Here is a 57,671-nt window from a genome sequence, read left to right as displayed (position 1 = left end):
CCTAGAACAGTCGCACACGATTGGCGGCATGACGGTAACTGAGGAGATCACTCTTCCGGGCTTCAAGTCCGACTTGCATGCGTTCGGTTATCAGTTTGCCAACCTTTCGCCTGTGCCGAAGGAACTAAACCTGTCGGCTCACGGGTTCGAACTAATCTGGCCAAACATCAACTACTCCCACGTTTTCCCCGATGGGGGATTCATCGCCATGCACCGGTCATTGGAGGAAACCGTTCGGAGTATCGGGCGTTACTCCAAGAAGGATGGCGAGACTTGGCGGCGATTGGCCGGACAATTTGTTGAGCAGAAGGACCAGATCACGAGGTGGATGAACTCCCCTCCCGCTTCGCTTACGGCGGCGACCTTACAGCTTGCCCAGATGCCGCATGGCATGGACGAATATCGATTTGAGCTTCAGAGCACGAGATCATGGGTAGCGGAACAGTTCGAGGCGGACGAGACACGGTTGTTCATCGCCACCTTCGCATCCCACGCCAGCGTCAGCCCTGATGATGTGGGCGGAGCGCACCTTGCGTGGCTCTTCACGAGCCTCATACAGGCCGTGGGCAACCGAGTTGTCAGAGGAGGTATGCACAACCTTCCCCTTGCGCTGGCTGCTTACCTCCGCTCTAAGGGAGGGCAAATCCGCACCGGAGCCCGCGTCAACAAGATCGTGGTCAAAGACAATCGGGCCGTCGGAGTTCGGCTCGTCGATGGTGAGGAAATCGGCGTCAAGCAGATCGTGGCGTCGAACGCCGATCCACGCCAATTGATCGTCGATTTCCTTGGTCCAGAACACATCGACGCCAATCTGATCAGCAAGATGCAACAGTATGAGTGGGGCGACGCCTACATGGCCATCTACCTCGCCCTCGACGGTCCCCTCAATTACCTAGCAGGCGCCGATGCTGATCGTTCTGCCTATGTCCATCCTACGCCGCCGACGCTGGATTACCTGTCTAGCGTGTACACCGAATGCCGTGGCGGCCTGCTACCCGCCGCGCCGCTGGTGCTCATGTGCAATGATTCTGCCATCGATCCAGACCGCGCGCCAGTGGGCAAGAATGTGATGAAACTGGTCGTAAACAACGTTCCGTATGACATTAAAGGGGATGCCACGGGAAAGATCCATGGCCGAACCTGGGACGCAGCGAAGGAGGCCTATGCCGATCACCTCATTGATCTGATCACTAAAACCTACGTTCCCAATCTGCGGGATCGGATACTTAGGCGAGTCGTCCATTCCCCAGTGGATATGGAGCGAGCGATCCCAAGTGCTGTGCGAGGAACGGTCACTCACGGTGCATTCTTGCCGTATCAGTCGGGTGCTCAGCGGCCGCTTCCGGGACTGGGGCAATACCGCATGCCGGTCCCAAACGTTTACCTTTGCGGCTCCGGTAGTCACCCCGGTGGCGGCGTGTCGATGGCTCCCGGCCGCAATTCGGCCCAGGTCATCCTTGCCGCGCTGCAGGGAAACGACATCGCGAGCTGAGCTATTGCGTTACCCACTGTCGGTCAAATCGTCCAATGTCAATTTGCATGAGGCCGAACGCCAACAACCTCAGCGGTCTCCATGTCGTGAACAAAACGCCAACAGCTCAGCGAATCCTTAATCCAATTCGGTCGATGCTACCGCCGTCGCGGTACCATTACTCAACTCACCCGTCGACGTAAACCCAGATTTCAGTGGAGGTTGCGCACCGCTCGCTGGTTCGAAACCGCTAATCGAACCTCGTACGGGCTCCCACTTGCCAAGACGACGAAAAGGCAAAAAAACACTATCCCATAGGGGCGTAGCGGCTATACTGGTAGCTACAGTTTGCTGCGAGTGGTTCCCGTCAGAGCCGTTTGGGAAACCCCGGCTACAGTTATGCACCAAGTTTTCTACCCAGAGTGACTAATGAAGACGACACCCTATTGCGGAAGCACGTTCTACTATTCCAGCCTCGCCGCGTGCCTCTTGCTCGCCGCCATCGCCTCGAACGCCTCGGCGGCCGTGATCGAGATCGATCCCGGGCCAGTCGGCTCGTCGTTCAATGTTCTCGGCGATGTTCCATTCACTGAATTGAACGGGCAAGCGCTCGATGGCAGTACCATCACCCTCGACTTCGTGTTCAGCGACCAAAAACTGCTCGTACTGGACGCGACCACCACGGATTTGCTGAAGGCCCAGGTCATTTTTCTCACCGACACCAACCCGGCAGAGTTTCCCGTACAGACCGGCGTCTCTGGATTCCTCAGCGACATCAACGGCCAGAATATCCTCGATGCAACCACAGGTTCGAGTGGCACGGGGTTAAATACAGGCCTCCCAACGATCGCGTTTAACAATGTCGCGGACGGCCTGTTGTTCCACGATGTCCACCTGACGTTCACGCTGCCGACTCAAAATGGTGCAATCACCAGCGCGAGCTTCAAAATCTTCCTAGATGATGGTACCCCCAACGTGCTGCGCGTCGTCCCCGAGCCCTCGTCGCTAGCGCTGCTGGGGCTCGGCGGGGTGCTGGTCGCACGCCGTCGCCGGCATTGGAAGTCTCTATAAATTTTCTGCTCGTTATGAGCCCGCGCTGATGACCGAACGCCTTGTCCACCGTAATCACCCAGGAATCCCGATGAAAGTCTTGAATAACGCAGTAACGTGTTGCCTGCTCGCCTGCTTGGGCGTGGCCCATTCGGCCAATGCCGATGTCCTGCTGCTGATCGATGTCACCGACCCCAGCGCGGTGACGATCCAATCCACCGATGGCCTGGTGCTGAACACCGGCGGCAACGGCTCGCCGGTCGACCTCGCCGACTTCTTTACCGCAGACACGGGCTTCAATGAGGCGCCGATGAGCGGCGACCTAAGCCGGTTCTCTAACGGCGAACTGTTCACCGTTTACCGCAACACGAGCACGACGCTGCAACTGTTCTCCGGTGCCGGCTTCAATTTAGGCGAGTTCACCGCAGGCCAACTCGCCTTCAACGGCACCGGCACACTTGACCTCAGCGCCCTGCCGCTGCCGGGCCCCGGCGCAACCGGAGACATCAACGGCTTCAGAGAACTGCTGGGAACGTGGCAAGTCGTGCCCGTGCCCGAGCCCTCATCGCTCGCGCTGCTGGGCCTGGGCGGGCTGCTTATCGCCCGGCGCCGACGGCATTCAAACTGAAACACTTTTGCTGAAAGTCCTAATGAAACTGCCCCTGTTAACTCTCGCCGCGCTCCTATTGATTGCTGCACCTGCAGTATCGTCTACGCTTGAGATCGATCTCACCCCGCCGACTGATGTCTCCCATCAGTTCAGCGGCCTCTACGGGTTGTCGAATATCCTCAATATGGATTTTGCGCCAATCGTCGCCGACATCAGCACCTACTCGACGATTCAACTTGAAATGCTGATGCCTTCAGGGCAATCGATCCTAGTTGATAAACCTGATGGCCACGCACCGACTATGCGGATCAATGTGAACATGGTGGTCCCGCTGAGCGCTGCAGACGGTGTCAATGAGTTGCCGACCACCATTGAATTGTTGGGCCTGTCGGGCACCGCGCCATCTCAATTCGAATCCCATCTCGATGTCCGTGACAACGGCAATCAGATGGTGCTCAAGGTGGGATTCACTGTCAACGATTCGTTCTCCTTCACCGGCTTCAGAACGACCACGGCCGGCCCATTTCCCAACAGTGAAGCCGATGTGAACACCTATGAGAACGAATACGGTGCGACTTTCGATTTCCGCTACTTCCCACAAACCGACGAGGGACAGTTTGTCTCGATCGTCCCCGAGCCCTCGTCGCTGGCGTTGTTGGGCCTAGGCGGGCTGCTCGTTGCGCGGCGGCGGCGGTTCTGATTGAAACCTTGAGTAAGTGAACAGAAAAATGAAAAGACAACTAACCTCGATCGCCCTGTTCGCCGCCTGCTTTACCGCCACCTTGCCCGCCCGCGCGGCGGTCGTGACGCTAAGCCCAGGTATCGATGGAGGGGTAGTACTTGTTGCTGATGGGGAGGCAGGATTTGGCCAACTTTTTTCGAATCAATTGAGTCTCGTTATCGCGGGCAGTGAAGTCGTCGGCCCTGACAACAGCACGTTTAACAGCACGAGCGCAGGAGGCACTCTGGTCGTCACTAGCCCATACACGGTGACTTCCGTCCAAATCGATACGAACTTCGGCCAGGATTTCATCAATTTCAATCTTTCCGACTATGCCAACGGCGGAGCCATCGACTTTCAGAATGTTACTGCCAACTGGACGGTCGATGTCCTTAGCTTTGACTCGCTCACGCCCGGAACCTATGGCACCAATTACACCGACACCACGCTGGTGATCTTGCCCATCCCCGAGCCCGCGTCGGCGGCGCTGCTGGCGATCGGCGGGCTGGCGATGATCCGCCGACGGAGGGGTGAATGATTGTGGAACACTCAAGACGCCTATTGAGATGTATCGTGCCCCAGCTCGCTGTGGTGCTGGCGTGTGCCCTAATGACGGGTGAATCGCGGGCGGGCCTGGTGCTCGCGGTCGATCCGGTCGCGATGACCTACCAACTGAACGGGATGGCAGAATTCACTCCGTTCTTCGGCGATGATTCTGATTTCGGCCAGTGGGGCATCGCAAGCGGCGGGAGTTTCGGCGCCTTGACTTCGTTTGATTCCACGTTCGCCACGGCATCGCCCAACGGGCTTGCGCTCACGCGTCTGCGTCTGTTCGACACCGCGACCGACCTGATCGTCGATTGGGGCGTCAGCGGCGTCGGCCAGCAGCAGGTGTTCGGCAACGGACAGATCATCAGCTACGCTGGCGCTTCGGTCACACAGAAATCGTATTTCGAAAGCATAATCGGCCAGTCGCTCACACCAATCCCAAGCCTCTCCGCAGAACCGATCCCGGTCGTGAGTGTCCCCGAGCCGACGTCGCTGGCACTACTGGGTCTGGCTGGTGCCGTGCTCTTGAGGCCACGTCGGTGGCGACGGTAAGTCGCAGAGGTTCGCACAGCCTCATGCGGCTGGACCAATCGACCGGAGTTGTGCTCAAAGCGAAGTTGCAGCGGTCTATCTTCGGCAAGGACACTTCCATCAGTTTTCCGAGTGCCTCAGCCGCTGAGGTTGGACCAACCGACTCGGCTTAGCCTCTCCTCAAACTGATGGAGGTGGTGGCGACCTCCGTAGTTGCGCCACCAAATCGACATAAATAGGCCATGGCTCGCGAAGCCCGCTTCGACTACACCGTCCTGTATAAATTGGATTGCCACAGCTTTTTGCAAGAATTAAACAGGATAACGCGATATTTTGTGGAAGATGGAGCACCCTTAAGGCGAGCAGCGACACGAGCATCCGCCGCAAACTTGTGAGATTGCCAACTGACGGTCGGAGCGCATGCCGCAGCCGAACAATTCACGCAGCCGCTCGGTAGTCGTGCTTCAGTAGCCTACCTAGTCGCTCGGGGCAGCAAGATCTCCAGAGTCGAAACGCATGCTGCAACTCCCAGCATCTGAGCGAGTTTTGATACAAAGCTCATGCGGCGTGAGAATAGCTGTCTAGGGAGAGGCCGGACGAATCGCCGACTCAGCAGGAGGCAATTCTGGCGAATTCCACCCCGCTTGTCTGCTAGGACGGGCTTGCAGCAGTGCCCCGTTTCGCCCGATATTAACCTCTCATCTTTGCCAGTCCACCCCGGCAAGTTCCCCGAGGAATCGATCACAAGTGACCAATTGGCCTTAAACCCTAGGTGGCTGCTTGATGGAAATCTCGCTTTCAATCACCAGCACGGAGGGGGTGCTGGCCATGCTGGTTGGCGTATGTGCGTTTATTGTGCCAACCTGTATGACAATTTGCTCGATTGCGGATGGAGCATCGTCATACCTGAGGCGATTTCGCGATGGGTCAGAGCCGTCCGATGAAACGCTCGGCTATCACTATTGCGGTCGCCCTTCCCTGCGCGGTAGTTGCGGCGTGGATCGGATTCATGATCGAGGCATTCATCAGCGACTTATCGGTCGGTGTCTTTTCCTTCCATTGCTGGCTCCTCTAAGATATTTTCGGCGGTGCATTTTTCGGTGCTATCCCCGGCTTGGCGTGCTACTCAAGAGTTACAGTCACGCTGCCTGAGCGAATTATTCAATGCAGATACCTCTTGGCAAGAACGTTCGGCGTGCGCATCGAGTCCGCGAATTGGCAATGACTCAACCGCTGATGATGCCCTACCTCGTTTGAAGGGTGGTTTCATCTTCCAGAAAGTATAGCGTTATCCTGTTTGATTCTGTGGAAAACCCTTGTGGCAACTTGTTTTACAGGACAGTCCTTGCTTATTCGATTGTGCGTTCGATAGGTTGGCCGTTTCGAAACACTATCCTAGTCGGTCTCATTGGAAGGTCCCGTCATGGAGGGCGCAGGAATATTGATGTGGCGCAGCCAGATGTGATAGAGGCCGAATAGGGCGATTGTGGCGATTCCTGAGCAGACTGCACAGGCATACCAATTGCGAACGATCAGCAACATCGGGACTAGGAAAATCATTATTTGGAACGTCAGAGCAAAAGGAAGGGCTGAAATATCCCTCCGATGTTCGCTGGTTACCTGCTGCTTTACAGGTTCGGGCAATTCGTCCTTGAGGTGTTTCCAAAAGCCGAAAGGCCAGGTCGTTCGATAGAAATGACGCAACACTTCCGGGTCTGTGGGAGGTGTCAATAGAGCTCCTGCAACGGAACCCAGCAGGCCAATTCCTCCGATGAATAGCAACTGATATTGAGGACCCAAATCAGGAAAGAGCAATCGTTGACAGAGGGCAGCCACCATGCCGCAAACCATGCCACACGCAAAACCACCGCCGTTAAATCGCCACCAATAAAGCCTCAGAATAATAGGCATCATCATGCCACCACCGAGTCCCATGATGATCCAATCCCAAACTTCGTGGATACTCTTCACATTGTAGGCAAATGCGAAACCAATGAAGACCATGGCTGCGATGAAGATCCAAGTGGCAACCAACAATTCACGGATTTCAGCAGACGGCCGAATGTGCTTTTGGTAAATATCACGAACGAACATTCCGGCTGTCATGTTGACGTTCGAATCAAATGTGGACATCGATGCTGCGAGCAATGCGATCAACATCAGTCCGCGGAAACCGGAAGGAATCTTGAAGAGCAGGACGGCGGGAAGAATGCGTTCGGGATTCACAGTGCCGTGATAGCTGACCAATAGTAGTTGCCCCTTCCACCGCTCTCCGAGCCCTGCATGTAATTCGGCAACTAGTTGGGGATCACTGGATTCCGGCGAGTTGATTAGGGCGGAGGTGACGTGTTGCCAGTTCTCCTCTGTTACGTCCGGCACATGTTGTTTGATCAGGGAAGCAGTATCTTGGATTACCGATTGGTCAGGGAAAAGGCTATTGACTAGAACCAAGCCCAATACAGCAAATCCCATCATCATCGGCCAGCGTACGGACATCAAGCAGGTCCACAGGAATGATAGCTTGCTGCAATCGGCGTCACTCTTAGCACCGAAGTATTTAGGATCGTCGCCGGTGCCCATTCCAAAGAAAAGATTGCGTAGCAGGTAAAGACCGGCGAAGGCAATTAGGGCTTGATACTGCTGGTAACCTTCGGGCATGGGAGTATGCCACTCCGGCGTGGCAGTCGTCCATTGAGAGTTGCCGGTGACTTGTGTCGCTAGCACCTGTAAGCTGCCGGCATCGGTCACCTCAGACATCGCCAAGTAGGAAACCAGAATTACGGCAGCGATGATTATTAACGACTGAAGGAGGTCCGTGAATACAACGCCGTAGAACCCTGAGAACATTGTATAGATAGCTGCCACTCCAATCAGGGCGACAGCGCATTGCATGGGAGAGAACGGCAACAGCATCGAGAGAAACAGCCCCATCGCCTTAATAAGATAGGCCAACATGCCAATCAACCAGACGATGGAAGCGATCGCCTTGGCAAGTTGGGCAAAGCGGCCTCCGGGCCCGTCGCCGAAGCGATAAATCATCCATTCGGCGCCAGTTAGGCAGCCGGATCGGCGATGCCACTTGCCGGTCCAGAGCATCATGAGCACCAGTACCAATACAGCGCCGCCGCGAAACTCAATGAATAGTCCTCGCGGTCCCAGCATGTAGAGGAAGGAGACGATTACCATCGTGCCGGCTACGTCCAAGTAGCTGGCCATTCCAGAAGCGCCCAACATCCACCATGGTAATGCGCGTCCGCCGACTAGATAGTCTTCTAGGCTAGCCGACGCAAATTTCTTGAGATAGAAAGTCATCCCGATCAGCAACAAGAGATAGAGGCTGATGATCGTGTAGTCGAAAGAGTTAAGATACCCGCTGGTCACAATGATTTCGTCCTTGGAAAGATTCTTCCCAGCCAGAAGCGTACAGCCTAATTAAGGCTAAATGAAATAGAAAAGAAGATATTCGAGTAAAATTATAACTAGAACCATCCTCATGGCACATAGGTTTGAGCACTGTTAGTGTAGAACGTATTGGGGTGGTCCTCTCAAAGAAAATGTTGATGTTTTCCTATCATGATTGTTTCCTAATGAGTCAGCAACGCGTCAATTTTTCAGTTCCAATACTGCCGTCACTGGATAGTGATCAGATGGGTATCTTCCCTGATCATTGAAGTAATCTATCGCAGCCTCAGACACATCCCAATGTGGTGTTGAAAGAATCCAATCGATACGTCGTCCCGAGCGACTACCAGTCCAGTGCGAGTTTGATGACTCACCTTTTGGGGCGTGGAATGGAAAATTCAACCGGTAAGTATCAGTCAAGCTAAGTGCATCAGTTGAGTAAAGTAATACCTGATATGGCAGGCTTCCTTCGTCAGAATTGAAATCTCCAGTGATTATGGCTGGAGAAGCACCTGCAATGAACTCGATGTGAGCACGTAGGATTGCGGCTGATTGAAGTCGAGCCTCTCGACTCTTGTTGTCGAAGTGTGTGTTGAATACGAAGAAACTTGATTCAGGTCTTGATCGCTCGCGAAGATGTGTCCAGGAAACCATGCGAGGCCAATTGGGATTCCAAGACTTCGAGCCAGGAACGTCGGGGGTTTCACTGAGCCAAAAGTGTCCCGATTGCGTTTTCTTAAATCGCGACTTGAGAAAGTATATTGCGCTTTGCTCTTCTTCTGGGTCCGTCGGGATTCGGCTTGTACCATGGTGTTCGTATTCCGATAGATTCTGCTTAAAGAACTCCGCTTGCATGCCCATTAACTCTTGCGTTCCCAGAACGTCTGGATCAAATTGACGTATGGTCTTTATGACCAGCTCACGGCGATTTCTCCAATGGTTAGCGCCATCTTGGGCTTTGCCATTTCGGATATTGAAGCTCATGACTCTAACAGTCGATGCGTCAGGACTTTCTGCCGCGACTGAAGGTGCAGCAAAGCCACAATTGCAGATCGTCCCGATCATAGCCAAGAGTATCTGGCTCAGGATAAAGTGAATTGCCCTTTGCTCTCGTTCATGACGGACTATCAAAAGAAACGCTCCTGTGACGAGATCATATTGCGATTTCCAGAAGTTCTTTTTCAGATCTCGTTATGTGAGGTGCAAGCAAACTATTTCTGATGGACGGTAATCAATGGGAACACAATTCCATGGATTGTTCTCATCACTTAGCTCCGTGAACAGATCAACTTGCTCCAAGTCATCTTCCATGATGTTCGAATTCCATGCAGTCGTGAATGGTAGCTTAGACTTTAGTACGGCCTTGCCATGTTGACCGTAAGGATCATAGAGTCGTACCACAACTCCGTCGCCTTCTTCAGCAGGCTTAATGGTATCTAAGACGAGATCTCCCTCTACGGTGAACAGGGATTGTCCAGCATCGCTAGATGGTCGGTTGACCCAAAGGAGTGGCTGATTGAATGTGGTCGCCTCAGAGACAACTTTTCCTCTTCGCCAATCTCCTTGGTGTGGGACAACGGCATAGGAAAACTGATGCTTGCCAATATCGCAATATTTATCTGGGTAGGTAGGTGCTCTTAGTAAGCTCAACGCAAGTACGCCGCGATCCACACTAAACCCGTATTTGCAATCCGTGAGTAAGCCGAGCCCGTAACCAGGCTCAGAAAGATCGGCCCAGCGATGCCCTGGCACTTCGAATTGGGCCGCATCTGCCGCCGTATTGCGGTGTGTTGGACGTTCGGCAAACCCGAAGGGCATTTCAAACGTTGCGCGGTCTGAGCGGACCGTGGTGGGAAAGAGAACCTTGAGAAGCTGGTGCTCCTCTTGCCATTCGACCTCGCAGTCAAATTCCAGCCGTCGCGAATCTGCGTCCAAACGAACGGTCTGTGTCATGGTGCTGTTGCGACCAATTGATCGCTCGAAGACGATTTCAGCTCGCAACGGTCCTTTCGACTGAATTTCGCATCTTGATGCTGGCTCACAATCTTGCCCAGTTTCCAATATCGATGGTTCGACGTCCCAGGCATCCCAGAGGCTGGGCCGATCCTCGTGGAGTACCAATTTGTTGCCTGGCGTACTCAGAATTTGCCGGCTAGATTCCAGATCAACTAACTCGAGCACCTCTCCGCTCTCTGAGAGAACCACAGTCATTAGACCGTTCTGCAGATGCAGTTTTCCCTCGTGGAGTTCAACGGCCACGGGAACGAATGGCTTATTGCCAGGTACATGTCGACCAAAACCTACCGAAGGAGATTCTACAAGTGTCAGACCTCGGCCAGCAACATCCACTACCTCGCGGCGTGAGACACTTGTCGTATTTAGAGGCAACAATTCATTCGGCTGCGAATCGTCCGAAGCGAGTTGGTCGAGAAGTTCGTCTCGAATCGCCTGACCGTATTCCAGAATCGAGGCGAAATCGGCTCGTGCCTGTTCATGCACTTGCGCAATCGAGGAGCCAGGGAGAATGTCGTGAAATTGATTCAGCAACAGCTTTTTCCACAACTGATCGACACCCTCTTTGGGATAAACTGCCTGCGATTCACTGTGAGCCAATACGCCCACGAGTTCAATGTCGTGGAGCAAGCGTTCGCTTTTCCGCAGCCCCCGTTTCATCATTGCTTGGCTTGTGTAGGTAGCGCGATGCAGCTCCAAGTAGAGTTCGCCCACAATGGTCGGAATCGATCGAGTATTTTTCTCAAGTTGCTCAAAAAACTGTTCAGGAGTTCGCTGCTTACAACGTGGAACCCCAAGAAGATCTTCGGTTCGGCGTAATGTCTCTAGCATTTCGGGCGTTGGACCTCCGCCTCCGTCTCCGTGTCCAAAGAGGTAATAGGCATCATGTCCACGATCGGAATTCTTGTAGTTTGCCGCATGATAACGAAGTTCTTCGACTTCGCATGTTCCGCTGTAAGTGTCTGCCGGAGGGAAGTGGGTCAGCACACGACTGCCATCAGGGCTTTCCCAGTAAAAAGTGTGGTGTGGAGGCGAAGTGAAGCGATTCCAAGAGAGCTTCTGAGTCAGAAACTTGTCGATCCCAGCCAATTGCATGATTTGCGGCAATTGTCCTGAGTAGCCGAACACGTCTGGATTCCAAAACTCAGTGCAACGATGATCGAACCGGCTTTCAAAATAGCGCTGTCCAAAGAGGAACTGCCTACAAAGCGATTCGCCAGATGGAAGAATACAGTCCGGCTCAATATAAGTTCCCCCCACAGGGACCCATTGACCCGAATCGGTCTTCGCCAGAATTCTCCCAAATAGATCAGGGTTCTGACGCTCGATACATTCATACTGGTAGGCCTGCGAGCAGGCAAAAAGAAACTCGGGATAGTCGTCCATGTTTCGCACGGCAGAACTGAACGTTCGCACGGTCTTTCGGTAGGATTCCGCAAGTGGCCAAAGCCAGGCTGTGTCAATGTGCGCGTGTCCGATTGCGCTTAGCTCATGACACACTCCGCCGTTGCTTACGTCTAGCAACTTGGAGAGCATCTTGCGTGCGGTCCTCCAAGTCTTGCGGTTGCTTAGGTCCAGTGTGTTGCACACTGCGTTGAGATCGTAGAGAAGCTGTCCCGCCCACGCAGGATCAAGGGCTGGACGGACTAACGGTTTTTTCTCTGGGCCGATCGCTCTTGTTAGCTGGAGAGGGACTCGATCAGCCACAAGTTCCGTTAAAACCCGGACGTCGTGATAGAGGTCCCACGCGTCTTGATCGAAGCAGCGTATCTCGCACATTTCAAGCCAGTGTGACGACCTTGCAGAGATCTCTGGCCAAGGTAACCCCGGTACACCGTCCGCACCGAGCAAATGATTGCAAGCAACTTCAACAAAAACAGTAAATTCTTCGCCGCCAACTGCTTCTTCAATTAACATGGCCGTATCGCGTCCTGGATTAAAGCCTTGAACCGAACGACCCTCCATCCAAAGTAGTGCTTCACTGTTGCTACGCCATGCCAGATCAACTCGGCGACCTTTCCAATCTACCGGGACCTGAATCCTAAGTCGAAACCAGAAAGTTGCGAACGTTGGCCCAAGAGATTCACCCAATTTGACCGAGCGAAAATTTAGTGCCGTCGATTCAGAGGGTGGAATTCGTTCGACTGGACCTGCAATTTCGAGTTGCTCTACTCGATTACGTTCAGGATAAATCGCCTCGCCGAGTCTGTTCTCAAGAGACTGAATTCGTCCGAGAATATAGTTGCTTTCCCCAAGAAACGGCGGCGAGCTGGCAGGATGGTTTTGGCAAGAAGCGATGGGCTGGCGCTCTGCTATCGTTTTTTCTTGCTGCTGGTGCATAAGTGAGTTCGTGCCAGGTTCGTATCATGAAGAAAGTAATTTTGGAGCAGGACTAAAGACTTCGATGTGGAAACTTCGGGCCACGATTCTACTTCGTCTGGGTTGGCGGCCCGATTGAACCGCCGTCAAAGATTTTGAGATTCTTAGGTTCTAGGAGTAACGGACCTTGCCAGTTATCTATAGTGCCACCTCCCGCAAACCAGTCAGCACAAGCATTCATATATTCCACTGGATCGGGTCGCTCGAAAGAAGCGAGCGGTGGATTGATAAATTTACCAATACCTTCACAGTCAACGGTGCAAACACTCAACCGGTCACCTATAGATAAGCCCGCCTCGCTGGCCGCCCGAATGACTCCCATGGCTGCAGGTAGCGTTACGCAAAGCACGGCTGTTGTTTGGTCGTCGATCTTTTGAATCCATTTTCGAGCAACTTTAACTCCTGCTTCAAAAATATTTTCATCGACACCACAAGGCTCATCGACCAGTCGACCGCCCACTTCCTCACTTCTCAGCCAGTCGCCCCATTCGTCCATTCTTGCCTGAGTTATCGTGTTATGTCCCTGGATGTTGATGCAATCGATCCGACGGTGCCCTAATCGTTGTAAACGCTGCATCATGGAAATGATTAGTCGTGGCGGAAACAATACGATAGACGGCATATCGAAGTGCGTGAGATCTTCTGATAGTGCGACTACGCTGTTTGCATCGGTTAGCAACTCGGCTGTCCATGCGGGGATAGGTTCCGAGCTGGTCACCAAGAAAACGCCATCGAATGCTCTGATTGATTCCGTGAGAGCAGGGTCATCCCAATGGTGGTAATTGATAACTCGTATACGGTCTCCTCGCTGACGTGCAACGTTCTCCATGGCTGCCAACCAGAGTTGGAGATCCGGCGAAAACGACGTGGGAGAAATACTGGGCGAAACAAAAGCGATTTGCATTCCGCCAACTTTGTCACGTGCTTTCGAGCTAAGTACCAAACGCCGGTTGGGCGCCCGTACCAGTAAGCCTTTCCCCTCGAGGTCTTCAAGTGCTTTGCGAAGCGTGACCCGACTGACGCCAATGTCGTCGGCAAGCTCTCTTTCCGCGGGCATGCCAGTCAGGGCGTAGTCCCCCTCCTGAATTCGACGTTCGATCATGCTGGCAATTCGAAGATGCTTCATTTCGCAGATAATTTGTGGTCGCTGGTATTGCAGAAATATTTTGACTCAATGTTGGCCTAGACCAACAGATAGTCCATAATTGGTATACTGACATGCTAATCTAAAATTTCCATTTAGGGAAATCAAGTAGAGGCATTTTTACGTTTCCAAGGAGAATTTAGACTGACGATTGACAATAATACCAAAAATGGTCTATAATACGAAGCTCTTCTGTTGCTCCCGTCAGAAATTATGCAAGTATTACGCGTCCAATGCAGTCACAGTACCTACAACCAAGGACGTGCATCCGACAGCAAATGGCAATATCCGCGGTGCCGACTCCAGCTTACTTCCCTCAAAGAGGCCACTTGCGTGGGCCAGCTGCTACCGCTGGCTTCACCTTAGTCGAGTTGATGACTGTCATTGCAATGATCGGCGTACTGATTGCACTACTACTCCCGGCCGTTCAAGCAGCCCGGGAGGCCTCGCGACGGACTCAATGCACCAACAATTTGAAGCAACTCTCGATTGGGCTTGCCACTTTTGAGGCGGTACACGCCAAATTCCCGGCTGGGCAACGTTGGTCAGGCCCCCGATCGGATCCGGCAAGCTATGCGAGCGCATGGTCAGTGGCCTTACTCCCGCAAATAGAGCAACAGGCGGTCGCCAATCTGTTCGACACGCGATTTCCCCAAAGTGCTCCGCGCAATCTTCCTGCGACGAGTCAGGTTATTAGTCTCTACCTGTGCCCGAGTAATTCGCAGATCGAGTCACATCGATCCGAGTCTGGTCACTTGATAAATTTGGGTGGTGTCCCGGGTGAGGGAATGGCTTGCATGGACTATCTCGGCATCTCCGGTCCTGACAAAGATGCCAAGAATCCATTGAACGGCGAGCTCTATGGCCGACAGAGGGGCATCCTGATCGGTACCAAAGGCTTTCCCAACAGCGATAAGCTCACCGATCCTCCTCCCATCCGAGCCAAGGACGTAACCGATGGTCTGTCGAACACTACCTGGCTTACGGAGTGTACTGGGCGCGGTGCTGATGAAAAGCAAGGCATTGTCGATGCGATCCATGGCGCTTGGGCCTCAGGCAATAACGTCACTCATATAGACGGCGGCATTAACGATGACCCACTCCCACAGGCATGGCACAATGAGCGGATTCACTCGGACCACCCCGGTGGCGCCCTGTTCGCTATGTGCGATGGTTCAATTCACTTTCTGCCTGACTCGACCAGTAAAAAAGTGATTCGCTCCCTCTGTTCTCGCAACGGTGAAGAGCTACTGTCCGAGGACGCGCTCTGAAGACTGGTCGGCGGTTGCACTCATGAGGTGTTGCCTCATTGCGACAGAATCTGGCTAGGAAAAGTTGGTCACTTACCGCCGATGGTCGTTGGCAAACCACAATTCGCAAAGGCAAATGGATTATTTTCGCTGCGTGGTAAACCTTATAGTGAAAAATGAAGAAAGACCCTGACATGAAGAAGTGGATGGAACGAAGGTACATCGTCGCCCTGATCAGTTATTTGGGAGTCATGATTTGCCAAGTTTCCGTTGAAGCTAAGCCATTGAATGTGCTTTTCATTGTGATTGATGATTTGCGCCCGGAGGTAGGTTGCTACGGCAATGATTCCATGGTCACGCCAAATATTGATCGACTGGCGGCGAAAGGTATGAAGTTTAACCACGCCTATTGCCAGTATCCGGTCTGCAATCCCAGCCGCTCCTCGTTTTTGACCGGCAAGCGTCCAGATGAGCTCGGAATCGTTTCCAACCGAGTGTCATTGCGCAAAGAGTGGCCGAACATCATCACGTTGCCGCAACTGTTCCGTAAGAACGGATATTTCACTGCTGGACTGGGAAAACTTTTCCACCAGGGACTGGATGACAACGGCAGTCAAACCCTATTTCGCGACGCGGCATCTTTTGACTTTTCTTACAAAGCATTGGGAAATAGCCCGAAAATTGGAAAGAAGGGCGAAGGACGCAAAGCGGGTGAAGGCAGCATACCCTGGTGTAAGTGGCTGGCCGCCGAGGGAGGCGACGAGGCACAACCCGACGGTATGCTCGCTGCCGAAGCGGTGCGCGTTCTTGAAGAACATCACGACCAACCTTTTTTCATTGGTGTTGGGTTCCATAAACCTCATGATCCCTTTATTGCTCCGAAGGAGTATTTCGATCTCTATCCGCTCGATAAAGTCAAGTTGGCCCAGGATCCAGAGGATCGCATCCCTCTGTTGAAATATGCCCTTCCAAAGAGTTACGATTTCTCGAAGTTCACCGACCAAGATTGCCGTGAAATTAAACGAGCCTACCAGGCATGTACCAGTTTCTCGGATGCGCAAGTGGGCAAATTGTTTGAAGCGATGGACCGGCTGGAGCTGTGGGACAGCACGATTGTCTTGCTCCTGGGCGACCATGGATACCATCTAGGGGAACATGGCTGGTGGAACAAGGTGACCATCTTCGAACTCGGTGCGCGCGGCCCCATGATCATGTGGGTGCCCTGTGCCGAGGAGATGGGCCAAGAGACCGATTCCGTCGTGGAGTTTCTGGATATCTACCCGACGGTCGTGGACTACTGCGGGCTCAAGGCACCGCACAAGCTTTCGGGAAAGAGCCTGCGTCCGGTGTTGGAGAACCCTTCCAGCACTTGGGACAAAGCGGCCTATACGCAAGTTGTGCGAGGGGGAGTTGGGATGGGCTATAGCGTTCGCGTTGGCCCGTGGCGTTTCACACAATGGGGCAATGATGGCGAGGGGGGCATTGAACTCTATGATCACTCCAAGGATCAGCTAGAGTATTACAATCTGGCGGACCAACCCGAATACAGCAAACTTCGCAATCGCCTCGCCACATTGTTAAAGAAGGGTTTCCCCGTTTTGAATTGAAACGCTGACCTAGACCCAATTGAGACTCGCTATGGATTGTCGATGAATAGGGCCCAGTTTAATCAGACGTTGCTTCTCGTTGTCTTTTCCACACTCGCTTCGTGCCTCTGCCGAGCCTCTCTGAGTGCAGAAGTCTGTCGGCCCAATGTCATACTTGTGATGACAGATGACCAGAGCTTTGCAGACTTTGGTGTGAATGGCAACGAAGTCATCCTGACGCCCTATATCGACTTGCTTGCTGAGCAGAGTACATCATTCTCTCAGTTCTACGTCAGCCCCGTGTGTTCCGCGACCCGAGCCAGCCTGATGACAGGACGCTACAACTACCGAACTCGAGTCGTCGATACTTGGCTGGGGCGTTCGATGCTAGAACCCTCAGAGGTCACGCTTGCAGAGTCACTTTCCAAGGGGGGATATGCCACGGGAATTTTTGGCAAGTGGCATCTCGGCGACTGCTATCCCATGCGACCTACTGATCAGGGTTTTCAAGAAGCTCTGGTTCATCGTGGAGGAGGGCTAGCCCAGCCTTCCGACCCCTTGAACAATCGACGTCGATACACCGATCCGGTTTTGATTCACAACGGCGAGACGGTACAAACTCAGGGCTACTGCACTGATGTGTACTTCCGCGCCGCGGAGCAATTCATTGATCTAGCTGTCGCACAAGAAAAGAATTTCTTTGTCTACATTGCGACTAACGCACCGCATGGACCTTACCACGATGTTCCTGAGCGACTCCGCGCGCAATACGCGGCAGAAAGTGATCGACTACGCAGGTTACTGCCAGAAGATTCAGCGTCGGACGATCGCGTTGTTGATGATCTTACGCGAGTAGCTGCAATGATTACGAATATCGATGAAAATGTGGGCAAACTTAGACGATTCCTAGAATCTAGACGTCTGAACCAGAACACTCTTTTCCTATTTCTTTGCGATAATGGCCCGACGCCACGCCGATTTACCGGCAAGCACCGAGGAATGAAGTGTGAGGTACTTGAAGGGGGGATCCGCTCGCCTCTTTGGATTAGCTGGCCTGCTGGAATAAAGTCAAACGGTAAACTCAATGAAATTGCCGCACATATCGATCTGATGCCAACCATACTGGAGGCATGTGGCATTGAGCCGGATGCAAATATTCAACTCGACGGCCGCAGCTTGATGCCGCTGATTCAGAATGCCGATGTCGATTGGCCTGATCGAGAGATCGTCATTCAGGCGCACCGCGGCGGCGAGCCTCAGCGATATCACAATTTCATGATCCGAAATCAGCAATGGAAGCTAGTGCATCCCAGCGGTTTTGATCTGGAAACATTTGAGGGCACGCCTCAATTTGAGCTCTACGATACAGCTACCGATCCTGGCGAAATGCGAAACCTAGCCGAACTACATTCCGAGCTCGTCGACCGACTTCGAGCGGCTTACGACCGATGGTTTGACGACGTCTCGGCAACCCGCCCCAACAACTACGCTCCGCCCCGAATTCACGTCGGAACTGAGTTCGAGAAGGAGACGGTGCTGACGCGAAACGATTGGCAGGGAGAAAACTGGTCGAGTGAGACCGTTGGCCACTGGCAGGTGCGAATCGCCCGAGGCGGTATTTATCGGGCGGTCGTGCATTTCGAGCAGCTTGGTGACGAAGTCACTATCGAAATCGGCGACGTGCACCGTACAGTATCTTCAAATGGCCGAATGTCCGTGGCGTTCGATGAGATCCAACTCTCTCCGGGAGAGTGCTCAGTGACTGCGTGGGCAAGCAGACCGGGACGTTGGGGAGCCTACCAGATTTTCCTATCTCGTGTCGCAGAAAGTTATCCCACTCCCTAACTGCGAGTCGTGTGGCAAAGTAATCGCCGTGAGTCGGTAGAGTTGCTAGAGATCGAGAAATTCTCCAGGTGATTCTTCCTGAGAATCCAAGAATCCGTTCGACTCTTCGTAAGATGAAAAAGCTTCGTCATAGGTCCTTAACTTGAACTCGACTTTTTCCGCATCATTTGGCACAGCATTGCGAGCGAGTAAGCGGAGCGTTTGGTCGTTGATCGTTGCATCTGAAGGAGATTCGGTCTCTGGTCTAAGGTAATTGGGTTCGACGTTTGGCTGGTTATTCTTGGCCCACAGGACCATGCCTGCGTCTCTCGCCACGATCTGCTCTGCCACATCTGAGGCATCCGTCGCAAGAATTGGTTCAGAGACCGCACTTGCAAAAAGGCTTTCTGGCTGCTCAACCATTATTGGCGGCGGGAGCATGGCCCCAAAATTTCGTTGCCATACCAAGAAATCAGCCCCATCGACAAATCCATTTCCATTGCCATCTGCACCTGATCCAGGGGAAGTAGTAGTTCCGTAGGAGTCCGACCATTTGGTCAAATCATCCCCATCGACGACTCCATCCTGATCGTAGTCGCCGGTCAAAGCGGGTACCCCGACCAAGCCGAATACCGCCGTTTCAAGGTATGCCCCGGCGTTGCCTCGTCCGTCAGTTGGCGTAATGCGAATCTGATAGGTACCGGATACCAGGCCAGTAGTATCCCAAGTAGTTTCGTCAGACCACGTACTCACTCCTGCCCCAGTGTCATAGCCACTTTGCGATGCTGGGCTCGCATATTCGTAAACCTGACCTACAGGATTCCATGACGAACCACCGTCGTTGGCCCATTCGATTTGTACGTGGTTATCCTCTTGCACGGTCCATTGGTCCATCAAGCCAGTTTTCCAGTCGTCAATCATTGACCAGGCGATTGTGACAATGTTCTGGGGCGTGTCGACCATAGCTGAGGCGGTTTGCAACTCCGGTGCAGCCAAGTCGCCAAACGAGTGCAGCACCCTTACTTGAGCAATCGGAATGTTATTTCCAGTGATCCGAAAATCCGACCCGCCGTTCTGGCTGTTTCCAAAGAATGCGTCGTCCAAATAGAAGCGGGCGGTACGCCACTCGCCGCTGTTCTCAAGCGAAATCGGGCTGGCCACTTTATAGGCCACACTTGTCGAATCGTATTGAATGTTAAGGTTTCCAGAGCCAACGTCTTGATAGACCACTTCGACAATGGCGTTCAATCCCGCATGGACCTGGTTGGCAAAGTTGTCGTCAACTCGCATATACATGTACAGTGATAAAGGCGTCCCGGTGAGTTGCCTAACGCTGCGACCGCCGACGACTGTGGCCAAGGTCTGACCGTCGCCGGCGAACTCGAATTGTTGTAAGCCGTTTACGGTATTCGAGGAGCCGAGATCGACATCCACCGACAACATACTTTCCTTGATTACTCGAACGCGGCGAACGAACAGATTTCCGCCAATCTTCTCCAGAAGAAAATCAGCTCCTCCGTTTTGATTGTTGCCGAAGTAGGCGTCGGAAAGTTGGAAGCGGTGGGTTCGCCACTGACCACTACCAGTTAGTACGGCGGGTTCGGTTACCTTTTGGGAGTCGGTCGTGGAGTCGTATTGAGCATTGAACTGTCCTGGACCTGAATCGAGATACTCGACCTCAATAGTTACGTCGCGACCGTTGGTTTCTTGCAGCAAGAAGTTATCGTCTACCTGAAAGTACAAGCGATTGTCTAAGGAGTAGATCGCGTCGAAAGACTTTCCATCAACGGAGAAAGTAGTAGTTTGGATTTGGCCATCCGGATTATCGATGGCTGCAAGTCGATCGCTGCCGGAACCCTGCCAAACGGCCTCACCACCGACGTTCGAACGGTTTTCAAGTTCGGACTCGGTGGGAATAGTATCGTTAATCGAAACCTTGTCTTGGAGGGCCTGCTTCGCTGCTCCGGTCAGCGCCATCCACCAATCGTTGGGCATCGGGTCGCTCACCTGGTATGTCAACGGGTTTCCACCCGAATCTGTGTCCGGCACAGGTGGATCGTCGCTGGCAGGTATGATGTTGGTCCCTTCGTCATACTCATCGAACATGCCGATGAAGTACCAGGGGGCGTCGGTCTCATTGGCGGCGTCGCTGATCATCCGCCAATAAAAGTTTCCATCCTCGCGATCGCGTGAGGTAGCAGTACTACTGTTCTGCAGGTGAGTCCAAGAGAATCCAGGGAACACGTGAGGGATGTGTTGTGTTACACCGTTCAGTCTTGTTTCGTCGGAGGAGTAAGAGTTTCCACCCTTCCAATATCCTTGCCAGGGGATATAAGCATCGTGGAGGCCGGCGTTCGCGATTTGTGCCCCTGATTCAGAATGTCTGCCCGCTCCGACGACATACACTCCCCGCGAATGGAAGTAGTTAATCAGGTCGATCTGTTGCGCGGTGGAATAACTGTTGCCGCTGCTAACGTAGAGGCCAAAAATTGTCACGACTGGCATGCCATTCTCACGCTGATAGTGCGAGTCGTTGAGCATGTCGAGGCCATTTGTGTCGGTTAAGTATTCCCAGTCGTCTTTGACCTGTTGAATGACCACGTCACGTTGAGAGGTTGTGCCGCCGTTCTGAATGTCATACTCGATTGCCCATGTGCGTCCTTCGCGATGAGCTGCATCGCGAGCGTTTACCACTGGCCATTGTGGTTCGCCAATATAGGATCCGTCAGGTTGTTTATACATGAACGATCCACGAAACCGTTGCACCAAAACACCGTCGATGTCGTGCTCACGCATCCACTTAAAGTGGCGATTAACGACCGATGAATTGGCCGAGGAGAACAAGTAGGCTTGTTCTCCGCTGGCAGTAGCTACCCCCGGCACAGGAAAGAGTTCGCTCTGATCGTAGTCGTTCGCGTCGGGCCACTGCTCAATGGACCAGTCGCCTGGCTGCCCCCAATGGACATACCCTTCGTCGGCGGCATCATTGGGTGTGTTGAACCACCCTTGATAGCCGGCGAGGACCTTTCCGGTAAGCGTCGACGCATCCACCTCGCGGCTTGGTCCCGAGTAAGGTGCCTCCCAAGGGGGGGACCAAACCCAGTCCAGGCCGCTGTCCGGGAAGGGTTGGTCCGATAGTTCCACCGTAGAAATCGGAGCGCCGCTGGCGTTCACGCGAAAATCGTGACCATTGCCTCCGTTCGCGAACTGGACATTCTCCAGCAAGTGGTAAGAACTAACAAACTGCTGTGTGTCGATGCGGCTTGAACGAGTATGGAATTCTGTATCGTCAAAGTTGTCGGTAAGACTGTCGTACTCAACCTTGAGCTTACCCGACCCTTCGTCGAAATAGTTGACCCTCAGGTACATCGAGTCGCCCACTTGGAAACCGGGAAAAGCTGCTGGGCTCGTGTTGTAATAGAGGTAGGCGGGACCAACATGAACGTTGACACCATTTCGCTGCCCGGCGACCCATGTTCCGTCGCCACTATTGGAAGAGGGCGCATTGAAGGTCACGGTTGTGAGTAATAGCCGGTCTTCAAGCTTCTCGAAAGTTGTCCTGCGATCAGCTAAACTAGGCGGGCTCTTACATTTGGACCTCTCACGCGAGTTCTCGCCCATTCTCTCTCCAATCTAGATCTAGTAGTCGACAAGTAGCCAGCAGATCAGTATTATACCAAAATCGGTACTCCATGGAAGTTTTTGGCGAGTCTTTTATTGGAAAATTGCAAAAACAACTCCAACTAGATCTTACTGTCTAAAGCTTGCTAAATATACCAATACTGGTACACTCAAGATTGCTGGCCATTTGTTGATGTTAGAATAGCCGTAATAGATCAAGCGAATTCGCAAGTTGGCGGCAATTCCTTTTTTTACCTTATTTTCTTCTGACTGTGTTCAATGGGTCGACCGATAGCTCCCGGGGCTTCTCGCCCCGCAGGGCGTGCCATTCCTCCCATTTAGTCTTAAGTGATGGAACGTCTACCAAGGTGGTCTTTCATGGAAGTAGATAATTAGGCAATTCAAGATACTAATCAGGACATTAAATGGGTCTACGAAATAGGAAATTGGTCTTTGAAACTCTTGAGTCTCGCGAGCTGCTTGCGGCAAACCCTATCATCACCGAATTCATGGCGTCCAACAGCAATACGCTGGAAGATGGTGATGGCGCAACCCCCGATTGGATTGAGATTTATAACAAGGGAGATCAGGGCCTCGATCTCGCCGGGTATCGGCTAACCGACAATGCGACAGATACCAACAAATGGGTGTTTCCCAGCACCGTGCTTGGAGCGGGTGACTTTCTCACAGTTTTTGCTTCAGGAAACAACACACCTGATTCGGCGGGCAACCTTCATACGAATTTTTCTCTTTCGGCCGGTGGCGAGTACTTGGCACTCGTGAATCCAAGCGGAAGCATACTATCGGATTATGGCCCCAACGGGACAGACTACCCGGCACAGACATCGGATGTCTCTTACGGATTGGCAATGAATACCACTTTGACCAACGCGGCTACTCCCAACAGCAGCTCGCAGTATTTGATTCCCACGAATGGGTCTGTTGACGCAACATGGACCCAGCACAGTTTCGATGACATGAGCTGGCAAACGGGGACGGCGAGTATCGGTTACGAGAATTCCCCGGCAGATTACGCGGGCCTCATTCAAACGACTGTGCCGACGGGTACGACCTCTGTCTATGTGCGGATATCTTTTAATGTCCCTGACGCAGCCACCTTATTAGACAAGCTTCAAATGAAGTATGACGATGGCTTCATCGCATACATCAACGGCACACGAGTCGCTAGCGATAAGGCACCCGCTGTAGGGGCCTACAACTCCGTCGCGACAGGAGATCATCCTGATGGGTTGGCAGTGGATTATGTCGACTTCGATCTGAGCCAATATTCTTACACACTGAACGTTGGTGCCAACACGCTCGCTATCCACATGCTCAATACGAGCAGTAGCTCTGATATGCTTTCGGTCCCGAACTTGGTACTCACCTCTGGCGGAGTGATTGAGCCGCAGGTGATTGGCAGTTTGGCATCGCCAACTCCTAATTTGCCTAATACCAACTTGCGCGCTTCTGATGTCCAGTTTTCGCGAACTGGTGGCGTTTTTGTCGGTTCTTTTCAGCTTTCGATGACTGCGGGTGCCAATGAGTCGATTCGATACACAACAGACGGCACGAATCCGGATCTCAATTCGCCTCTATACGCTGGTCCTTTTACCGTCAATTCGACCCAGCAAATTCGCGCTCGCGCATACGGACCGGTGGGCCAGGTAGGCAATATCAAAACCGAAACCTACGTCAAAGCCTCCTCGTCGGTAGGGAGCGTCACCTCAGACCTTCCGATCATTGTGCTAGAAAACCTCAACGGGGGGATTCCCGACGAAAACTTTCAAGACTCGACATTTTCTTTGTACGACGTCGATTTAGTGACGGGGCTCAGCTCATTGTCCAATCCTGCCGATGTCACCTCACTCAGTGCCCAACATCGACGCGGTAAGAGTACGTTTGGCCAGCCCAAGTTAAATTTGCGAATCGAGTTACGCGACAACTTTGGTGAGGACAGAAGTGAATCGCTGCTAGGTATGCCCTCCGAATCGGACTGGATTCTCTATGCTCCCTGGACCATCGATCGAACCATGGTGCGACATGCTTTGATTTATGACCTAAGTCGTCAGACCGGCACTTGGGCTCCGCGCACACGTTATGTCGATGTCTATTCAAACTATGACGGCGGTGATCTCACAGATAATGATTACGTGGGCACTTACGTTTTGATGGAAGTGATCAAGCGAGATGATAATCGCGTCGATATCGCTGAACTGACTCCAACTCAAAATTCAGCGCCAGACATCACAGGTGGCTACATTCTTCAAATCGATGAAGCCGAACCGAATGATGCAAGCTGGGATTCCTCGCGTGGCTATCCTAAAGGCAATAGTCAATTCGTGCACGTTGAGCCTGAGCGAATCGACATGACTCAAGCCCAGGTGGACTACATTCGCGACTATGTAGAGGATTTTGAAGATGCTTTATTCGGCCCGAATTTCACCGACCCAGTACTCGGCTACCAAGCCTACCTTGACGTCGACGCCGCGATCGATTTCCACCTCTTCAATGTCTTCTCGGGCAATCCCGATGCGTTTCGTCTCAGCACCTATTTGACGAAAGATCGTGGCGGAAAACTGGCATTTGGCCCTCTTTGGGATTTTGATCGAGCGATGGGTCCCGATGAGGATAATCGAACAGCAGATCCTACCAAATGGATGTCTGACGAAGCCTATCTATGGGTTACGCAATACTGGAATAGGTTGTTTCAGGACGCCAACTTTGAGCAACGGTGGGTCGATCGCTGGCAAGAACTTCGTCAAACCGTATTCAGCAATGCCAATCTTGAGGCCACTCTCCAAAGCCATACTGATCAGCTTACCCAGGCCCAAGCCAGGAATGCCGCTAGATGGGGCAGCGGCATTGCCCCCAATGGCGGCCCATTGGCAGATCCGGGGCTGACCGGTTGGGAAGGTGAGATTAGCCATCTCGAAAATTGGTTGGTTCAGCGAGCGAACTGGATCGATACGCAGATGATTTCAGCGCCAACCTTTGGTCCTGAACCTGGTAACGTAGCTGTTAATACTCAGGTAACTCTCTCGGCACAACCGGGAGCAAACATCTACTACACCCTCGATGGCAGCGATCCGAGGGCCAGTGGCGGCGGAATCAAGGTTGGCGCTTTTCACTACACCGGTCCGATCACGGTGACCCAATCGACGGAGATTACTGCTCGAGCGAAAAAGTCGGGCGATTTCTTCAATGGTTGGAGCGGGGCCGTGACGGGACTCTTTTCTCTTGAAGTCCCCGCAGACGCATCAAATCTACGGATTACCGAACTCCAATATCACCCCGCCAATCCGACTTCTGCAGAACTCGCCATCGTTCCAGATGCCGAGGACAACGACTTCGAATTCATCGAGTTGCTAAACATCAGCAACGATGTGATCAGTCTCAATGGTGTTAAGTTTATCGGTGGCATCTCGTTCGAATTCAGCTCCGGAAACGTAACCTCACTTGCACCAGGCGAAAGTATTGTGGCGGTTGAAAACGAAGCGGCGTTCATCGCCCGCTACGGCAATGGAATATTGACTGCTGGTAAATACACGAATGATCTTTCCAACGGTGGAGATCATGTCGTTCTCACCGACGGCAACGATCAAATTATCCACGACTTCACCTATTCCGACGATGATCCTTGGCCGACGATCGCGGATGGTGGTGGCCCATCCCTGGAAGTGATTGATACCGCTGGAAACTACAACAGTTCGAGCAATTGGCGGGCGAGCGCTGGGAATGGAACGCCGGGAATGCAAACCGTGAGTCAACCGGCCGATTTTGATAATGACTCCGATGTAGACGGTGCCGACTTTCTTGCCTGGCAGCGTGGATTCGGAATTTCCTACGATGCTAACCACCTTAACGCCTGGCAATCCCATTATGGTGAGAGCGTTGAGACGCTGGTTTCCGCCCAGCTAAGATTTACTGAAAACATTGTACCAATTTCCCCAGCTCAGATGAGCAGTGAACCGTTGGTCGGTCCATCAGGCTTTTTCTTGTTAAGTTTAGCCTCGCCTTTCCGCTCCGGAGCAGACGAGGCAGAGCTTGAACATGTTGCCGCCGTCGATCTCGCATTTGAGCAGTTGCAGCGGATCGCCACATTCAATTCCTCGCGAGATTCTGGGATGGACGAAAAATACCTTTCGGCTGACTCCTCACGTTCCGATGGCATTGAGACCATCGACGACCGGCGCGATGACGACGAATTCTGGGGCGCAGTATTCGACGAAGTTTTCACGGTCCAGTTCGATTCCTAAAGAGCGGAGTCGTAGTCCCAACTCGCAGAGACATTGTCCCCATTGTGTATATCCCTACTTCTCAACACGCTCTGAATGCCATGGAACCGATAAGCCTCGCTGACATGGACTCCCATGCGTTAATGAATCGTGTCGATACCAAGTATGTTCTGGGCATTGCCCATCTGCCAGAGCTATTGGAGAGCGTCGGGTATTCCTACCGTGTGCTGTGCGTCGAATCCGTTCGACTTTCTCCCTACAGTACGCTGTACTTTGACACGCCCGATCATGAGTGTTATCGGCAACATCACAATGGAAAGCTAAACCGACTCAAATTCAGGATTCGCCAATATCAATCGTCGGGGGCATGTTTCCTGGAGGTGAAGGCGAAGAATAACAAAGGTCGGACCAAGAAACAGCGGATTGCAATTGACAGATTTGAAGAATCACTTTCTGCCTCGTCGCGCGGCTTTATTGAAGCAGTTACCGGATATTTTCCCGAGCTGATTCCCCAACTATGGAGCTCCTTCTCCCGAATCACACTGGTCAATCGCAATCAACCTGAACGTGTTACCCTCGATCTTGATCTCGCATTCAGTGATGGCGATACACGACGCAGCTTACCTAATATCATCATTGCAGAAGTCAAACAGGAGTTGGACGAGCGCCGCTCGCCGATGCGACAGCATCTGCACCGACTTCATATCCTGCAGATGCGAGTAAGTAAATACTGTCTGGGCATGATACTTCTCAAGCCCCATCTAAAATGTAATCTCTTTAAAGCAAAACTCCACGCAATTCGGAAAATTGCCTGAAAATACCTATGAATACAGTCCTCGCATTGCTACCTGAAAGTGAAATGAGTAGAGAACTTCTCGAGGTTCCAGTATTCGACGACGACATCTTCAAATTGCTCTTCCGATACTTGGTCAATATCATCGTAGTGACCGTGATCGTACGGTTCATCTATTACAAACATTCGAGTAGCAAAGACTGTCTTTTCACTTTTTTCATGATTAACACGATGGTCTTCTTCATTTGCTTCACGCTGAAGAAGTTCGATCTGGGCTTGGGAATGGCTTTGGGCCTTTTTGCGATTTTTGGGATCCTGAGATACCGTACCAGTACGATTCCCATCAAAGAGATGACCTATCTGTTTATGGTCATCGGGGTGGGTGTGATCAACTCACTTGCCAACAAGAAAATGAGCTATATGGAATTGGCGTTTACTAACCTCACCGTCATGGGCTTGGCTGCTGTGTTGGAAAACATATCCTTATTCAAAAGCGAAATGCGAGAAACGATTGTTTATGAGAAGGTGGATCTCATCCGACCTGAGAACCACGCTGAGCTAGTGGCCGATCTTGAGAAGAGAACCGGTTTGAAACTAAGCCGCCTCGAATTGGGGGAAATCAACTTCTTGCGCGACACGGTTTCTATCGACCTGTACTATTATCCGCACGAACAAGCCCGACCACGGGAAGACTGCATCGAAGTCACCATGAGAACCCCGAGAGAATAGCCCGAAACACAGGGTGCCGGATGGCAATGCATATGGCTGTTCTTGCTGAGGTCTACACATGGTTCAAACCTAACGTAGTTCCAAATCGCTGATATTACAGTCGCATCTCTGAAAATTGTCTTTTTCCTTGAGAATCCCCTTGAAAAACATTGACAAGCAGACCAATATTGGTATAGTTGGAATTGTTCGCTGCTTTTCACTACCTAGTTCGATGTACTTTTCGACGAAATCCTCGGCCACTTGGGCTGAGTGTTAGCTAGGAACGAAGACTGCTCGTGATGATTTATTCGGCACAGGAATCGGCGATTAAAAAATATTGGGGCTCTAATTTTAACTGGGTGCTTAAGAGTGTTTAACTTAAGAATTGTTTAGCGTGTGAGGGATTTTGTAGTTGACGTAGCACCATTCGTTTGGTGGCACACGAACTACCTTTTTTTATTTTTTGCGAGGGAGGTGAGCTCATGAAAAGAGCAAGCTTAATGAGTTTAGTGGCCGTCCTGTTGATGGCTGGCCAATTGACCGCCGCAGACATTCGTTACCAGACGAGTGGCGACTGGTTTGCTACTGTGGCTGTAGATGGATTCGGCTGGCAGGCCCCCGGTCTGCCTGGCGTTAACGATAACGCCCGATTTAATTGGGGAGGCAACACGGTTACGCTAGCCGGCGCTGCTCCAGATGTTAGGAGCCTTCAAATAGGCGTGGATGAGAGCGGTACACTGGAGGTCAATAACGGTGGAGTAATTTCCACAACCACCAGCACAGGAAATGGAGATGTGCTTGCTGGAAACAACAATGCCAACGCTACTGGCACGCTGACCGTTAACACTGGTGGAATAGTAAACGTCGGAAGAATTCTGTGGGCGGCAAACAATAACTCTACCGGTTTTATCAATATCAACAGTGGTGGAGTTGTGAACGTTGCGAGCCATCTGTGGTGGGGAGTCACTGGAACTGCTACCGTAAATATCAGTGGAACTCTCCAGCAAAACGGTGGTATTCTGGGACTTGGCACGAGTAACGCTTCTACTGCCTCTGGCGGTTCTGCCACGGTAAGTATTCTGGACGGCGGGCTTATGGCGCTGAACAATATTTCCGGAAATCCGGGTTTGCCTTCAATTCAGGCTGGGTCGAGCATTGATATTAGCGGCTCCGGTCAATTGACCCTTCCTGGTGATTTTGTTGGTCTGCTGACTGATTATGCAAACGCAAACAAGATTGGTGGTAATGGCGTTCCCGGAATGTCCAATCTGACGATTGACCTGACCAAGAATCCTGGCTTCACTACGGCCTATGTAGCCATCCCTGAGCCTGCAGCCTTGCTTCTGCTGGGTCTAAGTCTAGGCGGAATTTTGATCAGCAAGCGCCGCTAACCAGAATGGTTACTTGGACGTGGCCCAGCCACGGTCCGTAAATCGGGGTTGAACTAAGCTGCGGCGCGGCTTAGTTCAACCTTTTTTGCTTTCTCAGTTGCATCGGAGAGCAATTTCTCGTAACTCAGAACGATTATTTCATTGGCTCATCAAGTGCATCTCACAACTAGCAGTCTTCGGATGAAGCTCCAGGAAAAGTTTCAGGGTACTGGCTGCATCAAATTTGTCATAACGGAATACACAGTATGAAGCGTCGCGACTTCCTCTATCGTACGTCCGCGCTCCTAGCAGCGACTGTCATGCCTAGCCGATTGCTGGCCGCCAACTCCGATAAGGCTTCGAGGGTGCCGCTTGGGCTGGACGGTTACTCACTGCGTGGGATGAAGTGGAAGGCGACTCCGCTGATCAAGTTCGCCGCTGAGCAAAACCTTGATGCTGTGCTACTAAATGGCCTGAACTACTTCGAAAGCCTCGAAGACTCACACTTGCGGAGCTTGAAGGCGTTAGCAAACCAGACGAACATGAGCATTTATATTGGTGCTGGGGGAATTTGCGAGGAGTCGGCCTCCTTCTCAAATGAACATGGCGACGCCGCGGCGCTGCTCGCGAAAGGCATCGATGTCGCTAAAACCGTCGGTTCGCCCGTCGTCAATGTCCGCATCGGGAGCATCAATGATCGCTACACCGGAGGTGGTATCGAATCTCGTATTGCCGAATCCATCAAGGTACTCAAAGCACTCAAGAGTCGCGCTATGGACGCGGGCGTTAAATTTGGCTTCGAAAACCACGCGGGCGACCTGCGGTCAGAAGAAGTACTGGCTCTGATTCAGGAAGTTGGCAGCGATGTATGCGGCTCGATGTTGGACCCTGGCAACGCGCTGTGGTCCATGGAAGATCCGATGCAGCACGTTCAGACGCTGGGCCCCTACGCGGTCTGCAGCAGCATTCGTGACTATATGGTGTGGCAGTCCGCAGAGGGCGCTACGTTTCAATGGACCGCCATCGGCGAGGGTTTGATGGACGCTCCAGCGTATGTCAATCACCTGGCAACCCTGTGCCCTGGGGTGCCGCTTTTCGTTGAAACCATTTCTAATAGTCAACGTCCGATTCCGTACTTGGAGGACGAATTCTGGGAAGGCTTCCCCAATCTCAAAGCGAGAGGAATCGTCGGGTTTTTGAGGCTGTGTCGTCAGGGACACGCAATGGACGTTGTTAAACCTGAATCTGGCGTTGACCAAGACGAATTCGATCAACAACATCAACGAGCGCAATTTTTGAAGAGTGTAGCGTACTTGCGAAAGCACTGCGGTGCGGGATTGACGCAACGATGACTGGCGCTACCTAATTACAAACTTCGGCATAAGGATCGCATGTGTTTTCCTCCATCACCCGTCGTGATGCCCTCAAGAAACCTTCCTAGACTCTCCCGAGACAAACGCAATCCTAACACGGGATTATCGAGCCGAGTCTCTCTCGCCGACTGCCGATCGCGTCTAGAAATCTGTCCCAACAACCTTGAAATCATTCTGCTCCGACAGTAGCAGTGAGTCTGGCAATACTTATGGAGCGGCTCGCTTCTTGGGGGCCCAATCAAAGTCTTCTCCCTTGATCACGAGCTTGATTTCACCTCTGTTCGGACCGGGTGATGCAAATGCCTGCGGAGCGGCCGCTTCCAGCTCTCTCTTGATGTCCTTGTATTCTGGATGCAACGCCAAGTTGTCCCATTCGTTCGGGTCCTGCTTTACGTGATAGAGCTCTTCGGTATCATCCGCATAGTGGATGTAGCGCCAATCTTGATTCATCATGGCATATTCTCCCGGTTTCATCCCCGGCAGCAGAATGTCGCGGTCCTTCGCCAACGCCGGATCCTTCAACACCGGCGCCAGTGAGACGCCGTCGCGAGACATCCCATCCGGCACGGCACACAACTGGATCAGTGTAGGAAACATATCCATCAGACTGACTGTCGCATTCACCTCGACCCCTCGAGTAATGCCAGGACCCGACCAGATGAACGGCACATTTGAAGTGCGCTCCCAGAGTGTGTGCTTTCCCCAGTCAAATTTCTCGCCGTGGTGATAGCCGTGGTCGCTCCATAGCACTACGATCGTGTTGTCAGCATTTGGCCCCGACTCGATCGCATCGAGCAACCGCCCCAGCATTGCATCGGCATAGGAGATGCATGCAAGATAACCAAGTATTGCATCATCAACCGCGCCCAGCCTTTCCAAGCGTTTGTGATGCGCGGCGCGTGCCTCTTTCGCCTTGCGTATCTTTGGCGGTAAGTCCTCCAGATCGTCGGCCCGACAAGGAGGCAATTCGATTTTGTCGGGATCATAGAGATCAAAATACTTTTCTGGCGCATAGTTGGGGAAATGGGGAGCGTAGAGTCCGACCGCCACGAAGACCGGCCTGTTATGTTTCTTCCTCAATAGATCACAAGCCCACTCGGTGCGGATGGTATCGGCCATCTTCTCCTCGTTCTCATTGAGTACTCTGCCCCACTCCAAGAAGAATTCATTTGCTGGCTTTCGGTCGTGATTGAAAATGCTGTTAGGGTAGGGAATTGGTAATGCGGGGTCATCCACAGTCCAGCTATCGAGGGGCCAGCCTCTCTTCTTCTGCTCCTCCTTGCGCAGAAAGAACTCATCCCAACCTCGCCGATCGACAAATCCAGCCGGATGGTGAAACAGCTTTCCTGCACCAAAAGTGGCGTAGCCGCCTTCTTGCAGGACCTTCTGGAGCGGGATGATCTCCGGATGATCGTGGAAGTAGACTTGAGTTGTGTAGCACCCTGTAGTGCTGGCATGTCGTCCCGTGAAAATGGCAGACCGCGATGGCGCGCAGAAGACCCCAGCCGTGTGGGCATTAACGAAGTTGACGCCCGATCTCGCCAGACGATCCATGTTCGGCGTAATAGCTTGTTCGTGGCCTAACGCCCCGACCCAGTCGTTCATATCGTCCACCGCGAAAAAAAGTACGTTCGGTTTCGAATGTTCGGCAGATGCCGACACGGAAACAGCAAACAAAATTTGGGTACCAATCAGAGTTTGGAGAAGCTTCTGCATGTGTGCCTTGACTTTCGATAAGTGCGCAGTTCTGAAAGAGTAATCAGAGTGGGAGTTACGGAACAGCTTTCGTTCTAGGTATTTCACCGCGGAGCATTTCCCCTGCCTTGCCGACGAGTCGCAGATAAAAATCACTTGGCAAACCTTCATAGGTAAGGAATTTCCCACCGTTGCCTGTTGGTGGCTGGTTAGTGCATTTAAAGATCGCTGTTCCTTCGTCAACTTCGTCGAACATAGCGACATACAGCATCTCACAACCCGCTTGCTTGGCACCAATGGCCTGCGACCATAGGAATTTACCCTTTTGCCTTGGAATAGAATCGAGATCGCCGCCATGGAGGTTGTGCCAACTAAAGCCAGGAAAGACGACCGGCATGTAAGACAACTCGTGCTGGTCGCACCACCGTTGGTCAGGGCGCCAGTACTTTTGCATGTGCTTGGCGACTTCTGCTTCGTTCCGGTACCTACCCACCGTCCAGGGACTAAGCACGTCAGCCAATTCGAGAACCTCAAGCAGTTGCGGATCCGGAATCGCGTCTCGTTCCAGTTTCCGCCAGCCTGTGGGAACGCCCAGGATCACCGTGCAGCCGTCTTCCTTAAAGCACTCAATCAGTTCTCTACATTCGGCAAGAGAGTAATCGCGTGACTTAGTTTTGCTGCCAAAACCTACGCCCCAAATGGCCACGACTGGCATCCCATCGTGCTGTTGGTAAGCCGGGTCCTCGGCCAGCCGCGTATCGCTGCGCAACCTCCGCCAATCGTCACGAACGTTTTTCAACTCACCTGCTTTCAATCCGGAGAGATCGTACATTATCGCAAACGAGCGACCTGCTTGTCCGGCTCCTTGGCGGACATGGCCAAGCACGGTGTCGTAGTTATGTAGCACCACCTTGTCTTTCAATCCATTAGCGAATCGCTGAAGAAAGACGCCATCAATTCCATAGTCCTGCATCCACCGAAAATGCCTCAGTACGGTTTTCCGATTGTTGCTGCTGAAAACCTTGGCTATGCTGCCGTCGGTGTTCGTAAAACCGGTGTCGTACAGTTCGTCCGGATCAAACTCGGACAAGTCGGGCCACAGATCGACGGTCACGTTCCCGGGTGCAAAGAGTTGTTTACGATTTCGCGCCCAGTGCTTCCAACCAAGTTGAGCACCATCCCCTTCGCAATTGAACCACCCCTGATAGCCGCACATGACTTTGCCCGTCAGCGTGCTTCGGTCGGCTTCTTGACTCGCGACACTGCTGTGTTCGTCATCGACAATCGTTTTCATTTCAGCGGTTAACCGCGCAACGATGTCTGGATGCTGCAAATACAGATTTGTTGTCTCACCAGGATCATCGGCCAGATTGTAGAGTTGGCCTGACGGACCACCTGCCACAGCTTCGATAAGTTTTGGTTTTGAGAATCCCCCCGAACCAAGTTGCGTGATCAACTTCCAATCCCCGCTGCGAATCGTCATCATCGAAGGCTGGCTACCGGCTCGCATTACGAACTGATTGCGAACGGAAGTATCGTCTGCAGATTGACCGGTCAGTGCAGTCAGGAAATCGAAACTGTCGGGACCGGCACCCTCTGGTAGTTGGACCCCCATCACGGAGGCAAAGGTTGCCAGAAAATCGGTGAAGCAAACAAGCTGATCGCTGATAGTGTCGCTCTTGACTCGCCCTGGCCAGCGGACAATCAGTGGCATGCGATGTCCCCCCTCCCAAGCATCCGATTTCATTCCACGAAATTGCCCTGTCGCATCGTGCCCCAATCGCTCGGTATCCACGTCGTACCAACAGGGACCATTGTCGGAGGTGAAAACCAGCAGCGTGTCGTCAGTGATGTCGGCTTCGTCAAGCGCTGTGAGGACTCTGCCAATCTGGGCATCGACCATCATCACAAAATCACCGTAAGCCCCAGCGGTACTCTTTCCGACATACTCTTCGGAGGAAAGCCAGGGAGTATGAGGAGCCGGATACGCAAGGTAGAGCATTAGGGGCTTGTTCCCATCGTTTGACGCGTGCTCTTGAATCACCTGGATCGCTTCGTCAGTGAACCGAGGTAGTACCTCATCCAATTGAAGGTCGGGCGCAATACCACCTGCTCGCCAAAACTCACCCTGATTCGAATTCCAACCCGGACTGTGGTGGGCTGCGATCTTGTCGGTCGGCGGCGAGACTGCTCGGTTGCCTCGAATGTAGAAATACGGCGGAATGTCCGTTGAGGCACGAATACCGAAGAATGAGTCAAATCCGCAATCCGTAGGTCCGCCGGGTAAAGGTTCGTCGTAACCGTTCTCTTGGAAGCCAAGATGCCACTTTCCGACCATAGCCGTGTCGTAGCCTTCACGTTTTGCCAAGGAAGCGACCGTCAACTGACCGGGCTCAATCAATGGCTGCTCGGGCCAGGGCGACACATCCGTCCGAAACGGGTATCTCCCCGTCATCAATCCGTATCTCGACATGTGACAGAGCGGTCCAGGTGCATGCGCATCGGTAAACCGCATACCAGCACGAGCAATCGAATCAATGTGCGGCGTCAGAATCTTCGACTCGGGGTTGAAGCAACCGGGATCACCGTAGCCCATATCGTCGACCAGGATCACTACGATATTCGGATTATCTGCAGAACAACGGACGCTGCAGAGAAGTATCAAGCTTGTGCACAAGAGTCTCGAGAAAATTTGCGACATGAGGTTCTATCCCATTTTTTTCCTGGAAGTATCCGTTCTTGGCTATGACCGAATTCTCGCCATTCGTCAGCCCGCTCGCAGGTCTTGCCAGAAGGTGACGTGTATAATCAAACCATCGGAAAGGACACGCTTTCTCTCCCGAATCTGGGCGACAGCCCGACGAATGCCTGTGCCAAGTTGGCGCTGTAGGGGAAATTCAAGCCAAATCTTGACAGATAGACCAATATTGGTATAGTCAGGGTATCGGCTGTCTACTTACTTATCAAGCGGTTTCTGTGACCAGAGAAAATTCGAGAAATGATGATTTTATGATTCGCTTCTTACAGGGGACGTTGGCCCTCACGTTGTTAGTCGGACTAGTTGGGGTTTGTAAGGCGGATCCCACGGTCGGAGTCTATTACTACCCTTGGTGGGGGGCCGGTCAAGGTGGACATACTTTTGACCAGACACTGCGTGCCCATACAACGCCCAACACCCAGCTGCCCGCAGTTGGGCCTCAGTATAGTAGCCGAGACGCGAACGTAATTTCAGCGCACATCGACCAAAGCCACCTGGGCAACATCTCAATGTGGTCGATGAGTTGGTGGGGGCCGAATTCGTACGAGAATCAAACCATCCGCAACAATATCCTTCCCCATCCCCGCGCTTCGGAACTCAGCTACACGATTCACTACGAGACGGGTGGACGACTTGGGGATCATAACAATCCGAACTATTCCAATTTGACTCCCGATTTTCAGTATCTCGCAACAAATATCTTCAGTGATCCTAATTATATGCGAATCGATGGTCGTCCAGTTGTCGTCATGTATCTAAGCCGTGTGTTCTTCGATGACGCCGCAGGTGCTGCCGCGCTAAGCAATATGCGCACTACGATGCAGAATCAGTACGGCTACGATCCGTATATCATTGGCGATCATCTCTTTAATTCAGTAGCGGCGGGTGCTTCGAATATGGACGCGATCACCTCTTTCGACGTTTACGGACAAGTTTTCGGAAATGGAGTGGTGAATCAAACAAAAATTGACCAATTAGCAAATATTTATTCCAACGCCCAGAATGTTGCGAACAATGCCGGAGTCGACTTCGTTCCTGGCTTGGCACCAGGTTACAACGACAAGGCCGTTCGCCCAGGGCATCTCCCTGCTGCTCGGTATTTTCCGGGTGAACCCTTTGGCACTGCTATGGAAGCCATGCTCCAAGATGCAGTATTGCCGCATACGGACGTGGATATCAACGACTTGATCCTAGTGAATTCGTTCAATGAATGGCACGAGGACACGCAGATTGAAGCTAGCGTGATTGGCCCGTCTACAAATACTGACGATTCGCCGGGGGGAATGGACCTTACAGTCGGCAGATATTACGAGGGTTATGGCAATCTTTACCTCGACATTCTTCGTAACGCGACACAAACCACGCAGCCGATAACCCCGGCTGAAATTAGGTGGGGCCGTGGCACCGCTAATGGCATGTTTGTCGGCAACTATACGGACTTGGCTAACTGGAATGCTGACAACGTTGCTCCAGACCCACCTCGCGTCCCTGGTCCTGGTGACAGGGCACGAGTTGATCGTTCCGGCACGGATATGACAATCAACTCGACGATTGTCGCCAACGATTTTTTATTTGGAGTCGACGAGGCAGGTCAGACATTTACTTTTGAGGCTGGTGCGGATGTAACTCTCGCATCGAACCTATTCGTGTCATTCAATAGTGGCGATATCATTTTCGAAGTCCAGACTGGCTCCTCAATTTCGATCGGAGGTAATTTTTTACTCGGTCAACATGACGGCAAACAAAGCGGCCAACAATTCATGAATGATGAAGATATCACAGTGACTATTGCTGGCATGGTCGACAACATGGGGGATGTTATTCTGGGTGATCGGTACGGGCTCGTTCCTGCCACAACTTCAATGGATGTGGATGTCTTGCTGGATATCACAACGGGTACCCTCCGGACGTCCGATATAAAATTTGCTCCCAATGGTGATCTAGCCACCTATCTCGCCCCAGCGAACAATAACACGATGGGCGTTCAGATCGGAGACGAAGGCTTGATTGTTATCGTCGGCTCGGACTCCACCGCAAAAATGAACAACTTGATCGCAAACGGACTGCTCTACACCAACAGTGCAACTGGCTCGATCCAAGTAAGTTTTGACGGTTCAGATACATTAGTTCAGGTCGTGCTCGGTGGAGATTTCGATGGAGATGGCGATGTCGATGGGGCTGATTTCCTGGTATGGCAACGAAACCCTAGTGTGGGGAGTTTAGCTGACTGGCAAAACAACTATGGCTTCACTGGAGCCCAATCTGCACTGAAAAGCATTCCCGAGCCCACGACCTTGGTTCTAATGCTTGCGAGTGCTCTCTTCCTGAGTGGATCTGACCTTCGTCGGAGCAAGTGATCCCTCTATGTGTCGAGAAATGTGGGGTTTCACCGTGATATAATGCGAATTTATAGGGGCGTGCGTGGGTAGGAGGACTTTGCCGTCTACCGGCTTTTGGTATTGAGTGGACTCAAATCAGAAAATTTGGGGATTTCTATGGGGAAATGGTTGACACATAGACCAGATTTGGTATAGTCGGGATTGAAGGCGGGAGTGGCTCTTAATCCAGCCGCTGAATTAACCGGGCTTTTCAGGTAATTCTAGAGCTAGAGACTTGGGCCATCGCATTCGCGGAAGTGTCGGATCAGGCAAAAGATTCTAAGAAGATTTCAATTTTTGACGCAGCTTAGCTGTGTGGAGTCGAACGAGCTTAGACAGAGTTTACAAAATCGTGATTGGCTATCGGGGCAGATTAGCGAACGCGAAACGTGGCAAAGCAACGCCGGCCGACTTTGGCCTACCTTGCTTGCCATGGCTTTTCGAGAAGTAGAGGAGGTGCCAAGCCAATGTATGGCCGTGTTTTTCGCTTTCAGGCGAAGCTCCCAATCATATCGGCACTTGGTGAAACATTGACTCAGACGTTTGATTGGGTTGTACGACGGTAGTTGCAACGCAGCTGGCAGAAGTTGTGCGAAATAAGACGAATTACTTTTTTTGAGGGAGATGCTTTGATGAAAAGAACAAATAAGGTGTGCGTATTAGCAGTTCTTGTTATGGCGGTCCTTACGATGGCTGATCAATCGAGGGCCGAGACTCTTCGATATAGGACAGGAGGTGCATGGGAAAATGTCAGTGACGGAACAACTCCTGGCTGGGGGGTCAATCCTGATCAGCCTGGATCAAGTGTCCCGGTCGCAGGTGATGAAGCCCGAGTAAACTGGGCGGGCAGTACAGTTACCTTGGACTATGCGGCTCCAGCTTTCGAAAGACTTCTCATAGGCGTTGATGAGGCTGGGACCATGGAAGTCAATGGTGGCGGAGTCCTTTCAGCAATCCAAGATGTGGTTGTCGGAAATAATAACTTCACCGAAGGTTATATGGATGTCAATGATGGCGCTACGGTGAACGTTGGCAGGATTCTATGGGTTGGCAAGGGGGGCCCCAATGACGGTCCGGGTGACACACTCGGTTACCTTAATATCAACAGTGGTGGAGTGGTGAACGTCGCGAACCATCTATGGTGGGGAGTGAAAGGAACTGCTGAAGTTAATATTAGCGGAACTCTCAACCAAACAGGAGGCATTCTCGGTCTTGGCACTATTAATGCCCTTGATTCGGGAGCGCAAGGCGGCACTGCCTTAGTAAACATCCTCGACGGTGGAATAATGGCCCTGAACAACATTCATGCGGGTGGAACTCAGAGTTCAATTCAGCCTGGCTCGTACATCGACATTTCTGGATCGGGTCAACTCACTCTACCTGGTGATTTCGTAGGAGTGCTGGAAGGCTATCGAGATGCCAGCAAATTGTACGGCAATGGCGTTCCCGGGGCTGTGGACATCAACGTCGTCCCAGCACCAGGAGGTCTCGGTGATTTCGACGTCGATGGCGACGTGGATGGACATGATTTTCTGGTGTGGCAGCGGGATCCGAATGTGGGTGTTTTGGCCGATTGGCAGGCCAACTATGGGCAGACGAGTATGAAGACTGTTGTTACCGCGGCTGTCCCAATCATTGCAGTCGTTCCAGAGCCGAGTGTTTTGACATTGATGCTGACAAGTGCCTTAGCCTTGAGTGGGTTGAGAAGCAGATCTTGCAGGTGATTCGAATGAAAGTCGTGAATCTGTCCCAGAGCCTTTTTCATCACTCGACCGTGGTGCCGGCAAGGAATACTTGGATGGATTCAGCGGCGACTTGATTTGACGAGGGCTGCTTTATTTGGGTCCGTCGTACTGTTGTTGTATTACACATGGCCTGTTTATTTATCCTTCATTTCGCCGGAGTCGAATGATGAAACCAAATCCCAATCGTAAAATGGCTTTTACGCTCGTAGAACTACTGGTGGTGATCGCCATCATTGGAGTATTGGTTGCTCTACTCTTGCCGGCCATTCAAGCGGCCCGTGAAGCGGCGCGACGTGCGACATGTGTCAACCAACTCAAGCAGATGGGCCTCGCGATACTGAATCATGAGAGTGCGATCGGAGCATTTCCCACGGGCGGCTCCGAGCCTTGGCACGATGAAGGCGACGCATCGGTTAGTTTCGGCAAAGGCTACGGCTGGATGGTGCAAATACTTCCGTATGTCGAAAATGCTGCGTTGCAAAATATATCGAAAGGATATGGTTCAGGAGATGCGCAACGCGATCGAGTCGTACGTGGGACTCCCGTGCCACTTTACAATTGTCCGTCAAAGCGTGGAATCGTAATTAGCTTTGAAGGGACTTTAGAGAATCCGGATGCCTGTCTAGAGGGATGCGCACTTACCGACTACGCCAGCTCAACGCCTGCCAACCTACTTGATGTCAGCCGTCCCAGCTATGACCCGTGGTTCTGGCAGGGCATCACACATGGCGACGTGCTAAGTGCTGCTCAACAAGAAATCAGATTCAAAAACAATAAATATCCAGTCAGCTATCAGGGCGTGATCGTGCGGACAGGAATGTCAGATCCTTGCAAGACAAGGAACATCACCGATGGTCTCTCGAATACGATGGCGCTTGGCGAGAAGCGACTTTTTACCAACTTATACCAGATTGGAGCTCCGTACGATGACATCGGTTGGACCGATGGCTGGGACCCGGATATTGTTCGTTATACGGGCTACCAACCAGGCCCGGATATAGAGCAGCCTGCTACAGAGCCACAGGGCTATGGGTTTAACTTTGGCTCCTCCCACCCAAGCGGGTTAAACGCTGTCTTCGCGGATGGCCATGTGACTCAAATTACCTACGATATCGACTTAATCGTGTTTAATGCCATGGGCGACCGTCAGGATGGTTTGGTCGTGGACTCCCAATAGTATGCTGCGGTCGTTTCGCAATAGCTCAATTGAGTGGCGGCCCGAGATCACCACAGAATTCGGATGAATCTCAAGGAGAATTACCTTGATGAACAAGAAGCTGATCGGGAGGGTTCATCATGGCTCTCTAGAAAAGCAAACGTCCGGTGAAAGCGCCTTTACGCTGGTCGAATTACTAGTTGTGATTGCAATTATCGGTGTACTCGTTGCCTTGCTCTTACCTGCTGTCCAAGCAGCCCGGGAAGCAGCGAGACGAATCCAATGCTCAAATAACCTTAAACAGCTTGGATTAGGCGCACTTAACTATGAGTCGGCGCGTGCCTACTTCCCTATCAGCTACGGGACTGGGTGGGACAATGCCGGGGGTATTGATCAACCAGGGGCAGGTTGGATACTGAGTACGCTTCCTTACCTTGAACAGCAATCCCTCTATGATCGTTTTGCTGCGGCAAGTGCATTCGAGGGGAAGATGCCAAAAACTAATATCTGCCCAGATCGGCCGCCACGGCCCCGGAACGCAGGAATTAGCTCAGCGCCGGCTTGTGATTTAATGGAGATTCAGTTGGCTTCCCTCCATTGCCCCAGCGATGACGCTGAAACCGAAGAAGAGATTCCTCCCAATTGGGCAAGAAAGGTAGCAACTACAAGCTACAAAGGGGTTTTGGGAGATACCTGGCTGGGCTCTTCGGGTCAGTCGGGAAGCGTCTTTCACAACAACAGCGCTCGGTATCCTAGCGGCAATTACGACACCATTGACCCAAGATATTCGGCGAGCAATCCAAGAGATTGCCACCACGACACGCGCTGCCGAGGGATTTTCTTTCGTCAAACACTCCGAGAACCTATCAAGATTAGCTCAATTAGCGACGGCATGAGTAATACTGCCATGGTTGGCGAGGACATTGTTGCACTCAATGGTCATTCTGTGGCCTTCTACGCAGATGGCGACTGGAACAGTTGCAACATCCCGCTCAACTATGGAACGAACACTCCCAACCCCACGGCGTTTCGCAATGATTGGTCTAACGCTCGTGGTTTCAAGAGCAGGCATCCTGGTGGGGTACAGTTTGTTTACGCTGATGGTTCGGTACATTTTCTTGTTGATGCTACTGACCATGGTCTCTTTCGCGCAAGTTGTACACGGAATGAGGGAGAAGCACTTTGATTGGACTTCAGCATGAGCCGGCGCGGTGTAGTAGTTCACCCTACAAGAGTATTAAGTCCAGTTCGCAATCTTCCGCAACAGTATTTGGCACGACCAGAAGCTTGACGCCTCCCAAGCCAATTCGGGGCGAAACGGTTGCTGGGACCATTCGCTTGAACCTCGTTTTTCTTGCATTGTCTCTAGTTGGGTGTGGACAACGATTGCCCACTGTCTCGGGAAGCGTGGCGTTGGATGGTGAACTTGTGCGTGGTTCGGACAACTTGCAGTGTATCGTCCTTTTCTTCCCCGAGAATGGAAATGGTGCCCCAGCGATTGCGAATGTAGACGGTTCAGGCAAGTTTATGCTGGAAACAGGCTCCACCAAGGGTGCCCTAGAAGGAAAGTACGACGTGGCGATCAGCGTGGCCGAGATTATTCCCAGTAAGGATGGGGGGAATCCCCATATTCGACAATTGGCTGCAGAAAAGTACGCGGACCCAAGCACATCAGGTTGGACTGTTGAGGTTGTTCCAGGTTCGAACGAATTCGATTTTGCAATTGAGAAGGGAGACCAGAATCGTAGGCTTTCGAATAACGATGGATAATGAACAATGAGATTGCCTCTTAGGTAGCTCGCCAATTCTTGAGGACTTGGTTGCGGTGACTGTACCCGAAAGCAGTTTATTTGGTAATGGTTGGAGACTCAACTCACTGGCAAGTCTTTGTATTGCCTTTTCGTTTGCTCACGTCAAACACATGAACGGGACTGCTTCGATGAATAGGAATTCTCTCAGCAAACTCCAAAAAAACTTTCGTGGAAAGCGGCTGCAAGGCACAGAAGGTTTTACATTAGTCGAATTACTGGTGGTGATTGCAATCATTGGCGTGCTAGTAGCTTTGCTGCTTCCCGCTGTACAATCGGCACGTGAATCAGCTCGGCGATCACAATGCCAGAATAACTTGAAACAGATAGGATTGGCGACGCAGAATATTCAGAGTGCGATGGGAAAGCTGCCTCCCCAGTTTGGTTGGTTCGGCACCGAAGAGAGCGGGGGTTTCGGAACACTCTTCTTCCACTTATTACCGTATATCGAGCAAACAAATCTCTATGAAGTGTCTCGGGTCGAGAAAACTGTCGTCCAGGACTATCCCTGTCAATACACTCAGCAACAGGGTTCACACGACAGTCGGCGGCAACTGGGATGGCAAGTAATCGATGAGTACATCTGCCCTTCTGACGCTTCTCAGCCTTATGTCGAGCCGAACTGGGGCTGGGGTGGTAGTTGCTACGCATCCAACTTCCAAGTCTTTGCCTTCAATACCGATCCAGCGAAATTAACCAATTCTTGCCATGATAGGAATCTCGTTTACTGGCAAGGTGAAGCGGAGCTTGGCAGGACTATCGGCGATGGCGTTTCAAATACAATCCTTTTCGCAGAAAAATACGCCAATTGCAATTCGACGGGTCCTTACCCTGCCGGCAAAGCTGATGGTGGCACAATGTGGGCCCGCTGGGACTGGTTGGACTATTGGCAGCCAACCTTTGCCGCTTTCATCCAAGGTAATCAGTCGATGTTTCAAAGTAGTCCGTGGCCGCACGAAAGAGAGAGTCTTACAATTCCTGGTCCGTGCAATCCACGACTCGCCCAGTCCTCGCACCCGGGAGTTATGAACGTCGGTATGGGCGATGGAAGTGTTCGGACTCTTCAGGAAGGAATGAATGGTGATACATGGTGGGCATTGTGTACAGCCAATGGCTCGGATGTCGCGGGATCACATTGATGAGATTCAGCATGCTAAGAAATAGGACTATCTCAGGACGTAGTATTCGGCAGTTATTTGCAACGTTCTTGCTCCTCGGTATTGTCATGGGTTGCGGGCCAAAGTCTGCAAGCGTCTCTGGCAAGGTGACCCTCCAAGACGTACCGATCACTACAGGCACAATTGCCTTCATCAGCACGAAGGGAATAGTGAGTACTGGAAACATTGAAAATGGTAACTATTATGTGACCGGATTGGAGATCGGTTTTGAGGCAACTGTAACAGTGACGTCGCATGCACCATCTCCCATGATGCAACCTCCCAGGGGGCCAGTCGATGGCGCACCGATTCAACCTCCCATGAAGTACATCCCCATCCCCGATCGGTATGGTGATTCAAATCTCAGCGGCCTAACGTGCCAAGTGATTGAAATTGAGCAGACAAAGGATTTTGATCTTAAACCTTGATTGCAAATTAGATTCGATGGTGCCACAGCCTCCAAGAATTGAGCGTTTCGCCAACTGATTTGCCTGATCCTTGGAAAACTTCATGCCAGCTTGCATAAACGACGATGGTGCCCCCGTGTGGGCAAGCTACTGGCTCTGTGCTGCGGGAATTTATAATCTCGTATGGGGCCGCGCTCACGATGGCATTTCCACACTTGTTGTTTGATCTTACCAGCATCGAGCGGGTCAATTACCCTGAGATTTGGCAGTGCGTGGGGATGATCGTTGGGGTCTTCGGAATCGGCTATTTGATTGCCGCAGGGAACCCACGGCGTCACTGGCCAATATTGCTCGTCGGGCTGCTAGGCAAAATCTTTGGTCCAATCGGATTCCTGGGGGCCTTATGGCGTGGAACATTTCCCCCGCTCTTTGGACTGACCATCCTGACCAACGATCTCGTGTGGTGGATTCTGTTTGGCCTGATTCTGTTGGACTCTGCCCGGGCTCACAAGAGTGAGCGGCGACCCAATGCAGCCAGCCTGAGTCACTTTTGCTGGGAGTCTCGGATCAATGCTTTCCCAGAGCAAGTGTTTCGCTTTCACGAAAGCGCCGAAGCACTGCGGAGTTTGATCCCGCCATGGGAAAAGATGCAGGTGAGCAAGAGTCCTGGCTCTCTACTTGTTGGCAGTCGGGTGGTGTTGCGTGGGAGCATCGGACCAATTCCCATTAGTTGGGTAGCAATCCACACCGAATACGAACCACCGCACCTGTTTGCTGATCGGCAAGAGTCGGGGCCGTTCGCTTGGTGGTATCATCGGCATCACATCTTCGACGATGGAGAGGGAACCTTGCTGCGGGATGAGGTGGAATATCAGGTCCCATTGTGGCCGCTGGGCGACTGGTTAGGGGGATGGTTCGTTCGCCGCAAGCTGGAACGAATGTTCGACTATCGTCACGAAACAACCCGCCAGCTAGTAACATCTCGGATATCCACCCCCCCGCGGGGTGCGTCACAGCTGGACCAAAGGGAAGAATAAAGTTCAGATTTTTTGAGTGCCATGGGCGAATAGTATTTCTTGAATTGGGCAATGTGTCCTGATGGGGACTACCGTCAAATTGCAAATGTTTGTATCCCCCGGGGAAAAGCATGCCTTTCGCTTTCTCTCGACTACCCTCATCAGTACCAATCTGTTGTTGGGAACCAACAGTATAGAGGTACGGGATGCCCTTGGGCACTCCCCCGAGGCAACGATGTTCAGCTCCTGACACCCAAGTTTGCTTGTTTGCTATCCCTGACAGTGTGATAATTTAATAAGAGCAAGGAGACACGGCATTGCAGAATGAGCTGCAATCCCACGGAGGTCGATTTGATGTCTAGAGTATCAATACAAGAGAAAGAAAAGTTGCCCACTGTATCAGCACAACAGAGATATCAGGATGTATGCAAGATATTTGTATGCAAGATATACGAGGCACTATATCCCTATCTCTCGCAGGTCAGAGCGTTGATGGAGCAATTTTTCGATCGCTGTGAGGCATTTTCCCAAGAGCATGCCGATTGGAAAGCTCGGCAGCAGGAGTATTTTGAGAAGACAGCAATATCAAATCCCAAATTGCTCGATCCCGGTAATCCGGTTATGGAGAATGATCGCGAAATGCGGTGGAACGGCCGACAGCGGAACAATTTCGCAGGTCCTTTGCCAAATGGTATCGAGTCAATCAGTTCCGATGAGGATTTGCGTACGCCATATGTTTACGAACGCTTTATCCAAGCCGAGGAACTGACTGAATTACGAAAAACCAGTTCGCCTCTGTTGCAGTATTTGATGCCTTGGAACGGTGCCTCGCTGCTACCTGCAGGCGAAGAAGCGAAGGTTGTCATTGAGGCGTGGGCTCCAAGGGAATTGCACAACGAAAACGAGCCAGAGTTCGACTACCCACTTCCTCCTCGCCAATATAAGCGAAAGCTAGAAAACTGTGAACTTGTAGCAGGTCTAGTAGCTTTTCATGATTACCATACCCAAGGGAGACGTCTATTTCCAACTGCTGAAGTAGAAGAGGCGACCTATTGTCAAAGGGAAATCATTTTCATGATCATGCGGGCAGAAGCTCAATTTTGGGGTGTCGATGAGGATCGGATATTGGAAATGGATAGGTGGCTTCAAGATGTGGTAAGCGAAATCGAACTTAACTCTCAAGGAGGCTCGGCGAAGAACAAATCGCAGCCGGAAGATAATGAACCCGAGGTAGAGTTCATTTTCGCACCTGATGGTGATGGATTCTTCATAAGAGCATTTGGTGAAGAGGGACATTTCAAATTCCTCAAGGGATTTGAGTATCTCTACCGTTTGGTTCAACAGACGGACCGCGGATTATTGGCCACCGAACTGCACAACACAAGGGTAACTGACATTTCTAACCAACCACTAATCGATGAGGAGGGACTTAAAGAAATCAGAAATCGCAAAACTGAAGCTGAGCAGGAGCTAGAGCAAGCAAGACATGACTCAGATTCAGTCGCTGAGTTAATTGCGATCGAGGAACTAGAACATGCCAAAAAGTATATTCGACAAGTTACCTCCCCAAATGGAAAAGTGAAAAACGTTTCTAAGAGTTCAACTAGTGCAATTACGAGTGTATCAAGCTGTATTGATCGAGCGATAGACAAGCTTAGGAATGTTGCCACTCCGATGACGAAATTGGCTGACCATTTTGAAAGATCTATTACTTGCGTTTTGACCGTCGCCTACTCACCGGAGAATAAAACTATCAGATGGAGTACTTGCCGACCTAAAGTAACCAAAACACAAGAATAAGCGCTCGGCGCTTATATCAAGCGCTCGGCGCTTGGCGTCTTCCTGTGAGCGACAAGACTACAGTTGTCTTGTCTTTTACATCCTCGTACTTACAGGAAGAGACTATGAATAGTCAATCTGGTAATGGACAACCCTTTCCAACCAATTTCGATCCCAGCAAAGACCGCTTCACAAGAGGCATCATTCGCAAAAAAGCCAAGCAGGTGGTTGGCATTGCCGGATTCACCCGGCAAGACATTCCTGACCTTGTGCAAGACCTCTATGTCCGTGTACTGCAGAGTCTGCCGAAATTCGATCCTAAAATAGCTCACATCAAAGAGTTCATCACGACTGTCGTTGAGCGCAGTATCGCTTCAATCCTGCGAGATAAAAAGCGCAAAAAGCGAGACTTTGGGCGGGTCGGTTCGCTCAGTGAACTCATCCAAGACTCGGAGAGTTGTTCAACCGAGTTGGCTGATACGCTTAGTCTGTGCGACCAGGATACGCGATTGGGTCGGCATCGCCGAACGGCAATAGACCAAGTTGAACTATGCCTAGACATGGAGAGCGTGGTCTCGACCCTTCCTTCGTCCTGGCGAAAGCTCGTAGAGCTTCGCAAGACCTTGACGATGTCGGAGGTCGCTCGTGAATTGGGGGTGCCACGCACCACACTGAACGATTGGATGAAATCCATCCGTCTCATTTTCCAAGATGCGGGCTTGCACGACTATTTATAAAGTTTTCCGTCATCTCACGTCGGAACGGGGTAGCTCTATAGATAGGCACCCTGTTTCCGACGTGAGGATTCCTTTGGCAAATACACTCTATCGTTATCATTTTGGTTCAAAGATTCCTGCGGAAGATATTGAGGCTTCGCTACTCCTATCCATCCTCTCCACCGAGAGTCTTCATGGGGCATCTCAGGTCCGACTAGATACGGCCCATTACCTGGATGACACCAAGCACGCCTGTGTGATCGATGCGAGCACACAAGTTGGCTGTGATCTGAATCGATTGTTCTTGGGATTTCTCAGCCGAGAGTTTGGTGACGATTCCTTCAGTGTCGAACGGATAGAAAAGTCAGCATGCAAGTCAAGTGAGGATGACCAATGAACCCACTAGTATCAATCCAACGCGGAAAATCCTCCAAACCACCCCGAGTCTTGTGTTACGGAGTTGAAGGAATCGGCAAGAGTACCTTCGGCTCCCAGGCCCCCCAAGCGATCTTCGTCCCGATCGAAGATGGCTTGGGAGAAATCTCTTCCGACAAATTTCCCCTTGCCAGTACCTACGACGAAGTCACTGCGGCCCTCGCTTCTCTGCGTCAGGAACAGCACGACTACGAAACGGTCGTTATCGATTCCCTTGACTGGCTGGAACGGCTCATCTGGGACAAACTCTGCGAGCAACATGGCGTCTATTCCATCGAAAAAGTCGATGGCGGCTATTCCCGCGGCTACACCCATGCCCTCATCTACTGGCGCGAAATCCTGCACCATCTCGATTCACTTCGCAACCAGCGAGGCATGGTCGTCGTCTTGATCGCACACTCCAAAATTGAAAGTTTTAAGGACCCTGAATCGTCTGCTTACGATCGGTATTCGCCGCGTCTGCACAAGCATGCTGCTGCATTACTCACCGAATGGTGTGACGTCGTTGGTTTCGCTACACGAAGACTTCGCACCCAGAGTGAGGATGCCGGCTTCAATCGCAAACGGACCATCGCCCATGGACTCGGTGCCGGCGGCGGCGAACGCATTCTGAGATGCGTGGGTAGCCCAGCCTGCATCGCCAAGAATCGTTATGGAATCAATGAAGAGTTGCCGCTCTCGTGGGCGGCATTTGTTGAAGCACTTTCTCGTAACCCAGAATAAGGATCCCATAACTATGGCTAACCTAAGTGGATTTGATGCGAATCAAGTCGAACCCAACACCAGTTTCGATCCGGTACCAGCTGGAAAATACCAGGCGGTGATCACCGACTCCGAGATGAAGCCTACCAAAGCGGGTACGGGCCAATACTTGGAGCTGAGGTTTCAGATCCAAGGCGGTGAGTATGACAACCGCGTCTTGTGGTCCCGGCTGAATCTCGACAACCCGAACGCGACTGCTGTGAAGATCGCTCAAGCGGATTTGTCCGCCATTTGTCGGGCTGTCGGTGTCATGGCACCTAAAGACAGTGTTGATCTGCATAACTTGCCACTTGTCATTCAGGTGGGCTGTAAGCCACGCAAGGATACGGGCGAAATTACCAACGAGATCAAGAGCTATTCCAAGAAGGAGTCTGCACCTGCCGTCGCCAGTGCCGCGCAGACTAGCGACAACACGCCGCCGTGGATGCGATCTTGATGTTGGAGTTTGAGCTGCCGTTCCCGCCCAGTGCGAACCACTACTGGCGTCGTGTTGGGTCGCGAACGCTGATTAGTCGCGGGGGTCGAGCATTCCGCCAGGCGGTCTGCTCGATCCTGGCGGCCAGCACCTTCGAGCTGCTAACTGGGCCGCTTGAGGTGAAGGTCACTGTGTTTCCTCCAGATCGACGGCGCCGTGACGTCGACAATTTGCAAAAAGCTCTCCTCGACGCACTCCAACATGGTGGCGCTTACCGAGATGACAGCCAAATCGTGCGGCTTTCCATTGAAAAGTGTCATCCAGTCGCGGGGGGCAAGACCCTCGTACAAATCCAGGAGGTACTCGCTTAGGTGCTCACCCTTAGGCCTTACCAGGAAGAAGTCAAAACTGCCGTGTACCACCATCTCCGGACACGAGACGACAATCCGTGCGCGGTGGTACCTACGGCTGGTGGCAAGACACCCATCATGGCCTCGATCTGTAAAGACGCCGTGATGCAGTGGAATGGGCGAGTGCTGATCCTGGCACACGTCAAGGAACTCTTGGAACAAACGGCCGACAAACTGCACACCGTCTGTCCCGAATTACAATTCGGAGTCTACTCGGCCGGACTCAAGCGGAGGGACACGGACCGTGCCGTCATCATCGCCGGCATCCAGAGTGTCTACAAACGGGCCTGCGAACTGGATGCCTTTGATTTGGTAATGGTCGACGAGGCACACCTCATCCCGTTGGAAGGGGACGGGATGTATCGCCAATTCCTTACCGATGCCCAGGTGATCAATCCGAACCTACGGATCATCGGTTTTACCGCCACCCCGTTTCGGTTGAAGACCGGTACGATCTGCACGCCGGACGGGTTTCTGAATCACATTTGTTACGAAGTGGGGGTCCGCGAGCTCATTCGCGACGGCTTTCTCTCCCCGCTGGTCACCAAAGCGGGCAAGACGAAGGCCGACACCACGAGCTTGCATGTCCGTGGCGGTGAGTTTGTGGCGAATGAGTTAGAAGACCTCATGGACCGGGGTGAGTTGGTGGAGGCTGCCTGCGCGGAGATCGTTGAGCAGGCAGGCAACCGCAACTCCACGCTGATTTTTGCCGCGGGCGTCAATCACGGAATGCATATCGTCGAGGCGCTGCAACGTGTGCATCAGATTGATTGCGGTTTCGTCTGTGGGGCGACACCAACCACCCAGCGTGACGAGACACTCAACAGGTTTAAGTCGGGGGATCTTAATTATCTGTGCAACGTCAATGTCTTGACGACTGGTTTTGACGCGCCCAACACCGACTGTGTGGCGCTGGTGCGTCCCACGATGTCCCCTGGATTGTATTACCAGATGGTTGGCCGAGGGTTCCGACTTCATCCTGACAAAGACAACTGTCTGGTTCTGGATTTTGGTGGCAACGTGCTCCGTCATGGGCCAGTGGATAGCATCCAGGTCTCAGCCAAAACTTGTGGCAACGGAGAGGCACCAGCCAAAGAATGCCCAACGTGCCACGCCTTGATCGCGACTGGCTATGCCAACTGCCCCCATTGTGGTCACGAGTTCCCCCCTCCCGAAAAGAAAAAGCACAAGGCAACGGCCTGTGAAGCCGGCATCCTTTCCGAACAGGTCACCACAACCAAGTACACGGTAAAGGACACTTTCTACGACGTCCATACGAAACGTAATGCGAGTGATGAGGACCCCAAGACTTTACGAGTCGATTACCACATAGGTTATCGCAAGGTTAAGTCCGAATGGGTCTGCTTCGAACACTCGGGCTATGCTCGCCAGAAGGCGGTCAACTGGTGGAACCAACGTTCGCCTGACCCAGTCCCCGAGACCGCCGAGCGTGCTATTGAAATCATTGAAGGAGGGGGTCTGGCATCGACTCTAAGCATTACCGTCCGGTCGGTTGCCGGTGAGCCTTATGAACGCATCATCGACCATGAACTGGGACCACTCCCTGAGGCACTCCCTGTGGGCGAATTCGAGCCGTACGACCTGGATGAGGTTCCGTTCTAAAGATGTTTGACTCCGCCCTCAACTACTTTGAATCCGGTCTTTGTGTGTTGCCTGCCAATGCCACAGAGAAGCGACCAACCCTTTCTCGTTGGAAGCAATATCAACAAAGACTGCCAACCGAGCAGCAGCTGCAGACATGGTTTGCCGACGCCAAGGCCATGTGCATCCTTGCGGGTGCAGTCTCTGGCAACCTCGAAGTGCTAGATTTTGATCACGAAGGTGAGCTCTTTGATCCATGGCGTGCCCTGGTGGCGTCGGAAGTCCCTGGACTTGCGGAACGCTTGGTAGTCGAGCGGACCCAATCCGGTGGACTTCACGTCGTCTATCGCTGTGAGGAGGCAATACCTGGCAATCACAAACTGGCTCAGCGCACCTTGGTGGCAGACTCCGCCGACCCGGTTGAGATCACTGGCAAACGTTACCTGCCTCGTCGGATTGGTGACCGGTTTGAATGCACCTGTACGCTGATCGAAACGCGGGGTGAAGGTGGACTCTTTCTCTGTGCCCCGACCCCAGGCTACCGAATAGAACAAGGGAGTCTGGATAGGCTCCCTACCATCACCAACGCTGAGCGCGCCGTGTTGATTGAGGCTGCCTATGCACTCAACGAATCAATTCCACCAGTAGCCAGAGAGTTTGCACAGGTAAACGGCGAGGGTCGTCCGGGAGACGATTACAACGAGCGTGGCGATGCCCGTGAGGTGTTACGACGTCATGGTTGGACTCTGGTGAAACGTGGTGAGAACGAGTACTGGCGTCGCCCAGGGAAGCAGCAGGGCTGGAGCGCGACTCTCAAGGAAGGGGTGCTCTACGTCTTCTCCTCCAATGCCGCACCCTTTGAGCCGGATCGTGCCTATGCTCCCTTCACGGTCTACACGTTCTTGGAACATGACGGCGATTTCGGAGCAGCCGCTATTTCCCTCAGGGCTGCCGGCTATGGTCAAAGCTCCGATGACAAGACAGTTGATCTATCCAGTTTGATGAGCAATGGGCACGCAGCGTTGGTGCCTACCCAGATCGCCCTGCCGGACCCGGGTCCCTTGCCAGGGAGTTTGTTGCGGGTTCCGGGATTTATTTCTGACGTCATGGATCACTGCCTGGCCACAGCTCCCTATCCCAATGTTGCTTTGGCCTTCTGCGGTGCCTTAGCACTTCAGGCATTACTCGCTGGCCGGAAGGTGCGAGATCAGGCAGACAACCGCACCAATATCTACCTGCTCGCCCTGGCGTATTCCTCAGTCGGCAAAGACTGGCCCCGTAAAGTGAATACCAAAATCCTTCATCGGGTGGGGCTGGTGTCCGCCTTGGGAGAGAAATTCGCGTCGGGAGAAGGGATCCAAGATGCCTTGTTCCTGACGCCAACGATGCTCTTTCAGACGGACGAGATCGATGGCCTGTTACAGTCCATCAACAAGTCCCGCGACGCCCTGCATGAGAATATCATGGGGACGCTCCTCACGCTGTACTCGGCGGCCAACAGTGTCTATCCCATGCGACGCAAGGCTGGGAAAGAGTCACCAGGTGTGATCGATCAGCCCTGTCTGATCGTCTACGGGACGGCGATCCCCAATTACTACTACGAAGCGCTCTCTGAGCGGATGCTCACCAATGGCTTTTTCGCTCGCATGCTGATTGTGGAGAGTGGTCCACGCAGTGTTGGCCAGGAGCCTGGTCTGATCGCTCCCCCTAAGAGTGTTTTGGAGACAGCCCACTGGTGGTCAGAGTTCAATCCGGGCACAGGCAATCTCGAAGAGTGGCACCCGAACCCTCAGATCGTCGAAGCAGATCCTGAGGCAATGGAGTTATTGGCCGAGTCGCGATGTAGATCGGAGCTCGAGTACGCCAATGCCGAGTCAGGGGGAGACCCAGTCGGGACGACCGTGTGGGGTCGCGTGCCAGAGCAGGTTCGCAAACTAGCGCTGTTGTACGCAGTCAGCACAAATCACCTGGCACCTCGGATTGACGCGGCCGCAGTTCGCTGGGCGACCGAGTTCATGCTGCACCAGGCGCGACGCATGTTGTTCATGGCTCGCAACCATGTCTCTCAGAACCCATTTGACGCAGAGTGCCTACGTTTGCTCCGCAAGCTCCGCGAGGCGCCCGGCCAGGAATTATCTCATAGTGTTCTGCTGAAGCGGATGAAGATCGCCACCAAGCCATTCCAGGAGCTGATCACCACGCTCGAACAGCAAGGTGACTTGGAGACAGTGCTGCAAACGACCTCGGGACGAACACTCCGGAGTTATCGTTTGGTGGGTGAAAGAAGTAGTGCAGGGGTGAAAGAAGTTGGGTCTTCGTGACCTCCTGGGGGGGTGAAAGAAGTCCCCTTTTTGGGGAAAGAAGGTGAAAGAAGTTGAAGCAAAAAAGGACCCCGGTTGGGGTGAAAGAAGTTCTCGAAAAGTGTTGCAAACTCTTAGACACAAAGGGGTTGTGCAATCAGACTTCTTTCACCCTATCAAAGAGCTCAAAGTGTTTAAGTAACTTCTTTCTACTTTCACCCCCCCTCGCGCAAAACCTTAAAAAATCATCCAAATCGACCAAAAATGAATGCGTATGCATGGGGGGGGTGAAAGAAGAAAGAAGTCCTTGCGGACGGTAAAGAGCTGTTCTTTGTCGACCTTAGGTCCACACAAATGTCCAAACGTCAATTTCAATTAGAAGGGTAACATGATGAACAAAAACAGTCAGTCGACGACCGAAAATTTGGAGAAGGCCTTGGGTGATGTCGAGTGCATTGCTGAGATCTACTCTTGCTCAACCCGCCATGTCATCCGCATGGTCGAGGCCGGCAAAGTCCCGGCACCTGTTAGAGTGGGAAATCTTGTTCGCTGGCGACTGCGAACTGGGGATCCAATGACAGGCGTGTACGATCACATTGATGCCGGGTGCCCAAACTGCCACAGGAGTAAATCGAAATAAGCGGGGCGATCCAGGTTGCCTAGTCAGTTGGATCTCCAAGTTAGCTATTTGAATAAAATCTGAAAGGTTCTTGCGATGGCAGAAGTGCCAGTGTATCATCCGATACATGGCCAGAGACCGAGAAACCCATGAATCACTGACGGACATCTTGAGGCGAGAATTGAATGATTGTCCAGAGTCGTTTCCGACGATTTCCAAAATGAGCGGTATCCCTCGGATGTCTCTTATGCGATTTTCCCGCAGCGAGAGCAGTTTGAGGCTCGACATGGCGGATAAGTTGGCAGACTATTTTGGACTGCGACTGACAAGGTCACGCAAGGGATAGCAGTATTTTACGGGACGCCGGAACTTAATTCCCCTCACACGCGCACACGCGAGTGAAGACTTAACCGAAGAGGATTTCCATGGCTAGTATTCACCGAGAAAAACGCAGCGGCAAGGTCGTTTACCGGTTACAGTTTTACGACAAGGACAACCGACGACGCTCCATTCGACTGGGTGACCGCACCAAGAAAGCCGCGGACACTATCAAATCTAGGATAGAAGACTTGGTATCAGTGTCGATCTCAGGTTGTGCTCCAAGTAACGATACCGCCCAGTGGTTGTCGACGCTTGGCGAAGACATGGCGACCAAACTTGCCAAAGCAGGTTTTCAGACTTACGTTCCCCGACGAGATTCTGCCAAATTAGGCGAGTTCTTGTCATCCTTTATCGCGGCTCGCAAGATCGAGTCTGCAGCAAGCACGATTACAAATTTCGAACAGGTCAAGCGGTGCCTGGTCGATCACTTTGGTGCCGACCGGGACCTGCGTACGATCACTGAGGCTGACGCTGACGACTGGCGTATGACACTCATTGAGAAATATGCTGAGGCCACGATGAGTAAACTGGTGAAGCGGGCTCGACAGATTTTTAAGACGGCCCTTCGTAGAGGACTGGTAGGCATGAACCCATTTGCAGAAGTAAAGACAGGCAGTGAGCAGAACGATGCCCGCCAGCATTTCATCGACCACGACACGATCGAAAAGGTGATCTCCGCCAGTCCTGACTTTGAGTGGAAATTGATTATTGCCCTGGCTAGGTATGGCGGCGTGCGGACACCTAGTGAGACCTTAGCCCTTAAATGGGGGGATATAGATTGGGAAAACGATCGGATGACGGTTCCTTCTCAGAAGACCAAAAAGCAAGGAAAGCCCTGGCGTGTCGTGCCGTTATTCCCAGAACTTCGCCCGTATCTGTCTGAAGCGTTCGACCAAGCTGCTGATGGAACCGAGTTCGTTATCAATCGCTACAGGGATCGCAGTTCTAATTTACGGACACAATTCTGCAGAATCATCAAAAAAGCCGGTGTCACGATTTGGCCACGCCTTTTCCAGAATTTACGAGCTAGCCGAGAGACCGAATTGGCCAATGAATACCCACTGCACGTCGTCACAGCTTGGCTGGGAAATACACCCAAGGTTGCCACCAAGCATTATCTACAGGTGACAGACGATCACTTCAGGAAAGCGGCTGCTGGAATGGGTGCAACAGTGGGTGCTGTCAGCGACTGTCAGGGGGTGAATTGCACCCACAGTTGCACCCACTCCCAATCAGAAAACCCCGAGGAATCTACAATTCTCGGGGTTTTGGGTGATTTGCTAGCTCCCCGGGTAGGACTCGAACCTAATCTCGTGGTGTAGAGCTTACGTTAGGCAGACGTTGGACTTGTGAGGTAATTCGGCATTTACGAATAAGTTACGTATGAAATGATATCGTAATTGCGTTGGGTTTCAAGTGGCTTAGTATTGCCAACATTGCCCCGTATTTGCCCCGTGTTGGGCGACTCATGAATTGTCCTCGTTTTGGTCCGGGTGAACACTGCGAACAAGAATAATCAAGCAGCTACGCGTTCGTAGTGCCGCAAGATGCCGCCTAGACTTTCGTGGCACACGATCTGCACACTGTCAGTGAGCGGATCATCGAACTCAGGCCACTTTCCCGTGAGCGGCCGATTGCCCAAGGATTGGTGAGGACGGACCTCATTATAATGTTCCACATAGGAAGAGACAATGTAGTCGAGATGCTTCTTACCAAAGACGATGAAATAGTTGATGCATTCAAATTTTATTGATTTTACCCATCTTTCGATAAAAGCATTTTGATTGGGTGCCCGCGGTGCTGTTGGCTTCACTCGACAACCCATGTCCTTGAACACCTGATCAAACTCTCGTATGTACATGCCATCTCGGTCGCGAATGAGATAGGTCATCATCAAACCAGCATCACGGGCCCGTTCGACGACTGCTTCTGCCTGTCGCACCATCCATTTGGCATCGGGTTTGAAACTACACGGCGAACAAAACACTCGTCTGGTACCGACATGGATGAATGCCAGCACGAACGCCTGCCGCAGTCCAGTCGGGGTCCAAACCATCTTGCTGAAGAAGTCTACTTGCCAGAGCGTATCGACGTGGGCCATGAGAAACTCATCCCAAGTGCCAGATCCACGCCGTGGACCTGGCTTGATACCTTCTTCCTTCAAGATATTCTTGATGGTCGTTCGTGACACAAACTGGATACGCAATTTGCGTAATTCTCCGAGAATGCGGCGATACCCCCAGCCAGTCTCACGAGCGAGCCGGATCACGACTTGGCGGATTGGCTCTACTGTGGGAGGTCTCCCCATCTTTTTGGCGGGATTGCCGAGGGCTTTCTCCCGCACCCACCGCTGGTAGGTGCGGCGGTGGACGATCGTGATGAGTCTGGAGGCGCCAGGCCCAATGGCGTCTCCCAACTTCAGGAGCCGTTCCCTTTCTTCCCGTCCGAGAAAGATCCGCAGTTTGGGAACACGTTGTCGAAGCATTTCATTTTCGGCTTTGAGGAATTCAATTTGCCGTCGCAATTCATTCTCTGTACACCTTGCCAGAAAGAACAGAAATGGCGAAAACCAACCGGTCATAGTGTGAAATCCTTTGTCATTCCACATGGGGATAAGAGGGATGACAATCTTTTTGCACTGCTGCATTCAGATTACCTCACTATCCCAATCTCGAAGGGTGCTCTTGGCAGACGTGAGGCGACAATTCTGTAATAGGTTTTGTGGCCCCATTAACTCTCTATTTTCTCGATAAAACCTAACCTGACAATGGGTTAGAGAAAGACGCGCTGGATTCAAAATCCAGTGACCGCAAGGTTGACGCAAAATGCCCGAAGTGATGAGCACCGCTGTTAATTACAGGGCTCCCGAAAACCACCCCGGATGATAAAGCTTGCGCAGAAAAGTAGTCCGAGTGCAGCAGTGAGATTCGACCGCCGAGATGTTAGTTTCTGCAAACCCAAATGCCCATTACGCCTCAAGCATTGTTATTTCTGCCTTGAGCTATTTTCAAGGAAGTACCACAATAGATCTTGCGTCAATGACCGACGTGATTTCTCAAAGCGGCACGTTGAGACGGCGATTCTGCTTTTATCTTTTCCACTGGATTGTGTAGCACCTGGCCGTCAGCTAGTAAGCGTTCTTCGAGTTGCTCATAGGGCACCTGCTGCACAGAAACGTCTAAATCAATGGCCAATGCAGCCGCTGTTGCGGCAGACTGCCCGAGTAGCATGAACACCGGTTCCATGCGAATCGAGCCGAACGCAATATGACTAGATGAAACACAAACAGGCACCAGCAAGTTCTGGCATTGATCTTCTTTCGGAACGAGAGAACCATAAGCGATTTCATAGGGGCGAATATGGACACCAATGTCACCCTCATTATGGACATAACCGTCTGAACCGACATACCGTTGGACGTTGTGGGAGTCGAGAGTGTATGAGCCCATTCCCACAGAGTCTGGAGTAATCCGTCGTCTTGTCAAATCATTTTCTGTCA

The 57,671-nt window shown here is 52.1% G+C and carries 43 protein-coding genes (2 of these 43 cut by a window edge); 34 read left to right on the top strand and 9 right to left on the bottom strand.

Annotation, left to right across the window (positions count from 1 at the left end):
- The 7 genes from Pla144_RS21655 to Pla144_RS25330 all read left to right on the top strand — a co-directional run.
- On the top strand, window positions 1-1,492 hold the 3' portion of the coding sequence (locus Pla144_RS21655; protein ID WP_146452789.1) for a phytoene desaturase family protein. 95 nt of this gene lie to the left of the window's left edge; 1,492 of the gene's 1,587 nt are visible here — the last part of the coding sequence; the start codon falls outside the window, past its left edge; it ends in the stop codon at window positions 1,490-1,492.
- A gap of 408 nt (window positions 1,493-1,900) precedes the next feature.
- Window positions 1,901-2,542, top strand: coding sequence for a PEP-CTERM sorting domain-containing protein (locus Pla144_RS21650; RefSeq protein ID WP_146452788.1), 642 nt, complete (start codon window positions 1,901-1,903; stop codon window positions 2,540-2,542).
- 28 nt (window positions 2,543-2,570) lie between these two features.
- Complete coding sequence (locus Pla144_RS21645; RefSeq protein ID WP_146452787.1) at window positions 2,571-3,149, top strand: PEP-CTERM sorting domain-containing protein; 579 nt, start codon at window positions 2,571-2,573, stop codon at window positions 3,147-3,149.
- Between the two features lie 22 nt (window positions 3,150-3,171).
- The gene (locus tag Pla144_RS21640; protein ID WP_146452786.1) at window positions 3,172-3,831 is read left to right on the top strand and encodes a PEP-CTERM sorting domain-containing protein; all 660 of its coding nucleotides are present in this window, start codon (window positions 3,172-3,174) and stop codon (window positions 3,829-3,831) included.
- A gap of 28 nt (window positions 3,832-3,859) precedes the next feature.
- Complete coding sequence (locus Pla144_RS21635) at window positions 3,860-4,390, top strand: PEP-CTERM sorting domain-containing protein (protein ID WP_146452785.1); 531 nt, start codon at window positions 3,860-3,862, stop codon at window positions 4,388-4,390.
- A 2-nt stretch (window positions 4,391-4,392) separates the two neighbouring features.
- Entirely contained in the window at window positions 4,393-4,953 is a 561-nt protein-coding gene (locus Pla144_RS21630; RefSeq protein WP_197530915.1) for a PEP-CTERM sorting domain-containing protein, read from the top strand.
- 919 nt (window positions 4,954-5,872) lie between these two features.
- Window positions 5,873-6,007, top strand: coding sequence for a hypothetical protein (locus tag Pla144_RS25330; RefSeq protein ID WP_261342333.1), 135 nt, complete (start codon window positions 5,873-5,875; stop codon window positions 6,005-6,007).
- Window positions 6,008-6,327: 320 nt separating this feature from the next.
- Here the strand turns inward: Pla144_RS25330 and Pla144_RS21625 are convergent, their stop codons facing one another.
- The 4 genes from Pla144_RS21625 to Pla144_RS21610 all read right to left on the bottom strand — a co-directional run bounded on the left by Pla144_RS21625 (window position 6,328) and on the right by Pla144_RS21610 (window position 13,828).
- Window positions 6,328-8,313, bottom strand: coding sequence for a sodium:solute symporter family transporter (locus tag Pla144_RS21625; protein WP_197530914.1), 1,986 nt, complete (start codon window positions 8,311-8,313; stop codon window positions 6,328-6,330).
- Window positions 8,314-8,535: 222 nt separating this feature from the next.
- Window positions 8,536-9,465: an endonuclease/exonuclease/phosphatase family protein gene (locus tag Pla144_RS21620; protein ID WP_146452783.1), complete on the bottom strand. Its 930-nt coding sequence runs from the start codon at window positions 9,463-9,465 to the stop codon at window positions 8,536-8,538.
- 60 nt (window positions 9,466-9,525) lie between these two features.
- A complete protein-coding gene (locus Pla144_RS21615) occupies window positions 9,526-12,687 on the bottom strand; it encodes an alpha-mannosidase (protein ID WP_146452782.1) in 3,162 nt (1,053 codons plus the stop codon).
- Window positions 12,688-12,775: 88 nt separating this feature from the next.
- Window positions 12,776-13,828: a LacI family DNA-binding transcriptional regulator gene (locus Pla144_RS21610; protein ID WP_197530913.1), complete on the bottom strand. Its 1,053-nt coding sequence runs from the start codon at window positions 13,826-13,828 to the stop codon at window positions 12,776-12,778.
- Between the two features lie 320 nt (window positions 13,829-14,148).
- On the opposite strand from Pla144_RS21610, the gene Pla144_RS21605 reads away from it, so the two are divergent.
- From Pla144_RS21605 to Pla144_RS21595, 3 genes are all read left to right on the top strand, one after another.
- Complete coding sequence (locus Pla144_RS21605) at window positions 14,149-15,141, top strand: DUF1559 domain-containing protein (RefSeq protein WP_197530912.1); 993 nt, start codon at window positions 14,149-14,151, stop codon at window positions 15,139-15,141.
- Between the two features lie 155 nt (window positions 15,142-15,296).
- Entirely contained in the window at window positions 15,297-16,727 is a 1,431-nt protein-coding gene (locus Pla144_RS21600; protein WP_146452779.1) for a sulfatase, read from the top strand.
- Between the two features lie 42 nt (window positions 16,728-16,769).
- On the top strand, window positions 16,770-18,551 hold the full coding sequence (locus Pla144_RS21595; protein WP_146452778.1) for an arylsulfatase: 1,782 nt from the start codon (window positions 16,770-16,772) through the stop codon (window positions 18,549-18,551).
- Between the two features lie 45 nt (window positions 18,552-18,596).
- Here the strand turns inward: Pla144_RS21595 and Pla144_RS21590 are convergent, their stop codons facing one another.
- Window positions 18,597-22,151, bottom strand: a complete 3,555-nt coding sequence (locus Pla144_RS21590) for a hypothetical protein (RefSeq protein WP_146452777.1) — start codon at window positions 22,149-22,151, stop codon at window positions 18,597-18,599.
- 446 nt (window positions 22,152-22,597) lie between these two features.
- Between Pla144_RS21590 and Pla144_RS21585 the strand changes: the two genes are divergently transcribed.
- The 5 genes from Pla144_RS21585 (at window position 22,598) to Pla144_RS21565 (ending at window position 30,612) form a co-directional block, all read left to right on the top strand.
- A complete protein-coding gene (locus Pla144_RS21585) occupies window positions 22,598-26,410 on the top strand; it encodes a CotH kinase family protein (protein ID WP_197530911.1) in 3,813 nt (1,270 codons plus the stop codon).
- An 80-nt stretch (window positions 26,411-26,490) separates the two neighbouring features.
- Window positions 26,491-27,204 (top strand): polyphosphate polymerase domain-containing protein, encoded by a 714-nt coding sequence (locus Pla144_RS21580; RefSeq protein ID WP_146452775.1) that lies wholly within the window; start codon window positions 26,491-26,493, stop codon window positions 27,202-27,204.
- A gap of 8 nt (window positions 27,205-27,212) precedes the next feature.
- The gene (locus Pla144_RS21575; RefSeq protein WP_197530910.1) at window positions 27,213-27,911 is read left to right on the top strand and encodes a DUF4956 domain-containing protein; all 699 of its coding nucleotides are present in this window, start codon (window positions 27,213-27,215) and stop codon (window positions 27,909-27,911) included.
- Window positions 27,912-28,372: 461 nt separating this feature from the next.
- The gene (locus Pla144_RS21570; RefSeq protein ID WP_146452774.1) at window positions 28,373-29,281 is read left to right on the top strand and encodes a PEP-CTERM sorting domain-containing protein; all 909 of its coding nucleotides are present in this window, start codon (window positions 28,373-28,375) and stop codon (window positions 29,279-29,281) included.
- A gap of 245 nt (window positions 29,282-29,526) precedes the next feature.
- A complete protein-coding gene (locus Pla144_RS21565; protein WP_146452773.1) occupies window positions 29,527-30,612 on the top strand; it encodes a sugar phosphate isomerase/epimerase family protein in 1,086 nt (361 codons plus the stop codon).
- Between the two features lie 228 nt (window positions 30,613-30,840).
- On the opposite strand, the gene Pla144_RS21560 is transcribed toward Pla144_RS21565, so the two are convergent.
- The gene (locus Pla144_RS21560; RefSeq protein WP_146452772.1) at window positions 30,841-32,349 is read right to left on the bottom strand and encodes a sulfatase; all 1,509 of its coding nucleotides are present in this window, start codon (window positions 32,347-32,349) and stop codon (window positions 30,841-30,843) included.
- A gap of 55 nt (window positions 32,350-32,404) precedes the next feature.
- Entirely contained in the window at window positions 32,405-35,029 is a 2,625-nt protein-coding gene (locus tag Pla144_RS25205) for a sulfatase-like hydrolase/transferase (RefSeq protein WP_231936486.1), read from the bottom strand.
- Window positions 35,030-35,337: 308 nt separating this feature from the next.
- Between Pla144_RS25205 and Pla144_RS21550 the strand changes: the two genes are divergently transcribed.
- The 19 genes from Pla144_RS21550 (at window position 35,338) to Pla144_RS21455 (ending at window position 55,494) form a co-directional block, all read left to right on the top strand.
- Window positions 35,338-37,443, top strand: a complete 2,106-nt coding sequence (locus Pla144_RS21550; RefSeq protein WP_146452771.1) for a DUF5010 domain-containing protein — start codon at window positions 35,338-35,340, stop codon at window positions 37,441-37,443.
- Window positions 37,444-38,096: 653 nt separating this feature from the next.
- The gene (locus Pla144_RS21545) at window positions 38,097-39,188 is read left to right on the top strand and encodes a hypothetical protein (protein ID WP_146452770.1); all 1,092 of its coding nucleotides are present in this window, start codon (window positions 38,097-38,099) and stop codon (window positions 39,186-39,188) included.
- 184 nt (window positions 39,189-39,372) lie between these two features.
- Window positions 39,373-40,386 (top strand): DUF1559 family PulG-like putative transporter, encoded by a 1,014-nt coding sequence (locus tag Pla144_RS21540; RefSeq protein WP_146452769.1) that lies wholly within the window; start codon window positions 39,373-39,375, stop codon window positions 40,384-40,386.
- A gap of 88 nt (window positions 40,387-40,474) precedes the next feature.
- Entirely contained in the window at window positions 40,475-41,551 is a 1,077-nt protein-coding gene (locus Pla144_RS21535) for a DUF1559 family PulG-like putative transporter (RefSeq protein WP_146452768.1), read from the top strand.
- Window positions 41,548-42,135 carry a hypothetical protein gene (locus Pla144_RS21530; protein WP_146452767.1) on the top strand — a complete coding sequence of 196 codons (588 nt, stop codon included), beginning with the start codon at window positions 41,548-41,550 and terminating at the stop codon, window positions 42,133-42,135. Before Pla144_RS21535 ends, Pla144_RS21530 begins: the two co-directional genes overlap by 4 nt.
- 169 nt (window positions 42,136-42,304) lie before the next feature.
- Window positions 42,305-43,312, top strand: a complete 1,008-nt coding sequence (locus Pla144_RS21525; RefSeq protein ID WP_197530909.1) for a DUF1559 family PulG-like putative transporter — start codon at window positions 42,305-42,307, stop codon at window positions 43,310-43,312.
- A gap of 11 nt (window positions 43,313-43,323) precedes the next feature.
- The gene (locus Pla144_RS21520; protein ID WP_146452765.1) at window positions 43,324-43,758 is read left to right on the top strand and encodes a hypothetical protein; all 435 of its coding nucleotides are present in this window, start codon (window positions 43,324-43,326) and stop codon (window positions 43,756-43,758) included.
- An 82-nt stretch (window positions 43,759-43,840) separates the two neighbouring features.
- A complete protein-coding gene (locus Pla144_RS25325; RefSeq protein WP_261342332.1) occupies window positions 43,841-43,963 on the top strand; it encodes a hypothetical protein in 123 nt (40 codons plus the stop codon).
- The gene (locus Pla144_RS24840) at window positions 43,938-44,774 is read left to right on the top strand and encodes an SRPBCC family protein (protein WP_197530908.1); all 837 of its coding nucleotides are present in this window, start codon (window positions 43,938-43,940) and stop codon (window positions 44,772-44,774) included. Before Pla144_RS25325 ends, Pla144_RS24840 begins: the two co-directional genes overlap by 26 nt.
- A 333-nt stretch (window positions 44,775-45,107) precedes the next feature.
- Window positions 45,108-46,553 carry a hypothetical protein gene (locus tag Pla144_RS21500; protein WP_146452764.1) on the top strand — a complete coding sequence of 482 codons (1,446 nt, stop codon included), beginning with the start codon at window positions 45,108-45,110 and terminating at the stop codon, window positions 46,551-46,553.
- 104 nt (window positions 46,554-46,657) lie between these two features.
- Window positions 46,658-47,269: a sigma-70 family RNA polymerase sigma factor gene (locus tag Pla144_RS21495; RefSeq protein WP_146452763.1), complete on the top strand. Its 612-nt coding sequence runs from the start codon at window positions 46,658-46,660 to the stop codon at window positions 47,267-47,269.
- Between the two features lie 73 nt (window positions 47,270-47,342).
- The gene (locus Pla144_RS21490; RefSeq protein ID WP_146452762.1) at window positions 47,343-47,645 is read left to right on the top strand and encodes a hypothetical protein; all 303 of its coding nucleotides are present in this window, start codon (window positions 47,343-47,345) and stop codon (window positions 47,643-47,645) included.
- Window positions 47,642-48,406, top strand: coding sequence for an ATP-binding protein (locus Pla144_RS21485; RefSeq protein WP_146452761.1), 765 nt, complete (start codon window positions 47,642-47,644; stop codon window positions 48,404-48,406). Before Pla144_RS21490 ends, Pla144_RS21485 begins: the two co-directional genes overlap by 4 nt.
- 13 nt (window positions 48,407-48,419) lie before the next feature.
- On the top strand, window positions 48,420-48,881 hold the full coding sequence (locus Pla144_RS21480; RefSeq protein ID WP_197530907.1) for a DUF669 domain-containing protein: 462 nt from the start codon (window positions 48,420-48,422) through the stop codon (window positions 48,879-48,881).
- A complete protein-coding gene (locus Pla144_RS21475; protein ID WP_146452759.1) occupies window positions 48,881-49,231 on the top strand; it encodes a RusA family crossover junction endodeoxyribonuclease in 351 nt (116 codons plus the stop codon). Before Pla144_RS21480 ends, Pla144_RS21475 begins: the two co-directional genes overlap by 1 nt.
- Window positions 49,232-50,893: a DEAD/DEAH box helicase gene (locus tag Pla144_RS21470; protein WP_146452758.1), complete on the top strand. Its 1,662-nt coding sequence runs from the start codon at window positions 49,232-49,234 to the stop codon at window positions 50,891-50,893.
- A 2-nt stretch (window positions 50,894-50,895) separates the two neighbouring features.
- A complete protein-coding gene (locus Pla144_RS21465) occupies window positions 50,896-53,193 on the top strand; it encodes a bifunctional DNA primase/polymerase (protein ID WP_146452757.1) in 2,298 nt (765 codons plus the stop codon).
- 367 nt (window positions 53,194-53,560) lie between these two features.
- The gene (locus Pla144_RS21460) at window positions 53,561-53,812 is read left to right on the top strand and encodes a helix-turn-helix transcriptional regulator (RefSeq protein ID WP_146452756.1); all 252 of its coding nucleotides are present in this window, start codon (window positions 53,561-53,563) and stop codon (window positions 53,810-53,812) included.
- Between the two features lie 404 nt (window positions 53,813-54,216).
- On the top strand, window positions 54,217-55,494 hold the full coding sequence (locus tag Pla144_RS21455; RefSeq protein WP_146452755.1) for a tyrosine-type recombinase/integrase: 1,278 nt from the start codon (window positions 54,217-54,219) through the stop codon (window positions 55,492-55,494).
- Window positions 55,495-55,688: 194 nt separating this feature from the next.
- Here the strand turns inward: Pla144_RS21455 and Pla144_RS21450 are convergent, their stop codons facing one another.
- Together Pla144_RS21450 and Pla144_RS21445 are read right to left on the bottom strand one after the other, a co-directional pair.
- Window positions 55,689-56,819: an integrase core domain-containing protein gene (locus Pla144_RS21450; RefSeq protein ID WP_146452754.1), complete on the bottom strand. Its 1,131-nt coding sequence runs from the start codon at window positions 56,817-56,819 to the stop codon at window positions 55,689-55,691.
- 388 nt (window positions 56,820-57,207) lie between these two features.
- A protein-coding gene (locus Pla144_RS21445) for an FAD-dependent oxidoreductase (RefSeq protein WP_146452753.1) crosses the window boundary here: on the bottom strand, window positions 57,208-57,671 show its final stretch. It continues 1,258 nt past the right edge of the window; 464 of the gene's 1,722 nt are visible here — the last part of the coding sequence; its start codon lies off the right edge, out of view — the gene reads right to left on this strand; it ends in the stop codon at window positions 57,208-57,210.

This window comes from Bythopirellula polymerisocia (assembly GCF_007860015.1).
Taxonomy (GTDB): domain Bacteria; phylum Planctomycetota; class Planctomycetia; order Pirellulales; family Lacipirellulaceae; genus Bythopirellula; species Bythopirellula polymerisocia.
This window is presented reverse-complemented; position numbering and strand designations above follow the sequence as displayed.

What these genes read in the sequence shown, in the direction of transcription:
- Pla144_RS21650 (WP_146452788.1), top strand. Translation starts at nt 1,901, where the DNA reads ATGAAGACGACACCCTATTGCGGAAGCACGTTCTACTATTCCAGCCTC.
- Pla144_RS21645 (WP_146452787.1), top strand. Translation starts at nt 2,571, where the DNA reads ATGACCGAACGCCTTGTCCACCGTAATCACCCAGGAATCCCGATGAAA.
- Pla144_RS21640 (WP_146452786.1), top strand. Translation starts at nt 3,172, where the DNA reads ATGAAACTGCCCCTGTTAACTCTCGCCGCGCTCCTATTGATTGCTGCA.
- Pla144_RS21635 (WP_146452785.1), top strand. Translation starts at nt 3,860, where the DNA reads ATGAAAAGACAACTAACCTCGATCGCCCTGTTCGCCGCCTGCTTTACC.
- Pla144_RS25330 (WP_261342333.1), top strand. Translation starts at nt 5,873, where the DNA reads ATGAAACGCTCGGCTATCACTATTGCGGTCGCCCTTCCCTGCGCGGTA.
- Pla144_RS21615 (WP_146452782.1), bottom strand. Translation starts at nt 12,687, where the DNA reads ATGCACCAGCAGCAAGAAAAAACGATAGCAGAGCGCCAGCCCATCGCT.
- Pla144_RS21610 (WP_197530913.1), bottom strand. Translation starts at nt 13,828, where the DNA reads ATGATCGAACGTCGAATTCAGGAGGGGGACTACGCCCTGACTGGCATG.
- Pla144_RS21605 (WP_197530912.1), top strand. Translation starts at nt 14,149, where the DNA reads ATGGCAATATCCGCGGTGCCGACTCCAGCTTACTTCCCTCAAAGAGGC.
- Pla144_RS21600 (WP_146452779.1), top strand. Translation starts at nt 15,297, where the DNA reads ATGAAGAAAGACCCTGACATGAAGAAGTGGATGGAACGAAGGTACATC.
- Pla144_RS21595 (WP_146452778.1), top strand. Translation starts at nt 16,770, where the DNA reads ATGAATAGGGCCCAGTTTAATCAGACGTTGCTTCTCGTTGTCTTTTCC.
- Pla144_RS21590 (WP_146452777.1), bottom strand. Translation starts at nt 22,151, where the DNA reads ATGGGCGAGAACTCGCGTGAGAGGTCCAAATGTAAGAGCCCGCCTAGT.
- Pla144_RS21580 (WP_146452775.1), top strand. Translation starts at nt 26,491, where the DNA reads ATGGAACCGATAAGCCTCGCTGACATGGACTCCCATGCGTTAATGAAT.
- Pla144_RS21575 (WP_197530910.1), top strand. Translation starts at nt 27,213, where the DNA reads ATGAATACAGTCCTCGCATTGCTACCTGAAAGTGAAATGAGTAGAGAA.
- Pla144_RS21570 (WP_146452774.1), top strand. Translation starts at nt 28,373, where the DNA reads ATGAAAAGAGCAAGCTTAATGAGTTTAGTGGCCGTCCTGTTGATGGCT.
- Pla144_RS21565 (WP_146452773.1), top strand. Translation starts at nt 29,527, where the DNA reads ATGAAGCGTCGCGACTTCCTCTATCGTACGTCCGCGCTCCTAGCAGCG.
- Pla144_RS21560 (WP_146452772.1), bottom strand. Translation starts at nt 32,349, where the DNA reads ATGCAGAAGCTTCTCCAAACTCTGATTGGTACCCAAATTTTGTTTGCT.
- Pla144_RS25205 (WP_231936486.1), bottom strand. Translation starts at nt 35,029, where the DNA reads ATGTCGCAAATTTTCTCGAGACTCTTGTGCACAAGCTTGATACTTCTC.
- Pla144_RS21550 (WP_146452771.1), top strand. Translation starts at nt 35,338, where the DNA reads ATGATTCGCTTCTTACAGGGGACGTTGGCCCTCACGTTGTTAGTCGGA.
- Pla144_RS21545 (WP_146452770.1), top strand. Translation starts at nt 38,097, where the DNA reads ATGAAAAGAACAAATAAGGTGTGCGTATTAGCAGTTCTTGTTATGGCG.
- Pla144_RS21540 (WP_146452769.1), top strand. Translation starts at nt 39,373, where the DNA reads ATGATGAAACCAAATCCCAATCGTAAAATGGCTTTTACGCTCGTAGAA.
- Pla144_RS21535 (WP_146452768.1), top strand. Translation starts at nt 40,475, where the DNA reads ATGAACAAGAAGCTGATCGGGAGGGTTCATCATGGCTCTCTAGAAAAG.
- Pla144_RS21525 (WP_197530909.1), top strand. Translation starts at nt 42,305, where the DNA reads ATGAATAGGAATTCTCTCAGCAAACTCCAAAAAAACTTTCGTGGAAAG.
- Pla144_RS21520 (WP_146452765.1), top strand. Translation starts at nt 43,324, where the DNA reads ATGCTAAGAAATAGGACTATCTCAGGACGTAGTATTCGGCAGTTATTT.
- Pla144_RS25325 (WP_261342332.1), top strand. Translation starts at nt 43,841, where the DNA reads ATGCCAGCTTGCATAAACGACGATGGTGCCCCCGTGTGGGCAAGCTAC.
- Pla144_RS24840 (WP_197530908.1), top strand. Translation starts at nt 43,938, where the DNA reads ATGGCATTTCCACACTTGTTGTTTGATCTTACCAGCATCGAGCGGGTC.
- Pla144_RS21500 (WP_146452764.1), top strand. Translation starts at nt 45,108, where the DNA reads ATGTCTAGAGTATCAATACAAGAGAAAGAAAAGTTGCCCACTGTATCA.
- Pla144_RS21495 (WP_146452763.1), top strand. Translation starts at nt 46,658, where the DNA reads ATGAATAGTCAATCTGGTAATGGACAACCCTTTCCAACCAATTTCGAT.
- Pla144_RS21485 (WP_146452761.1), top strand. Translation starts at nt 47,642, where the DNA reads ATGAACCCACTAGTATCAATCCAACGCGGAAAATCCTCCAAACCACCC.
- Pla144_RS21480 (WP_197530907.1), top strand. Translation starts at nt 48,420, where the DNA reads ATGGCTAACCTAAGTGGATTTGATGCGAATCAAGTCGAACCCAACACC.
- Pla144_RS21475 (WP_146452759.1), top strand. Translation starts at nt 48,881, where the DNA reads ATGTTGGAGTTTGAGCTGCCGTTCCCGCCCAGTGCGAACCACTACTGG.
- Pla144_RS21465 (WP_146452757.1), top strand. Translation starts at nt 50,896, where the DNA reads ATGTTTGACTCCGCCCTCAACTACTTTGAATCCGGTCTTTGTGTGTTG.
- Pla144_RS21460 (WP_146452756.1), top strand. Translation starts at nt 53,561, where the DNA reads ATGATGAACAAAAACAGTCAGTCGACGACCGAAAATTTGGAGAAGGCC.
- Pla144_RS21455 (WP_146452755.1), top strand. Translation starts at nt 54,217, where the DNA reads ATGGCTAGTATTCACCGAGAAAAACGCAGCGGCAAGGTCGTTTACCGG.
- Pla144_RS21450 (WP_146452754.1), bottom strand. Translation starts at nt 56,819, where the DNA reads ATGCAGCAGTGCAAAAAGATTGTCATCCCTCTTATCCCCATGTGGAAT.